This window comes from Gillisia sp. CAL575, from assembly GCF_000403785.1.
Lineage (GTDB): Bacteria > Bacteroidota > Bacteroidia > Flavobacteriales > Flavobacteriaceae > Gillisia.
Window position 1 is genome coordinate 1 of record NZ_APHJ01000031.1, and the last position, 57671, is coordinate 57671.

Here is a 57671-nt window from a genome sequence, read left to right on the forward strand (position 1 = left end):
AACATGTGAGTCTGCAACTGGAACCTTCCAAATAGTAGATTTCAATGCTGATAATATTTACAACTTCACTCCTTCTGTAATGAGTGTTTCTGATTCAGGACTAGTAACTGCAACTGCAGGTACCTATTCCTTTACAGTGACTAATGAAGCAGGATGTATTTCTCCAGCAAGTGAGAATGTAGAAGTAAATGAGCGACTTGAAACTCCAGCTGCTCCTATTGTTTCCTCTACTGTTAACACAACTTGTAATCTAAATAATGGTTCAATTTCTATTACTGAGATGGAAGGAACTGAATTTAGCATTGACGGTATAAATTATCAAACTAGCGGATTGTTCAATGACTTAGCGCCTGCAACATACTTTGTAACTGCAAGATTTATTGATGGAGAATGTATCTCTGATTCAACTGAAATTGAAATCATAGCAATTCCTGACACTGAAGATCCAGAACTATCAGAAATGTCCAATATTGATGTTGACACAGATTCTAATGCATGTGGCGCGAAAGTTTCTTTCTCTGCTCCTACTGCAACAGACAACTGTGATGGAACTGTGGTAACACTAAACGAAGGAAGCCTGGGTTCTGGAAGTGAATTCCCTGTGGGAACTACCACAGTGACTTACACTGCTACAGATGTTGCAGGAAATACTTCTTCTGTATCCTTTAATGTGATCGTAACAGATAATGAAGATCCTACAATAACTTGTCCTTCTGCTATAGTTACTATCACTGAAAGTGGCGAGAGTTATGCAATAGTAAATTTTGAAAATGCAACAGCTACAGACAATTGTAATGTAACTGTAGAACAAACTGCTGGATTAACTTCAGGAAGTCAATTCCCAATAGGAGAATCTGTAGTAGAATTCACTGCTACAGATGCTTCTGGAAATACTTCAACTTGTAATCTAACTATTACCGTAGAAGATAAAGAACCACCAGTAATTTTTTGTCCTACAAATATAGACATGAAGGTTGATGCTGGAATTTGTGGAGCGGTAGTTTCTTTTGAAATTCCATCTGCTTCAGATAATTCAGGATTAGATGTAACTGTAACTCAAACTGCTGGTCCTGCTTCAGGAGAAGTATTCCCAGTGGGAACTACAACTGTAACCTTCACTGCTACCGATGCAGCTGGAAATTCAGCTTCATGTAGTTTCGATGTAACAGTAACCGATAATGAAGATCCAACTTTTGAACCTGTATCTAATATCGAAATTGATACTGATGCCGATGTTTGTGGCGCAGAAGTTTCTTTCTCTGCTCCTACTGCAACAGATAATTGTGATGGAACTGTAGTAACACTAAATGAAGGAAGTCTTGCTTCCGGAAGTGAATTCCCAGTGGGAACTACAACAGTAACTTATACTGCGACAGATGCTGCTGGAAATACCTCTACTGTATCCTTTGATGTGATAGTAACAGATAATGAAGATCCAACAATAGCTTGTCCAAGTAATATTATCACAACTAATGCGATAGGTCAAAATTATGCGGTAGTTACATATACCGAGATCACTGCCACAGATAATTGTAATGTAACAGTAGAAAGAACTTCAGGATTAGCTTCTGGGGCTCAATTCCCAATAGGAACTACAGTAGTAACTCATGTTGCAACAGATGCTTCAGGAAATATAACTGAATGTAGCTTTACTGTCCTTGTTAAAGGAACTCCGGTTGCTGTAGATGATGCTGTTACAACTAATGAAGATACTTCTGTAATAATTTCAGTTCTAGGTAACGATTCAGATCCAGATGGAGATCCACTTACAATTATTAGCAATACTAATACTAGCAATGGAACTGTAGTTCTAAATGAAAACGGAACTTTCACTTACACTCCAAATGCAAATTATAACGGAACAGATTCTTTTGAATACACGATATCTGATGGTAACGGCGGAACAGATACTGCAACAGTTACAATAACCGTGGTTCCTGTAAATGACGCTCCTATAGCCTTGGATGACTCGGCTTCAACTAATGAAGATACTCCAATAACTGTTTCAGTTCTTGATAATGATAGTGATCTAGATGAAGATGCACTTTCTGTTGTAAGTACAACTTCTCCTTCAAACGGAACTGTAGTGATCAACGAAAATGGAGCTATTACTTACACTCCAAATGAAAACTTCAACGGAACTGATTCTTTTGAATACACAATTTCAGATGGAAATGGAGGAACGGATACGGCTACAGTAACTATTACTGTAAATGCGATAAACGATGCACCAGTTGCAGTAGATGACGTAGCTACAACAGATGAAGATAATCCAATAACAGTTTCTGTACTTAACAATGACAGCGATATAGATGGGAATGGTTTAACTGTAACTGCGGTTACTACTCCCTCTAATGGAACAGCTGTGATCAATGAAAATGGAACTATTACTTACACTCCTAATCCAGATTTCAATGGAACTGATTCTTTTGAATACACAATTTCGGATGGAAATGGTGGAACAGATACTGCTACAGTTACAATAACTGTAAATCCAGTAGATGATGCTCCTCCTGCCCCACCAACGGTGACGGTAACTCAACCAACTTGTGAAAATCCAACTGGTACTATCACGGTAGAAACAATTGATGGTTTAACTTATAGCCTTAATGGAGTAGATTACCAAGAAAGCGGAGTTTTTGCAGATCTTGAGCCAGGCACCTATTCTGTAATTGCGCAGGACGGATTTGAACAAGATTCTGAAATAACTGAAGTGACTGTTAATGAACCAATAGCTGTGGTAATTGAAACAAGAACTAATGTATCACAATGTTATGATAATGGTTTTTATAACTTATTCGACTTATTAATTGGAGATTTCGATCGCACAGGAACTTGGGAAAACCCAAATACAGTAGGTAGCTTAGATGGTAGTAACTTAGACTTAAGTTCATTTGAGAATGATCTGGGAACTTATACCTTCAATTATGTTATTGCAGGGAACTGTCCTTCTACGACAGAGGTTCAATTAACAATAGATGCTACTTGTATCGTTTTAGATTGTAGCATAGACGATATTAGAGATAGTATCTCTAAAGCAGTAACACCAAATGGCGATGGATTTAATGACTTCTTTACAATTGGCGTGGATCTAGATTGTGGATTTACATTCGATGTGAAGATCTTCAATAGATGGGGAGCAGAGATCTACACCATGAAAAATTATCAAAACAATTGGGATGGATTCTCAGATAAATCATTTACAAGTTCAAACCAATTGCCTTCAGGAACCTACTACTACATCATAGAAATTAATGGTGCAGGTGGTTTACAACCAATTCAAGGATACATCTACTTAGGAACTAAATAAAGCTATAAACATGAAAAACTTCTATATCCTTATAACGATATTTTTTGTTGGTCTCTTTACATCAAATGCTCAGCAATTACCGCAGTTCACGCAATATATGTATAACACCATATCTATAAATCCGGCCTACGCAGGAAGCAGAGATGGGTTTTCATTAACTGCTTTGAACAGAAATCAATGGGCTGGATTAAGTGGAGGTCCCGTAACTCAGACGTTGTCTATTAATACACCTCTGAATAACGAAAAAATTGGTCTAGGTTTATCTGTGATTAATGATAAAGCTGGTTATGAAAAATATACTTATCTATATGCCGATTTCTCTTACACTATAAATGTAAGCGATAATACTACCCTTGCATTTGGTTTAAAGGGAGGTGCCAGTTACTATGATCTGGATGAAGATCTATTTGTAGAACCATCTGTTCTTAGTGATCCATTTTTCAACGATCAATTCAACAAATGGACACCTAATTTTGGTGCAGGAGTTTATCTATCTGCTCAGGATTGGTACCTAGGTCTTTCTGCTCCTAAATTAATAAATAACGATAATAACGATTTTAGCCAGTATGTGGCTCTGGAGCAGGTACACTATTACCTTACTGGTGGTTATGTATTTGATCTTAACGAAACTTGGAAACTACGACCAACTGCACTTGTTAAAGCTACTAAAGGGGCTCCCCTATCTTTTGATATGTCTGGAACGGTTATTTATGACGAAAAATTATATTTAGGAGGGACTTATAGATTAGATGATGCTGTGGGTGCATTTGCAGATTTCCAGATCTTACCGTCTTTAAGAATTGGTTATGCTTACGAATATTCAATTTCAGATCTTAGACCTTATACCTCTGGATCTCATGAAATTCTTTTGATTTTCGAACTGAGATCTAAGAATACCAAATATAAATCTCCAAGATTTTTCTAACATAAATAAAACTATTATGAAGAATTTCAACTACTTAATACTCCTACTATTTATTGGAAATAGTTTTATGGCCTCCGCACAAAACGGTAAGCAGAAAAAAGCAGATCGTTTATACCAAGATCTCGCTTATATTGAAGCTGTAGATGTTTATAAGGAACTTATAGAAAAAGATTTTAACACCACTTACAATCAAAGTAAACTTGGAGATAGTTATCTAAAACTTAGCAGCCCTGAGAACGCCGTTTTTTATTATGCAGAAGCTGTTAAAGACACCAGTATTTCTCCAGAGTATTATTTTAAATATGCACAAGCCTTACGAGGAGTTAAACGATATGACGAATCTAAAGAATGGCTAAAGAAATATAGTACTGCTGGAAAGAACAAAGCTGAAGTGGACGAATTGCTTTCTAAAGATATAGCAGACTTTAAAATAAAGGATAATTACACTTTAGATAAAGTTGCCTTCAACTCTGGATATAGTGATTTTGGAGCTTATGAGCATGATGGCGTTACTTATATAGTATCTGCAAGAGATGGCGGAATGTCCAAAAAGAATAAGGTTTATTCCTGGAACGGAGAACCATTTTTGGATATTTATCAATTAGGTGCTAATTCTGAAACAGTATCTTCTGTAGCTGGAGATATCAATACAGTTTTGCATGAAGGTCCACTTGCTATTACTAAGGATGGTAAATACATGTACTTCACTAGAAATAACTACCTTAATAATAAAGAGGGTAAAAAACTTAAGGATGAAACTAATAATCTAAAGTTATATAGAGCAACCAATAATAACAATTCATGGGGAGACATAATGGAACTTCCATTTAACGATAATGGATATTCAGTTGGGAACCCAAGTTTATCTTCAGATGGGACAATACTTTATTTTGTTTCTGATATGCCAAATGGTTTTGGTGGTGCAGATTTATACAAAGTCGAGATTATGGAGAACAATATGTTCGGGAATCCCGTGAATCTTGGAACTAAGATCAATACTAGTCTAGACGAATCTTTCCCTTTTATGGCTAAAGATTCAATTCTATACTTTTCTTCTAACGGGCATGCAGGCTTCGGTTTGATGGATATCTTTAAAGTAGATCTTTCTAAAGAAGCTTCAGAAGTAACTAATATTGGAGAACCAATAAATAGCAATCTAGACGATTTCGCATATTTTCAAAAAGAGGAGAGCAACTTAGGTTACTTTGCTTCTAACAGAGCTGGCGGATCCGGAAGTGATGATATCTACGGATTCAACTTACTGAAAATATTGATTTTAAAAGGACAAGTAACAGACAAGGTGAATGGAGATCCAATTCCAAATGCTACAGTGCGTTTATTCACACCAGACAATAAGCAATTGGCTTTTATTGAAACGGATATAGATGGGAACTATGAGCAGGAGATCAATAGAAATATGAAATACCCTATTGAAGCTAAGCACATAGAATATAAAGAAATGACTGGATTAGTAGATTCTAATAATACAGATGATGTTGAAGAACTTATCTATAATATACAATTAGACCCTATTGAAGATGTAGAATATTTAGCTGAAATAAATAACATCTATTTCGATTTTGACAAATCTAATATTAGACCAGATGCAGCTAAAGAGCTAGATAAATTGGTTAATTTAATGACCGGTAAATATCCCGATCTAGTGATTAAAATTGGTTCCCATACAGATAAGAGAGGATCTGATCAATATAATGTCGGTTTAGCTGAAAGAAGAGCTATATCTACCTACGATTATTTAGTAGCTAATGGAATAGCTCCAGAACGCATCAATGCACATGAGGGGTTTGGTGAAAGAGAACCAGCTATAGCATGTGATCTATGTAGTAAGAAAGAACATCAGTTAAATAGAAGATCTATGTTTAGTGTTGTAAAAATGAAGTAGATCTCAATAATAGAATATAAAACGCCCAGATAGTATTTTATTATCTGGGCGTTTTCGTTGTTATAACTTCTAATATTTATCCCTTCCCCACTGAGCTAATTAGTTTTCATTAGTCATATCATATAGATTGCCTTAAACATTATAAGAGCTAGGCTCATATTAACCAATTAACTTTATTCTGGTCCTGAAGAGAGCTAAATAATTCATCTAGGCAAGAACATTATATTATAAAATTCGTATATCTAAATCCCTTTTTTTGAATTATACACTCCCAATATAGTTATTCCTGAAACCTGAAACTTGAATTTTAGAACCTGAATTCAATAAACTAAAAAAACCCAAATTCAATAAACATTGAAGGTGGGTTTTTACATACTTATAGACTTGGTAAAATGTATGCTATAACTAATAATAGTCGGGGTAAACCAAGAACTTAAATATTATCTTCTCATAAAGATATTGGTGAAATAATTCTTACTATTTTTATCTTTATCTACAGAAATTCCGAAATGCGTAAAATCACCTTCAATATTAACACGATGCCCTTCACTAGCAATCCATGCCTTAACAACTGCATCAGCATTCCCATATCCAAAAGCAACATTTTCTGCTACTGCTTTGGCTCCAACGCCAGTAACCAAATTGCTATATCTTACATTAAAATTATCATGATTTACTACTTCATTGCTAGTCATATATATAGTATGATCATCTGCTTGATAAGTAACTTCATCTACTCTAGTAAGAGCCTTCATCCCTATACTTATTCTATATTTATTTACACCATCTAGAATTTCAGATTCCAAAGAAGTGTAAGTGATAGAATTGGATAGATTGGCGGTTTTTAATTCTGTATTATTTTCTGGAATAGCATTGTCTTTAGAACAAGATGCAAACGTAAGAATACAAGCAAAAACAACGCAAAATTGTTTTGTAAAGTTCAACATAATAAGTAGGTTAAGCGATTTGGTATAGCCAAACTACAAATAAAATCGATTAAATACACTTCATCTCATGTACTTAATCGATTTTATGGTAAATTTAACATATAATGTACGCTAAATCCTACATTTCTGATTCTATATTGAAGTTTATACGTAAGAAAAATAAAAATAATCCGTTAAAAGGTAAACATTTTGCCATCATCGGCTAACTCCACATTTGGGAATATGCTAATAGCCTCTTCTTTAAATGATTGAATATTAGGATACCTCGTAGAATAGTGTCCTAGAATTAATTTTTCGACTTTTGCATCCTTAGCTATTTGAGCTGCCTGTTTTGCTGTTGAATGTTTTGTAGGAGCAGCTAATTCCTTATTAACCTCCAGAAAGGTAGATTCGTGATATAATACCTTGGTATTAGAAATCTGATCAATCATTTCTGGATAATAGGCAGTATCGCTACAAAATGCATAACTCATAGGTTCTTCTGGAGGACCTGTAACTAAATGATTCGGAATTATTTCTCCGTCATTAGATTCCACATCCTTACCCATCTTTACACTCTGGTATAATGAAACATCTATATTATATTTCATGATCTCGTTAATCAACAACTTTCTAGGACCTGGCTTTTCTTTAAATAAAAATCCATTTGTATATATCCTGTGATTTAATGGAATTGTTTCTACTGTTACCTTGTCATCTTCAAAAAGTAATTCAGGTTCTTTGCTGTTTAACTCATGAAAATGCAATGGGTAATTTGTCCAGGATTTAGACAATTTAAGCTGTAGTATAATTATTTCCTTGATCCCCTTCGGTCCATAAACATGTAGTTCTGTCTCCCTGTTTAAAAGTCTAAAAGTTGAAATAAGCCCTACCAGTCCAAAGCAATGATCCCCGTGTAAATGTGAGATAAAAATGTTTTTGATCCGTGAAAATTTTATCTTATTTCTACGCAATTCAACTTGGGTACCTTCTCCACAATCAATTAGGAATAAATGGTTGTTTATTTCAAGTACTTGTGAAGTAGGGTTTGTAAATGTTCTTGGGGTCGCTGCATAACAACCAAGTATTGTTAATTTCATACATTTATTTTTTTGAACTTGAGAATTTAAAGAATGTCTTTAATATTTTATATATATCAAGAACTTTAGGTCAAGCTCAGTAGCGCTATTCTGATAGATCCGGAATGTTATAATAATTCACATTCCGAAATATCCCGACAAGTAACGGGAACAGGAATTAAACCATCCATAAAAGTTTAAAAACCTAATTCTCTCTCTAAGTCTTCCATTTTAATAATATCGCCGGCTTCCAACAGACTAGGCACTACAATTAATTCATCTGGAATCACATCTATAGAAATGTCTGAGTTTACAATAACAAAAGATTTTTTTTCTGCACGATGAATATTAGAAATCTCTAAAAAAAGAAGGGCATCTTTGACATCAAAATTTTGATAATTCAGCAAATCTACGATTACGTTATCATTTCTATAATCAGAATAATTCTCTGTGATCCTTTCAGCAAAATCCACGAGATTATTCTTGTTATCTTGTAAAATAATAAACTCTTCTTTTCGTGTAATTTTCATTTTTATTCTTTTAAACTACTATAAACTTATCGATTTATTTTTGAAGCCAATAGATAAATCACAGCCATTCTTACTGCAACTCCATTTTGCACCTGATCTAAAATAATAGCTTGTTTAGAATCTGCAACATCACTGGTTATCTCCACTCCCCTATTTATAGGACCTGGGTGCATCACCACGATTTCTTTATCAAGAGAATCCAGGATTTGTTTATTTAGACCAAACTGTTGTGTATATTCTCTAGTGGTTGGAAAATAACTAATTTCCATTCGCTCATTTTGTACTCTTAGCATATTAGCGACATCACACCATTCTAATGCTTTTATAAGATTAGTTTCAACACTTACCCCTAAAGATTCTATATATTTTGGGATTAAGGTTTTTGGACCACAAACCTTTACTTCAGCCCCTTGTAATTTTAAAGCAAAAATATTTGAAAGTGCAACTCTACTGTGCTTAATATCTCCCACTATTAAAACTTTCTTACCTTTTACTTCGCCAAGTTTCTCACGTATGGAATAACTATCCAATAATGCCTGAGTGGGGTGTTCATGGATTCCATCTCCTGCATTTATAATACTTGCATCTACATGCTTGGAAAGAAAAATTCCTGCCCCTGGATTTGGATGTCTCATCACCACCATATCCACTTTCATAGCAAGAATGTTATTTACCGTGTCTATTAAGGTTTCTCCTTTTTTTACTGAGGATGAAGCAGCTGAAAAATTAATAACGTCTGCACTTAACCTTTTTTCGGCCAGTTCAAAAGAGAGTCTGGTCCTGGTACTGTTTTCAAAAAATAAATTGGCGATGGTAATATCTCGTAAAGAAGGAACCTTTTTAATTGGTCTATTAATCACTTCCTTAAAATGATCGGCAGTTTTAAAGATCAGGTTAATATCTTCTTTTTTAAGATATTTAATTCCCAATAAGTGATTTACACTTAATTCGCTCATTTAGTATCTTTTTTCTGTGGAATCACTTCCTGTTCTGTTTTTTCAAAAGGTAAAAGATACACTGCATCTTCGCCATGTATTTCTTGCCAATGCACTTTTACTTGCTCATCATTAATTGCATCTACCTGCCTCCCATTATAATCTGGTTGTATGGGTAAATGCCTGCTGAATCTTCTATCTATTAGAGTAAGTAATTCTATTTCTTTAGGTCTACCAAAAGACTGAATTGCAGTTAAGGCTGAACGAATACTCCGTCCAGTATAGAGAACATCATCTATAAAGATCACTTGTTTATCTTCAACAATAAAATCAATCTTAGTTTTATTTGCTTCTAAGGGTTTAATGCTCCTTCTGAAGTCATCCCTGTAAAATGTGATATCTAGTTGTCCCGATTCAATATTTTTTATACCATACTCTTCTTCTAATAACTGAAGAATTCTATTGGCTAAAAACACCCCCCGAGGTTGAATTCCAATAATTACAGTATTTTCAAAATTAGGATGATTTTCTACTAACTGGCAAGCTAAACGACGAAGAATAATGTTGATCTCTTTAGAATTAAGCAACATTTTTTGACTCATAATAGAAACTGATGTTGATTGAGAAACAAAAGTAAGATTTTTTTTGATTTAGACTCAAGGTTTTTAATTGGGATTTAAAACGAACCTATTCTTCAAAAAATAAGATCATGCTATAGGGAGTATCTCCTAACGCATGATCTTTCTTTTTCAATAACAATTTTAATCCCTAACTCACAATAAATACGCTGGCGATAGCATTTACTTCTTCCATAGTTAATGGTTCGTCAAATGCTTCTGTAACCGCTGCATCCCCTCCAAAATCCTCAAACATACCGGAAAGATTTACTCCTCCTTGAACAGTGTTTTGTTCCCCAGCATAAATACCGCTGAAAGCGTCAGGAAGTGTATTATCATTAAAAGTAATCCAACCTTTTTCACCACGCATTCTTCGCACTTGAGATGCATGTCTGGCTTCTACCGAATGAATTTGCAAGGCATATTCCAAAAGCACATCGTTATCTATCAATGCTCCAGCTTGACCTTTATAAGCTCTTACACCAGTATCCTCGAAACCCTGAGATAATGCAAGAAAGATTTGATAATTACCGAAAGTGTCTAAACTTAATCCTCCCGGACCACCTGAGAAATCAAATTCTGGTTTTTCGATAGCAGCATCACCTAAGGCTGTAGCTAGAAAATCTACATGAGAAACTTCATGCTTTAGTATTTGACCAAAGACATCTCGATCCGCCGCTGGAATAAGTCCTGAAGTATCCATTCCCATTTGATAAAAATCACGCTCTAAATATTCTAAGGTAAGCGCGAAATTTAAAATATCTGTAGGGGATGCCTGGAACATTGCCGATGACATTGACATGGTGGCCGCAGACGTTTTTTTACTTGTTGCAGCCAATGCAAATGGTATGGAAGCTAAAGCCATATTTTTGCCTACATTTTTCATTTGATTAAAGGAATCTCTTCTTGAACCTTTAGTTTCAAAAAGTTGTTTATCGGAGAGATCATCTAAAAATTTTATAATATTCATAATGTTTAATTTTAAGATTAGTAATTAATTAAGCGGTAGGTAAGTTATTTGCTATGATCTTGGTTTCAAGAAAACCTGTTGAAGCTACCGCGGCTAAAACATCACGGGGCGCAACTGCTTTATCGTAAGCAATTCCAGATCCTCCAAGATCTACTAGAACATCATCTCCTGCGAAATAGGTTGTACCAGGTCTAATAAGATCTCTTATTGCTGAGGCATGCCTTGCTTCTACTGAAACTATTTTCCCTGCAAGCAACAAATAATCTGCGCTTTCCAATAATTTTCCGGCTCCATTATAAGCTGACACCCCTGTGTCTTCTAAAATTTGAGATACCGTTAATACATTATCTCGACTGCTAAAATCTACGCCACTAAAATTGAAATTTAATTCTGGAGCAACTTTACCCGGAGGCGCAATAGAGTTTAAAGCTGCTTTTAAGAAATCCCTATGAATTACTTCATGGTACCAAATGTCCCTTAAGATTTGTTTTTCTCCTCGATTAGATTCTGGTAATGAATTATAATAGAAACCATTTACAACCTCTGTATAGAACGCCGCTTCTAATTGCTCTAAAACATAAGCATAATTAAGGATTCCCAGATCTCCTTTCCCGAGATTGAATACTCTCTTATTATCTACGCCTTTTGCATCTAGCGCATTAATTTCTTCATCTGCGATTCCATCTTCCTCACAAGAATAGAGGAAGAGACTCGAGCCTACTACAGCTAAACCTCCAATTTTGAGAAACTGTCTTCTCGAATTCATTTTTCCTTCGCGCCCATCGTGAAACGACTGCACATTGATCATTGGTTTTTTCATAATTAATAATTTTAATTAATAATGTTAAACCACGCTAAGCAGGATATCTTTATTCAGGTACTTTGGTTAAGCGAATCGGAAAATCGAGGGCAATCAAAAATATTAGAACATTAAATGGGGGGATTTTAATGATATCTATAACACTCTGGAAGAGTGTCATTTAAACCTACGAAAGAAGTGCCGTCTTGGTTTTTATTAAATTGTTAATTATCATGTAATTAACTAAAATAATTAATTCTTTAACTTTTAAATAAAGCTTTTGAAGAAGATTGATTTATTTTCCTCCATAATAGTTTATGTATCTTCACCCCGCTAATACTGAATTTAAGTATGATTAAATGCAATTTTATTTAGTTAGATCATTTATGAAAAATATCAGATTCACTATTTTCATAATTGTATTTGCACAATTTTGCTGCACTTCTCTTTGGTTCGCAACAAATGCTGTTTTAGGAGAGTTGCTTTTAAATTTTCAATTAAATAATAATGCGCTAGAACATTTAACATCTGCGGTACAATTTGGTTTTATAATAGGAACTCTTCTCTTTGCTGTATTTTCTATTGCAGACAGATTCTCCCCATCAAAAGTATTCTTTGTTTGTGCGTTACTAGGAGCTGGAATTAATGCAGCAACCATTCTAGAAACTAATAATTTTCTAAGCCTTCTAATAATAAGATTTTCCAGTGGTTTTTTTTTAGCTGGAATTTACCCAGTAGGAATGAAGATAGCATCTGACTATAGTGATAAGGGATTAGGGAAAGCTCTTGGGTTTCTTGTAGGCGCATTGGTTCTAGGTACAGCATTTCCACATTTATTAAATGGTTTCGCCAATAAGATCTCCTGGAAAACTGTAATACTAGCTACTTCAGCAATAGCAATTCTTGGAGGCTTTTTAATTTTATTATTTGTTCCCAATGGTCCATATAGGAAAAGAAACTATAAACCCGCATTTAAAACAGCTAAGTTGATCTTTAAAGATCCTAAACTAAGAATTGCAGCATTAGGCTATTTTGGACATATGTGGGAGTTGTATTCATTTTGGGCATTTATTCCAATTATATTGACAACTTATTTTAGTTTTCATAACTCAACTACACCTAACATTTCTCTACTCTCCTTTACTATTATTGGTATTGGTAGCATAGCATGTGTAATTGCAGGTTTACTTTGCAATATCTATGGAGAAAAAAAGATTGCACGTACTGCTCTATTATTATCAGGATTTTGTTGCTTGATATCCCCTGTCTTATTTTATACAGACTCTAATGTAATATTCATAACATTTCTAATTTTCTGGGGAATGGTGGTAGTAGCAGACTCTCCTTTATTTTCTTCTTTGGTAGCTAAAAATACTCCTGCTGAATATAGAGCAACTTCGTTGACCTTGGTTAATAGTATAGGTTTTGCAATCACAATAGTAAGCATACAATCCATTTCTATAATTAGCAATTACATAGATCCAAAATTTTTATATTTAATATTGGGAATCGGTCCTATTATAGGAGTTATTGCATTATTTCAGAATACAAAACCCATTAGCTAATTGAATCGGAAGAAATAACAATTAAAAATCTTTCAAATGAAAACTGGCTATTAGGTTTAAAAAGCTGAAGTTTAGATCACCTATTTCTTGCTAGATTATTCATGAATAAATAAAAACACATTAAAAATGAAGGTTGCCAGTATTAAAGAGCTAAAAGATGAGCTTGGCCATAGATCTAAGGAAGAACTACTAGAGTATTGTTTGCAGCTTTCTAAATTCAAAAAAGAGAATAAAGAACTACTCACCTATGTTTTATTTGATTCTATAGATGAAGAAGAATTTATCTCTCAAATTAAGCAAGAGGTGGAAATTCAATTTGGTCTTATTAATAAAAAGAATTTTTATCTCATAAAGAAAAGTGTTCGGAAGATCTTAAAAATGATTAAAAAGTATATAAGATATTCCAAAAAGAAGGAAACTGAAGTTGAACTCCTATTATTCTTTTGTTCTCAATTATCCGATTTTTCACCTTCAATTAAAAGAAACACAACGCTTTTGAATTTGTATAATAGACAGTTACTGCTAGTTAAGAAAGGAATTTTACTTTTACATGAAGACCTACAGTATGATTATGAATTGGAACTTCAAGAAATTACTTTACAATGAGAATGAAAACATTTAAAATTGAAAATTTACTCACATTTAGCTTTTTTATATTTAGTGTGCTATGTTTTGGTCAACAGAAAGCTAATGAGAATTTTTCTGATGTAAATATTCAAATAAGGCATTTAGAAGACACTATTGGTTTCCCTCAATACAAATGGCAAATGGATAGCATCTTGTCTAGGATAGCTGCAGAAGACAAAATTATTACTTCTGAAATAAGCAAAGCATTAATTTGCCCTCATGATGATTATGCCTATGCTGCTGGCCTTTATAAAAAAACACTTTCCAGCATAAAAGCAAACACCATTGTACTCATAGGAGTTGCGCATAGAGCACGGAATTTCGACATCAAGGATAAAATTGTATTTGGTTCTTTCAAGGAATGGCAAACAGCCTTTGGAAACATTAAAATTTCGCCGTTAAGAGACAGGTTACTTTCATTAATTCCAGATAGCACTTATATCATTCAAAATGAAATGATGCAGTTAGAACATTCTTTAGAAGCTATTACGCCGTTCCTTCAGCAGAACAACAAATCTGTACAGATAATTCCAATGCTTGTTCCATATAACTCATTTGAAAATATGAACTCTTTTTCAGAAGTTATAGCTCAAGCTCTTGCTAATCTTATGAGGGAAAACAACTTGAATTATGGAGAAGATCTAGCTGTGGTAATTTCAAGTGATGCTATTCATTATGGAAATGAAGGATGGGGTAATTCCAATCTAGCTCCTTTTGGAGTGGATAGTGTAGGCACTTCTAAAGCTTATCTAAAGGATCTGGATATCATTAAGAACTTTTTGACAGAAGAAATATCAAAGGAAGGGATTAGTGAATTCAATAAAGTCACAGTGAAAGAAGAAAACTATATGGAATATAATTGGACTTGGTGTGGAAGATATTCCATTCCTTTTGGAGTTTTAATGGCTAATAAATTAAATCTAATTCTACATAATAAACCATTATATGGGGAACTAGTAGATTATAGATCAAGCATTCACAACAAACATATTAAGGTAGATGATCTAGGAATGGGTACAACTGCTCCTGCCAAAAACACACATTGGGTAGGATATGCAGGAATTAAATACAATTGATTAAATAAATAAGCCTGTACTAAGTTGTGCTTTTATTATCTGGATTTAATCAAATTTATCTAAATTGCTACAAGAATCATACTTGAAACCAAATATTATAAATCGATTCCCAAATCGTTTACCCTATTAAACGGTATAAATACCTTGTTAAAAGATTACTTTATGAAAAAAAAACTAACCTGCATCTTATTAGTTGATGATGATTTACCTACAAATTTCATCAATGAAAGAGTATTAAAAAAGATTGATTGTACTGAAAAAATCATGGCAGTACAAGGTGGATTTGAAGCTTTGGAATATTTAAAATCTACAGATAAAGAAAATCATCCTCAACCAGATTTAATCTTTTTAGATATCAATATGCCTGGAATGAATGGATGGGAATTTCTAGAAAACTATACTCATTTAGAAGAGACACAAAAAAGCAAAGCAATTGTGGTAATGCTAACCACTTCTCTTAATCCTGATGAAAGAGATAAGGCCAAAGACATACCTCAAATTTCTGGTTATCTTAATAAACCTTTATTTAAAGATGGAGTTATGGATATTCTAAAAGAGAAATTTCCGGAATACGTTTAGAAATTAGGCTAAACATATAAATAATATTTTTTTTTATTTAGTTATAAATGAAGTTTGCAATCCTACCACAATGACAGTTTTAAAAAAATCCCTATATAATTTAATTCGAAAGGAAGAGTCCTTTTTTAACTTTATTCAGGATTTTTCATTATATGGATATTGGTTTATAGATTTAGAAAAAACCAGTGATATTTTTATTGATCAAAAGCTCCTAAAATCTTTAGATTTTGATCCAGATATAATGAAGAATGAACTCTTATCTCCTATTAGTATCCTAGATAAGAAAGAATACGAAAGAGTTATATTTTCAGTTAAAAATCAATTTACAAAATTTTCTGATCCTGTTAATTTGGAAATTTCTTACACGTCTAAATCTGGATCAAGTATTCATTTTAATAGCAAGGCAATTGCATTAAGAAATTCAGACAACAAAGTAACGGCAATACTTGTAGGGAACACTTCATTAGCAAATGAACCCGAATCTAGACAAGACAGTCAACAAAAAGCAAAACGCCTTGAACGTATTATTGAGAGTACCAACATTGGTACTTGGGAATGGAATGTGCAAACCGGAGAAGCTATTTTTAATGAAAAATGGGCAAATATTTTAGGTTATACCTTAGCAGAGTTGCAGCCAACAAATATGAAAACCTGGGAGAAGTTTGCACACCCAGAAGATCATGAACGCTCTAACAGGTTGTTAGAAGAACATTTTCTTGGAAAGACGGAGTATTATGTAATAGAATCAAGGTTCAAAAATAAAGAAGGGGAATGGATTTGGGTTAAAGATACCGGTAAAGTGGGAAGCTGGACAAAAGATGGTAAACCTGAATGGATGACTGGAAGTCACCAGGACATTACAGAACGCAAAAAGCATGCGCTACTCTTAGAGAAATATCAAGACCTTTTGGAAAGATCTAACAAAGCTGCAATGATTGGCACATGGGAAGTAGATCTTATTAAAAGTGAAGCTCATTGGAGTGAGGTAACAAAAGAAATTCATGAAGTTGCTCAGGATTTCACTCCAATATTAGAGGAAGCAATAAATTTTTATCCTAAAGGTATTCACAGAGATACTGTTGAGAATTCTGTAAAAGCAGCTTTAGAAAATGGGGAAAACTACGATATCGAAGTAGAAATAATTACTGGTAACGGAAATAGAAAATGGGTTAGAGCAATTGGAATTTCAGAATTTAAAAATGGTAAATGTGAACGTCTCTATGGTCTTTTTCAAGATATCCATATTAGGAAAGAAGCAAACAGGTTAAATAACGAAAAACAAACTCTTTTAGAAACCATACTTAATAGTATAGAAGTTGGGATAGTTTCCTGCGATAGAGAAGGAAATCTCACGTTATTTAATAATGCCACTAAGAAATGGCATGGATTACCAGCAGAGCCAATTCCGGTTTCAGAATTTTCCAATCACTACGGTTTATTCCATTTAGATGGAAAATCCCCCTTAAAGACGGAAGATATCCCGCTCATTCAGGCTTTATATACTGGAGATGTTACTACAAAAGAGTTCATAATTTCTCCTAATAACGGAGAGATAAAACATATTGTAGCCGCAGGATCTCAATTAGTTGGGGAAGATGGAAACGTTTTTGGGGCTGTTGTCACTATGCATGACATCACTAAAATTAAAAAAACCACGCAACAACTAAAAATTAGCGAAGCCGCTTTTAGAGGTAATTTTGAAAATGCAGTTATTGGAATGGCTATTCTTAATGAGAAAACAGAATGGCTGGAAGTGAATGATCAACTAAGCAAAATTGTAGGTTATACAAGAGAAGAGTTATTAAGTTTAACTGTTTTCGATATAACTCATAAAGACGACATATTTACTAACATAGCATTATTAAAGGAATTTTTATCTGGTAAGAAGTCCTACTTAAATAACGAACAAAGGTTTATTCATAAAAATGGATCTATAGTACATACAATCCTATCGGTTTCTGTTGTTAAGAATGACCAAGGAAATCCTTTATATTTTATTGGTCAAATTACAGATATTACTCCAAGGAAAATCGCAGCTCAAAAGCTTCAGGAGACTCTTGCCAAATTAGAGGGAATATTAGATTCTAGTACCCATGTAAGCATTATAGGAACCGATATGGATGGTAATATCACAACATTTAATAGAGGAGCTGAAAACTTATTAGGCTATTCTAAAGATGAAATGATAGGTAAAGAATCACCAGCAAAAATCCATCTTAAATCGGAGATCCAAAAGAGAGGAGAGGAACTTTCAGCTGATTCCAATAAAAAAATCGAAAATTTTGATGTTTTTAGAACCTTGGCTATCAGCGATGACTACGACACAAGAGAATGGACCTACGTTCGAAAAGATGGAGTACAATTTCCAGTACAACTTACAGTAACTCCTGTGAAGGATAAGGATAATATTATTGGATACTTAGGAGTAGCAGCAGAGATAACCGAGATTAAGAGAGTTGAAAATGAAATTAAATCATTGTTAGTAGTTACTAGTGATCAAAATGATCGTTTAAAGAATTTTGCTCATATAGTTTCTCATAACCTAAGATCACATTCCGGTAATTTCGCCATGCTTTTAAGTTTGTTTTTACAAGACTTCCCAGAAGCCGAGGACAATGAAATTATGACGATGCTAAAGCTTGCTTCAGAAAATCTAAAAGAAACTATCGCTCATTTAAATGAAGTAGTTTTAATAAACACCAATATTGATGACAGTTTAATCTCAATTAATTTATATAATACTACTGTACAATCTATTAGAAACGTAGCAGGAATTGCTAATGATGCTGAAGTGGAAATTATAAACAATATTGATCCTAAACATGAAGTTCAGGGCTTACAGGCATATTTGGATAGCATTATTCTAAATTTCTTGACTAACGGAATTAAATATAGATCGTTAGAAAGAGCTTCTTTTGTCAAAATAGATTCTAAAATAGAAGAAAACTTTGTTTTAGTAAGTATTAGTGATAATGGACTAGGTATAGATCTTAAAAAACACAAGTCAAAGATATTCGGAATGTATAAAACCTTCCATAAAAATAAGGAATCTAGAGGGATTGGGTTATTTATTACTAAGAATCAAATAGAATCTTTAGGTGGAAGAATCGAAGTAGAAAGTGAAGTAGACAAAGGAACAACATTCAAATTATATTTAAAGCATGAAAAAAATTGATATCGCCTGCATTATAGATGATGATCCAATTTTTGTTTTTGGAGCGAAGAAAATTATGCAATATGCTGATTTTTGTACAGCTTTTATGATATTTCATAATGGAGAAGAAGCTCTTAATAACCTTAAATCCATAATAAAAGCTGGTGAAAGATTACCAGATATCATCTTGTTAGATCTTAACATGCCCATTATGGATGGGTGGCAATTTTTAGATGAGTTTACAAAGATCAAGACCGAAAGAAAGATTACTATTTATATAATTACCTCCTCTGTAGATCCTACTGATGTTGAAAAGGCTAAGGAATACGATAATGTAAATAATTATCTAGTGAAACCTATAACACTAGATACTCTACAACAATTACTGCATGATGGTGGCAATAATTAACTTTAAATAAAAGCATTAAAAAAAGCCTCCTAAAATTTAGGAGGCTTTTTCTTTTTAAGCTTAAAAACTAATGGTTTTGAAAGACTATCCTTTCCCTTCCATTTTGTCTTTTAATGCTTGAAGATCTGCATTTACATCACCAATAGTGGTTTTCTCAGTGTTTTGAGCTGATTTTTTAGCAGCTTGTTTCACGATTTTTTGCTCTTCTTCTTTATGTATAGCCATATGTGAAGCTACCACTCTCTTGAATTCTTTGTTGAATTCAATAATTTGGAACTCCGCAGACTCACCAGCATTAAGTTTCTTACCATCTTCTTTTTCAAGATGACGAGTAGGAACGAATGCAGTGATATCCTCATTAAACTCTATAGTTGCACCTTTGTCTACTATTTCAGCTATTTCCGCAGTATGTGTAGTACCTACAGCGAATTCAGTTTCATATTTATCCCAAGGGTTAGATTCAGTTTGCTTGTGACCTAAACTTAATTTACGTCCTTCTACATCTAATTCTAATACAACAACTTCCAACTTATCACCTACGTTAGTAAATTCAGATGGATGCTTGATCTTCTTAGTCCAAGAAAGGTCAGAAATATAAATAAGTCCGTCAATTCCTTCTTCCAATTCTACAAATACACCAAAGTTTGTAAAGTTACGTACAATACCTGTGTGCTTAGAACCAACTGGATACTTAGAAGTAATATCTGTCCATGGATCTGCGCTTAATTGCTTAATACCAAGAGACATTTTACGATCGTCACGATCTAAAGTTAAGATTTGAGCTTCAATCTCATCCCCTACTTTAACAAAATCCTGAGCTGAACGTAAATGCGTACTCCAAGACATTTCAGAAACGTGAATAAGTCCTTCAACTCCTTCAGCAACTTCAATGAATGCTCCGTAATCTGCAATTACAACTACTTTTCCTTTAACGTTGTCTCCAACTTTAAGGTTTTCGTCTAAAGCTTCCCATGGATGTTTGTGTAATTGTTTTAAACCTAATTGAATTCTAGTCTTAGCTTCATCGAAGTCAAGAATAACAACATTTAATTTCTGGTCTAATTCAACTATTTCGTTAGGATGGTTTATACGAGACCAAGAAAGATCTGTAATGTGAACCAATCCATCAACTCCACCAAGATCTACGAATACACCATAAGAAGTAATATTCTTAACAGTACCTTCTAATACTTGACCTTTTTCTAGTTGACCAATAATTTCTTTTTTCTGCTCTTCGATATCCGCTTCGATAAGCGCTTTGTGAGATACAACAACATTCTTAAATTCGTGGTTGATTTTCACAACTTTGAATTCCATTGTTTTACCTACGTAAGCATCGTAATCTCTAATTGGCTTCACGTCGATTTGAGAACCTGGCAAGAATGCCTCAATTCCAAATACATCTACGATCATACCACCTTTAGTACGACATTTAACAAAACCGTTTACGATTAATGCTTCATCATGTGCTTTGTTCACACGATCCCAAGCCATGATCACACGAGCTTTACGGTGAGAAAGGATTAATTGACCTGTAGCGTCTTCACGTACATCAATTAAAACTTCAACCTCATCTCCAACTTTAAGATCTGGATTGTAACGGAATTCGTTTAAAGAGATAACTCCTTCACTTTTCGCGTTAATGTCAATAATAGCATCACGATCTGTGATATTAATAACTCTACCAGTAGTAACTTCATCATCTAAAGTATCTACAAAGTTTTCAGCTACTAACTTCTCAAATTCTACTAACTTAGTATCATCTACAGGATCTATTCCTTCTTCGTAGTTGTGCCAGTTAAAGTCTTTTAAGAATTGTTCAGGGTTTTCCTGTTGTGCAGACGGTGCCGCGTGGTTTGAAACTTCAGAGTTAGACTCTTGAACTTCTTGATTTTTTGTTTCTTCAGCCATTGCTGATTGTAATATTTGTATTCTATGTTCTTTATGGAAATTTCAGATAATTAAACACAGAAGTGATTATATATTTGATTTTCAACCCTTTTCTATTTCCATTTCTTTATCTAAAAAGGAGTGCAAAAATACAACTTAATTTGTTATATTCAAATATTTGAGAACTCTGTTTTATGAAACTGAATTTTTAAATAAAAAATGAAAGATTAAAATAAGTACAGAGTAGATAAGTCCAAGTGTTGCGACCCCGGTCCAACCAAATTCTTGCCATGCATAAGCACCTGTAATAGTACCTAAAGCTCCTCCAATAAAATACCCAACCATATAGATAGTATTGATTCTATTTCTAGCATTCTGATTTTTTGAAAAGATGATGTTCTGATTAGTAATATGTAAAGATTGTAATCCCATATCAACCAAGATCACTCCTATTATCAAACCTATAATAGAACTACCGGAAAACACGAATATTCCCCAAGCCACGATCATTAAAAAAGTAGAAATGGTGATAAGTCTGTTTTTATTCATACTATCACTAAGTTTTCCCATAACAGTAGCGGCAAGCGCACCTCCAATTCCCAGAATTCCAAAAGCACCTGTAACGGCGCTTCCATAATTAAATGAATCTTCCATTAGAAATACCAAGGTGGTCCAAAATGCACTAAATCCTGCAAATCCTAATCCTCCTCTCATGGCCGCTAATCTTACCGAACTTTCAGATCTAAAGTAATGCAGTATAGATTTCATTAGTTGTGCATAAGTACCTTTAAAATCTGGAGCTAGTTCTGGTAACTTGTATTTAAGCAACACCCAATAGATCAGCATAATTCCTGTAGCAATATAATACATGGCTCTCCAACCAAGATACTCACCTACCATTCCGCTTATAAATCTACTTCCCAAGATTCCAATTAGCAGTCCGCTCATCACAATACCTATGGCTCTTCCTTTCCTTTCTTCTGAAGCTAACTGGGCAGCCATTGGAACAAAGAGTTGGGGAACTACTGAAGAAAATCCAATAAAAAAACTGGCAATAGTAAGAATTAATAACGAAGGTGCTAAAGCAGCTGCCAGCAAGCTGATTACAATTGCGATAAAATCTATTAGGATAAGTTTTTTTCGGGGAAATTTATCTCCGAGTGGAATTATAAATAATAATCCTAAGGCATATCCTATTTGAGTAAATAAAGGAATATTACTAACAGCTGTTTCTTTAACCTGATAAGTTTCTGCTATAAGATTTAAAAGCGGCTGATTATAATAGTTATTGGCTACCACCAATCCTGCTCCAACAGCCATTAAATATAATAATGAATTGGGAAGTTTAGCCTCAGTCATTCAGCTTTGGCAAGTTTTAATTAGGCTTAGCTATAACATCATTGGCAATATTAAGCAAGGTATTGAACTGCTCCTCCAATGTTAATGAAGAATTATCAATTTCTATGGCATCATCGGCTTTTACTAAAGGAGAATCTTCTCTAGTGGTATCTAAATGGTCTCTCTCTTCTACATTTTTGAGAACCTCATCGTAACTCACTTCCTGCCCTTTTTCTTTCATTTCCTTAAATCGGCGCTTTGCTCTTTCCTCTGCAGTGGCGGTCATAAAGATCTTTAATTCAGCATTAGGAAAAACAACCGTTCCAATATCTCTACCATCCATTACCACTCCTTTCTCCAAGCCCATTAGTTGTTGTTGAGAAACAAGTTTAGCACGAACTTTTGAAACTGCCGCTACCCTACTTACGTACTGAGAAACTTCTAAAGTACGAACCTCATCCTCAATATTTTCATCATTCAAATATATAGCAGCGAAACCACGAGAAGCCTCGAAAGCAAATTTTAAATTTAAAGAAGGCAAGTCTTTAATTAAACTTTCTTCATCAAAAGTATCCTTGGTGATATATTTTTTTCTCATTGCATATAGCGTAATAGCTCTATACATAGCACCAGTATCTACATATACATAACTTAATTCTTTGGCTAGTTGTTTTGCTACTGTGCTTTTTCCTGTAGAAGAAAAACCGTCTATTGCTATGGTAATTTTATGATCTGTCAATCTATTAGATTTAATGGATTATTCCTGTTTACTTTTCAACTTCAAAGATAAATAAAGCAGAATTTAAATTGTAAAAAAAATAAACCCTGAATTGCTTCAGGGTTTGGAATCTTATAGTTCTTTTGGGTTATCTACTTTCTCGTTAGTAAGGGCAAGTTCAATAACGTCTTTCATTTCCCTCACATAATGAAAAGTAAGGCCTTTTAAATAATCTGCCTTGATCTCTTCTATATCTCTTCTGTTCTCTTCACAAAGGATGATTTCTTTTATTCTTGCTCTCTTGGCTGCAAGGATTTTCTCCTTGATTCCCCCAACAGGCAATACCTTTCCTCTTAAAGTGATCTCTCCTGTCATTGCCAGACTCTTCTTGATCTTACGCTGAGTAAATAAAGACACCAAAGATGTTAGCATAGTAATTCCTGCGCTAGGCCCATCTTTTGGAGTTGCTCCTTCTGGTACGTGAATATGAACGTTATATTTCTCAAACACTTCAGGATCTAAATTCAGCATTTCTGCATTTGCTTTAAGATATTCCATTGCGATGGTAGCAGATTCTTTCATTACCTTTCCAAGGTTTCCGGTAATATTTAAATTTCCTTTTCCTTTAGATAAAATAGATTCAATAAATAAGATATCTCCACCTACGCTTGTCCAAGCCAAACCTGTAACTACTCCCGCAACATCGTTATTCTCATATTTGTCACGCTCCATTCTAGGACTTCCTAAAATCTTTATTACATCTTCATTAGTGATCTTCACCACATACTCTTCCTCCATTGCAATATTCTTGGCAGCATAACGCACCATTTTTGCAATTTGCTTTTCTAAACCACGAACTCCAGACTCTCTAGTATAACCTTCTACAATCTTCTCTAATTGTGCTTTACCAATCTTGATGTGTTCTTTAGTAAGTCCGTGTTCTTTAAGTTGCTTAGGCAGTAAATGTTGCTTAGCGATCTCTACTTTTTCTTCTATAGTATATCCCGTAACATTAATGATTTCCATTCTATCTCGAAGAGCGGGTTGCACAGTACTTAAACTATTTGCAGTTGCAATGAACATCACTTTAGAAAGATCAAATCCCATTTCCAGAAAGTTATCATGAAACTCACTATTCTGCTCTGGATCTAAAACTTCTAATAATGCTGAAGACGGATCTCCATTATGACCACTATTAAGTTTATCTATTTCATCTAAAACAAAAACGGGGTTACTTGTGCCAGCCTTCTTAAGACTCTGGATAATCCTACCCGGCATCGCGCCAATATAGGTCTTTCTATGTCCTCTTATTTCAGCTTCATCTCTTAGTCCACCTAAAGAAATACGCACATATTCTCTACCTAATGCTTCAGCAATAGATCTTCCTAAAGAGGTTTTCCCAACTCCTGGAGGTCCATATAAACATAAGATTGGAGATTTCATGTCATTTCTAAGCTTTAAAACAGCTAAATATTCAATGATACGCTCCTTTACATCATCTAATCCATAATGATCTCTATCTAGTATTTTCTTAGCGCGCTTGAGATCAAATTTATCTTTGCTAAATTCATCCCAAGGAAGATCTAGAAAAAGATCCAAATAATTTCTTTGAATAGAATACTCAGCAACCTGAGGATTCATTCGCTGCATTTTAGCCAGCTCTTTTGTAAAGTGCTTTTCAACTTTTTCGTCCCATTTTTTACTTTTAGCACGAACTCGCATCTCTTCCATCTCATCTTCATTAGAAGCTCCACCAAGTTCTTCTTGGATAGTCTTTAATTGCTGATGAAGGAAATACTCACGCTGCTGCTGACTCATGTCGCTTTGCACCTTACTTTGGATCACATTTTTAAGTTCCAGTTTCTGGTTCTCAACGTTCATGAATTTTAAAGTCTCCAGCGCTCGAGTCTTTAAATTATTGGTCTTCAATAATTTTTGCTTTTCCTCTACACTCAAATTCATGTTAGAAGACACAAAATTTATAAGGAAAGAAGGGCTTTCAATATTCTTTATTGCAAAAGATGCTTCCGACGGGATATTCGGACTTCCCTTGATGATTTGAAGCGCAAGATCCTTAATAGATTCTATAATAGCTCCAAATTCAGCATTCTTAAGCTCTGGTCTAACTTCTGGAACTTCATCTACAGAAGCCGTCATGTAAGGTTTTTCAGAAATTACCTCTTTAATTTTAAACCGTTTTTTCCCTTGTATAATAACAGTTGTATTCCCATCGGGCATTTTAAGCACTCTTAGAATTCTTGCTACTACTCCTGTTTTATAAATATCATCTACTCCAGGGTTTTCTACATCTTCATCCTTTTGAGCTACAACACCAATAACTTTATTTCCGCTATTTGCATCGTTAATAAGCTTTATGGAAGTATCTCTTCCCGCTGTAATTGGTATTACAACACCGGGAAACAAAACAGTATTTCTTAAAGGTAATATTGGTAAATTTTCGGGGAGTTCTTCTTTATTTATCTCCTCTTCATCTTCTGGGGTCATCAAAGGAATTAATTCTGCATCTTCATCGATTCCTTGAAATGACAAACTGTCAATATTTAATAATTTAGATTTAGCCATATCTTTATTTAGGTCAAACTGTCACTACAGTTTATTATTTATATCCACGCACAATTTGCTGCGAGGGTTTAATCCTACTGCCTCTGTACGTAGCGGGTATTATTTTAATCTGTTATTTCAATTGTTATGCCACCAAAAAGAATTCAACTTTTTTTTCAGAAACTGTAACAATTTAAAAACATAGGTATCTTTATAGTAGAAGCCTAATAGAAATTTCTTGACACCGACCATTACTTATACAGAAGATTTGATTGTACGTTGCAAAAAACAGGAGCATCGAGCACAATTAGAAGTATACAAGAAATATTACAAAGCGATGTATAATACTGCCCTTAGAATTGTAAAGGATTCTGCGGAAGCGGAAGATATTATGCAAGAAGGATTTATCACGGCTTTTTCTAAGATCGATTCATTTGAAGGGAAATCTACATTCGGAGCCTGGATCAAGAAAATTGTAGTAAACCTTAGTATCAATGCGTATAACAAGAGAACAAAATATATCCAGGTTTCTTATAATGATGAGTTTAAGAATAAAATGGATGAAGGAACAGAGATTGGCATCGTTGAAGAGGAAGAAAACCAATGTAGAATTCAGCATATTTTAAGAAAGTTCGAATCTCTTAAAGAAAGCTATAGAGTTGTACTTACGCTTCATTTAATTGAAGGATATGATAATGATGAAATCTGTGAGATCCTAAAATTAAGCCCTGCTAATTGTAGAACTACCATCTCTAGAGCAAAAGTACAATTAAGAAAAATATTATCAGAAAATGAAAGATGAAGAATTATATAAACTCTTTATAAACGAAGATTGCGATCTAGAAGAACCAGAAATTGGTCATGAAGAACGTTTTCTATATAAATTAAAAGAGTCCCGGAACTTAAGAAGCTCAAGAGGCGAAAACCCTGTTAGACCAATATGGAAATCTTGGATAGCCATTGCTGCAAGCATTGTTTTTATAATACTTATTGCTGGGAGCTTTTTAAGCTCAAACATTTTATCGAAGCCTGCAGATCTTGCTACTATTTCTCCTGAAATGAAGGAAACACAAGATTTTTATGCAAAAGCTATAAGAGCGGAACTGGAAAAGGTGAATGCTTCTAAATCGCCTGAAACAAAAATCATAATCGATGATGCCTTAGTGCAAATGGAACGTCTAGATGAAGAATATAAAAAACTTAAGATAGACCTCTCTATAAGTGGGAAAGATAAACGGGTAATATTCGCTATGGTTTCCAACTTACAACAACGTATAGATCTTTTGAATACCGTTTTAAGACAAATTGAAGATATTAAAGAACTAAAAAACTATAAAAATGAAAGCACTACTATTTAACATATTAATCCTTTTAGTAATGTATCCCGCAGTTCCAAATAATAGTGAAAATGAGGCAACACCAGATAAAATTTCTGGCAAGCATACTAAGGAGAAAAAGATTTCTAAATCTTATGATGTAGCTGCAGATGCTCTTCTAAAAATTGACAATAGTTATGGGAATATAGATGTTAGTACGTGGAGCCAGAATAAAGTTCAAATTGAAGTAGTAATCAAGGTGAATGGAAATGACGAACAAAAAGTAAAAGAAAAGCTGGAAGGGATCTATGTAAAATTTAATCAATCTTCTGAAGGAGTAAGTGCTAAGACCTATTTTGAGGAAGAAAGCAGATCTTGGTGGAATATGATCTTTGGTGAGAATAATAATATAAATATGGAGATTAATTATGTTATTAAAGCACCTATTACAAATAATGTCCATCTTATAAATAACTACGGAAATATCTATCTAGATAAACTAACCGGGAATGCAAAAATTAATTGCGATTATGGAAGCATCGACATTGGAGAATTGCTAGGGAATACTAATAATATTAATATAGACTACTCCAGAAATAGTCATATAAGAGTAGTTAAAAACGCAGTGATAAATGCAGATTATTCTGAATTTGAAGTAGAAGATGCAAAAACTCTGGATATCAATGCAGATTATTCTAAAAGCAAAATAAGAAAAGTAGAGTATCTAAAATACAATGGAGATTATGGGAGTTTAAATGTAGATAAGCTTAGAAAACTTGACGGCAACGGGGATTATGTGAGCACAAAAATTGGACAAGCTTATCAAGCTATAGATCTTAACGTAGACTATGGAAGTCTCGAAATAACTAAAATTATGAAAGGTGCAGGAGACATAAAAATTAAATCCAATTACGCTGGAGTAAAAATTGGCTATGCAATGGATCAAGCTTTCGACTTTGATATCGTCTCCACTTATGGAGGAATAGATGGAATGGACGAATTAGAAATTCAAAAGAAAAATGAGGAATCATACAAAAAGAGTTATTCTGGTTACCATATAAAATCTGGCAACTCAAGTAATATTATAATAAGAAGCAATTACGCCAGTATCACATTTCAGAAAAAATAAACCAACAACTAAAACAAATCAATCATGAAAAAAGTAATTATTCTATTAGCTCTTATAATATTGGGCTCCAGCACTATGAATGCACAATGGTGGGGCAGCAAAAAGGTGAATGGAAACGGAAATTTGGTAACAGATACCCGTAGCACTTCCAGTTACGATGAAGTTGCATTAGTAGGATCTATAGATGTTCAAATTATCTCTGGTACAGAAGGAAAACTTAAGGTAGAAGCAGAAAGTAATTTGCAGGAATATATTCTAACTGAAGTAAAAGATGGAAAGCTCAAAATTTCTGTTGAAAAAGATGTGTCTTTAAACCCATCTAGAAATATGACTATTCGGGTGACGGTTCCAGTAGAAACTATTAATAGTCTTTATGTTACCGGATCTGGTGATGTTTCCAATACTGGGTTACTAAAAGCTAAAGAATTAAAAATTGGAGTTACCGGTTCTGGCGATATTAATCTTAATGTAGAAGCAAGAGAACTATGGGGATCTATAACAGGTTCTGGTGATATTAAACTAAATGGAAAAGCACAAGATTTCAACTGTAAAGTTACCGGATCTGGGGATTTTATGGCTTATGGCCTAAATGCTGAAAATGTAGAAGCTGCGGTTTCTGGATCTGGAGACATTGAGGTTTACGCTTCTCGATCCTTAAAAGCGAGAGTTTCTGGTTCTGGCGATATAAGTTATAAAGGAAATCCAGAAAAACAGGATTTTAAAACATCTGGTTCAGGAGATATATCAAGGCATTAGTAATAGCGTTGTGTTAGCCGTAATTCGTCTTAACCTGATAAAAAACGTCATTCTGAACTTGTTTCAGAATCCCTTAACAGAGTAATTTAATATTAAAATTGATATCCTGAAATAAATTCAGGGTGACGAAATAACTATTATAACAAAAAGCGGATATACATTAAAGCATTTTACAATTATGACTAATGAACCTATAGGAGTTAGCCAACTTTTATAGGTTCATTATTTTTAGGAACTCTTAGCAACAAAAATACACCCGCTACAAAGAAAACTATTAGAAAAAGAATAGCATTACGAACACTTCCTGTAAGTTGAGCTACAATCCCGTACATAGACATCCCAATTACAATTCCTATCTTTTCAGAAACATCGTAAAAACTAAAGTAACTCGCTGTATCCAAAGTGTTCTCAGGAATCATTTTAGAATAGGTAGAACGCGATAAGGCCTGAATCCCACCCATAACTAATCCTACTGCTGCTGCAGCTACATAGAACTCCTGTGGGGTAATTATGTAATAGGCATAGATACAGATTAGGATCCAGAAAATATTCAAATATATAAGAGTCCTAATATTTCCTATATTCGAGGCAATCCTAGATGTTAAAGTTGCACCTAATACTGCAACTAGCTGTATTAATAAGATACTTACAATTAAACCTGTTGTAGCATCTTGTTCTCCCCAGTCCAGTTCCTCTATTCCAAAATAGGTAGCAATAAGCATAATGGTTTGAACGGCCATACTGTATGTAAAAAAAGCCATTAAATATCTGCTAAGTCTTACTTGATGCTTAAGAGCGAACCAAATTTTCTTAATTTCTTTAAATCCGTTGAAAAGTACATTCCTAGTAAGCTTCTCTTTCTTATTTCCCTTAGGTAAATACTTATAAGTATATTGACTAAATCCTATCCACCAAATCCCTGTTAACACGAAGGATAATCTAGTTGGTAAACCTTCATCTTCAAAACCAAACCATTCAAATTTCATGATCATTATTAAACAAATAATCAGCAGGATCACACTTCCAATATATCCTAAGGAAAAACCTTTAGCGCTAATTTTATCTTGTTGCTCTGGAAAAGCTATATCTGGTAAATAAGAATTATAAAATACCAGACTAGACCAAAAGCCAATAAGAGCAAAGAAATAGCATAACAAACCAAACCACAAAAAATCCAAACTAAACCAAAAAAGACCAATGCAAGAAATCGAACCTAAATAGCAGAAGAATTTTAGAAAAGACTTTTTATTCCCCACATAATCTGAGATCCCTGATAGAAAAGGACTGAAAATAGAAACCACCAAGAAGGCTAAAGCGGTAACATAACTAATTAACGAATCGTTATTTAGATTAAATCCCATAAAATTTACGGTATCATCTATAATATTACCGTCGCTATCTTTTACAATTGTAATCGCACCATAAAAAATCGGGAAGATTGCGGAGGCGATGACCAAACTGTAAACAGAGTTGGCCCAATCATAAAACGCCCAGGCGTTTAATAATTTCTTACTTCCTTTAGGGGGATATTTCATTTTTTAAAAATAACAAAAAAAGCCGCTCTATAAGAACGGCTTTAGAAATTTTGTAATGAATTCCCTATTTAAAAGAAGTTACACCATATTTAGCTGCTTCAGCTCTAGCTGCTGGAGCCCATTGTGTAAGATTGTTTATTCTTGTTTGAGATGACGGGTGAGTGCTTAAAAACTCTGGTGGTGCTTGTCCCCCACTATTTTCTGCCATTCTTCTCCAAAGGTCTGCTGCTTCATCTGGATTATATCCTGCGATAGCCATTAATGTTAAACCTATTCTATCAGCTTCAGTTTCATGACTTCTACTAAAAGGCAACATTACACCTAATTGAGAACCTAATCCGTAAGCTTGAGCAAAGATCTGTTGTGTTTGTTGGCTTCTTCCACTTACAGCAACACTTCCTGCTACCGCACCTAATTGTTGTAATTGTGCAGCACTCATTCTTTGTGCGCCATGATCTGCTAACGCGTGCGCTACCTCATGCGCCATAACTACAGCTAATCCGGTTTCATCTTTAGCAACTGGTAAAATACCTGTATAAGCAACTACTTTCCCTCCAGGCATAGCCCAAGCATTTACTGCCTCATCGTCTACTAAATTAAATTCCCAAGCGAAATCTTTTAAATATCCTTGATAACCATTAGCATTCAAATATCTTTCTGAAGCTGTAACTATTTTTTGACCTACATTTTTAACCATCCTTGCTTCAGAAGTACCTGTTACCACTTTGTTTTCAGATAAAAACTGATCATATTGTGCAAACGCGGCTGGAAATATTTGATCGTTAGATACAAAATTTAAATTTTTCTCTCCAGTAAAGGGATTGGTCTTACAACCAACCATAACAATTACAGCAAAAACTGCTATAAATAAATTTCTAATTCTCATGATTTTTGGTTTTAGTTTGATAAAAATACAAAACAACCGCTTTCTGTTAAGAAGGTTTATGCTTGCTTTAACAGTTATGGATTTTCAAAAATGATACCAATAATAAAATTTCTATTCTATTATTCTTAAACCCATCCTCTTGGAATTTTATTTAACTTGGCGCTTCTAAATCATCCTATGCCTCAATCAGCCGAAAAAAAAAAGCCAGTGCAAGTATTGCTTGCACCAAAATATTTAATGGTAACAGGAAAAATCTTAACTAAGATCTCTCCATTTCTTGCGAGTAGATTTGCCGCTAGATTATTTTTTACTCCTTTTAAATATAAAATTCCCGAGAGAGAAAAAGAAATGGATTTAAATTCCATTCAAGCGAGTATAACAGTTCCTTCCATTAACAGAGAAATTGTAGTATATCAGTATGGAAAATCCGAAAATAAAATATTGCTTATTCATGGTTGGAGCGGTACTGGAACTCAAATGGCGGTTATCGCAAAAGAACTTGTAAAAAAAGGATTTAGCATTATAAGTTTTGATGCACCAGGTCATGGAAAAGCACCTGGTAAAATAAGTATGATGCCGTTTTTTATAGAAGCTATTCATCATTTAGAAAAAACTTATGGACCCTTCCATGCTGCAATAGGTCATTCTTTAGGAGGAATGTCTATTCTTAAAGCTGTAAAAGATGGAGTATCGATAAAAAAATTGGTAATTATAGGAACAGCCAACAGTGTAACGCATATCACGAAGGACTTTGCACAAAACATGCAACTAAATGAAAAGGTGGCTGTAAAGATGAAATCTTATTTTGATTCAAAATTTGGAGAAGATTTGGATAATTATTCCGGAGCGGTTTCTGCAGAAGCTGTTACAATACCTACCCTAGTAATTCATGATGAGGATGATGTAGATGTACATGTAAGTTCTGCTCATGAAATTTCTAAAAATCTACGCAACAGTCAATTATTAATAACTAGAGGCCTAGGGCACAGAAAAATTTTAGGGGATTCTAATGTAATTAACAAAATAACAACATTCATAGCGGTATAGTCTTTGTAGTTTTATAAATAAAAAATTATGAAAAATATATTTTTTGCAATTTTAGCAATCGTTGCCGTTAGTTGTAATAGCAGCGCTCAAAAAAATGATAGCAAAGCAAATTCTAAAGAAGTAGCATCAACGTATGAAGTTACTAAAACAGATGCAGAATGGAAAGAAATCTTAACTCCAGCCCAATATCAGATTCTAAGAAAAGCTGGAACCGAGAGACCTTTTTCTAGTGAATTGAATGATATTAAAAAGCCTGGGACATTCGTTTGCGCTGCCTGCGAAACTGAGTTATACAAAACGGAGAATAAATTTGATAGCGGAACTGGATGGCCAAGTTTTGATAGAGCCATTAAAAATGGTATAGCCATGGGTTCTGATTCTAAATTGGGATATTCCAGAGATGAAATTCATTGTGGTACTTGTGGAGGGCATTTAGGTCATTTATTTAATGATGGACCTCGTGAAACTACCGGTGAGAGACATTGTATAAATGGAGATGCAATGAAATTTATTCCAGATACCAAATAATCATACTAGAAATGAAAAAATATAATATAGAAAAGACCGAAGAGGAATGGAAACAAGAACTTTCTGAAGAACAATATAAAGTTTTGAGGCAAAAAGGGACTGAAGCTCCAAACTCTGGAAAATATAATCTTCATTTTGATAATGGAGAGTATCAATGTGCAGCCTGCAAAGCAAAACTTTTTGAAAGTAATAGCAAATTCGAAAGTGGTTGTGGTTGGCCTAGTTTTGATAATGCCATTGAGGGAACCGTTGAACATGTTCAGGATAAAACATTTGGAATGATTAGAACAGAAATTCTTTGCGCTAATTGTGGTAGTCATTTAGGACATGTTTTTGACGATGGCCCTACCCCTACAGGTCAAAGATTTTGTGTAAATTCCGCAAGTATTGCTTTTAATAAAAACTCTTAAACCTTAAAAATTTAAATTATGAAAAAAATATCTACACTTATTATTTGTGCCCTTTTTGCACTTACTTCTTGTACTTCCGATAGTGTTCAAGGACCTCCCGGACCTCAGGGACCAGAAGGACCTTCTGGAGTAGGTGGTTTTATTGGAACTGCAATAGATGTAACTGGTGATTTTACCGCAACAAATTCCTATACACTTTCCGTATTTTTTGATGATGAAGGAGTTGAGGTTTTTGAATCGGATGCTGTTTTAGTTTATGTTAAAGTTGGAGATGGTAACGATGATGCGAATGGAGTTCCAATAGAAATATTTAGAGCTTTACCCCAAACTTATTTCCAAGGAGACAAAACAATCCAATATAACTTCGATTTCACTTATGAAGATGTATTTATCTTTTTAGATGGGATCAATTCAAACGGAACGCAATTAGATTTTGCTGCTTTAGATGCAGAATTTAGATTGAATCAAAAATTCAGAGTTATTGTTGTTCCTGCCGCTTTTGCTCAGAATAAACAACAAATAGATCTTACAAATATGAATGCCGTTATGAAGGAGTTGAATATTAGTGAGGCAGATGTGATTAAATAATAGTCAAATTAAAATAAATTCATATCAATGGCTCTTCCTCCAAGGTAGAGCCATTTTTATTTTATTGAATATACTAGAAATAACACTAATTCTAATTCTTTCAGTTTAAGCTTATATTCCTTAAATTCGCAACTTCTAAAAATGTCATAAAAATTTCGAAATATGAGTAAATACGATATCGTTGTTCTAGGAAGTGGTCCAGGAGGTTACGTAACCGCAATTCGCGCTTCACAACTTGGTTTTAAAACCGCAATCATCGAAAAGGAAAAACTTGGAGGTGTATGTCTTAACTGGGGTTGTATCCCAACAAAAGCTTTACTTAAGAGTGCTCAGGTATTCGATTATTTAAAACATGCAGAAGACTATGGTCTTACTCTTCAGAAACCAGATAAAGATTTTGGAGCTGTTGTAAAGCGAAGTAGAGATGTAGCAGATGGAATGAGCAAGGGTGTTCAATTCTTAATGAAAAAGAATAAGATTGACGTTATTGAGGGTTACGGAAAACTTAAGGGCGGTAAGAAAGTTGAGGTTACAGATAAAGATAACAAGACTAAAGATATTGAAGCAGATCATATAATAGTTGCAACAGGAGCAAGATCTAGAGAATTACCAAATCTTAAACAAGATGGTAAAAAGGTGATTGGATACCGTGAAGCAATGACTTTAAAGACCCAACCAAAATCTATGATCGTAGTTGGTTCTGGAGCAATTGGTGTTGAATTTGCTCACTTTTATAATGCTATGGGAACAGATGTGACTATCGTAGAATTTCTTCCTAATCTAGTTCCTTTAGAAGATGAAGATGTTTCTAAGCAGTTTGAAAGAAGTGTTAAGAAAGCCGGAATTAAGGTGATGACCAATTCTTCTGTTGAGAGTGTAGACACTTCAGGAAAATTGATAAAAGCGAAAGTTAAGACCAAAAAAGGGGAAGAAACTCTAGAAGCAGAGATCGTACTTTCTGCAGTTGGAATTAAAACTAATATTGAAAATATCGGTTTAGAAGAACTTGGTATTAAAACAGATAAAGATAAGATTGTTGTAAATGAATGGTACCAAACTAATGTTGCAGGAATTTATGCAATTGGAGATGTGGTAGCTGGACCTGCACTTGCTCACGTAGCTTCTGCTGAAGGAATTACTTGTGTAGAAAAAATAGCAGGAGTTCATGTTGAAGCAATAGATTATGGAAACATCCCTGGATGTACCTATGCTACTCCAGAGATTGCATCTGTTGGAATGACGGAAAAGCAAGCTAAAGAGGCTGGTTACGAACTTAAAGTTGGTAAATTTCCTTTCTCTGCATCTGGAAAAGCAAAAGCTGCTGGAACTCCAGACGGTTTCGTAAAAGTTATTTTTGATGCTAAATATGGTGAATGGTTAGGTTGCCATATGATTGGTGCAGGAGTAACAGATATGATCGCTGAAGCAGTACTTGGTAGAAAATTGGAAACTACAGGACATGAAGTTTTAAAAGCTATTCATCCTCACCCAACAATGAGTGAAGCAGTGATGGAAGCTGTTGCAGCTGCTTATGGAGAAGTGATTCATCTATAATATTAATAGGTTAAAATAAAAAAGCTCCGAAATTTCGGAGCTTTTTTTGTTTTATATCGGTAGAAGATCACAATACCAAAAAGCGGTATCCCAAGATTCAGTTTTATTTTTAAAGCAGTCATCCTCAGTTTTGGATGGAGAATATTTTTTTTCGATAATTTCTCCAATTTCAAATCTTACCGGCTCTTTAAAATTTGGACCATCATAAACAAAAGTATGAAATTCCCCATGTTCCCCACAGGGATCAACATTTGCAGGTAAGCTTTTTATAAAATCAAGATTTATTTCTCTTCCGCAAAACGATTTATCTAATACTTTTGCATTTACACAAACTGTGATCGCTTTAAACCCCAGTTCAATGAATTCAGTTATTAAGTGTTTTGTGTTTTTTTTCCAAAGAGGGAAAATCGCACTTATGCCAACTTTTTTTAGTTGTTCCTCCCGATAAGTTCTAAGATCTTCTAGAAATATATCTCCAAATATAGCATGGGAATAATCTTCAGATCTCAGTTTAGTGACAGCTTCAGCCATTATAGAATTATATTCCTCCATAGAAACAGTTCCATCTAAGGCTATCAACTCTAAAGGAATCCCAATGCTTTCAGCTTGCCGCAGTAACAAATCCTTTCTCACCCCATGCATGGAAACTCTATCCACTTCAGAATTTATGGTGGTAATAAGCTTTTCCACCTTAAATACTCCACCTTTTTTGATCTTATATAAAGAAAAGGCAGCATCCTTACCACTACTCCAATTTAAATATGATTTATACATGAGCTTATTGTTTAATAAAACTCGCGATAGCTAAATCGTAACTCTGCAAGCCAAAACCTAGAATTACTCCTTTAGCATTTGGAGATATAAAGGATTTATGTCTAAATTTTTCTCTGGAATAGGTGTTGGAAATATGTACTTCTACTACTGGAGTAGCAATAGCTTTAACAGCATCTCCAATTCCTATAGAAGTATGAGTATAGGCCGCAGCATTTAATATAATACCATCAAACTCTTTATCTGCTTTTTGGATCTCATCAATTATTTCCCCTTCTATATTACTTTGAAAGTGCGATAATTCAGCATCTCTAAATTGAAATTGAAGCTTCGAAAAGTAATCTTCAAAACTTTGACTTCCGTAGGTATCCGGTTCTCTTGTGCCCAAAAGATTAAGATTTGGACCATTAATTATAATTAACTTCATAAAATTTACTTTGTGGCAGAGTTATTATAAGTTATGCCGTTATAATCTGTCTACGGGACTTAACCTATAACCAATACCAATCATTATATTATTGAATTTGAAATCTTGAGAAGGCAATCCCAAAAAGTCATCCACCTTTCTCCTACTTACTTCATAGGTATATCTAGCCTGAATAAAGATTGATTTGGTAATATCCATACCCAAACCAGCACCAAGTTCCCATCCAAATTGATCTTTAGTACCAATAGCATCATCACCACCCAATAAATAGGTTACTTGAGTTCCGGCTTGTACATTAAAACCTCTCTGCCCAATTTGATATTTAAGCATTAATGGTAAATAGATAATATTAAAGTCATTAACGTATGCAAAATTCACTGCGGGCTGTAGGTGAAATTTTTCGGTGATATAAATATCTACAAAGGTCCCAGCATATCCTCCAGAACCGTAATCGTTCCATTTTGCATTCTCCTTTTCACCATTTACTTGTGCATAAACATAGCCAGCAACAAATCCGACTTTGGTGTCTTTAGACCTTCTGCCTTGTGCGTTTAAAAGTGAGGTTGAAATTAAAATTATAAAAATGAATAAGGCTATCCTTGGCATACTCTAGTTTTTAAAAAATAAAAGTACCATAAATATCAATTTTGAACCTAATAAAACTAGAGCAAAAAAAATGCGGAAGAGAATCTTCCGCATTTTAAATAATTAATTCTTTTTTCTAGAACATAAATCCAATTCCACCCTGTAATACAGAATGTTTTACATCACTATTTTTAAATAAGTTGGAATATGAATCATCATAAACATCAGAAAGACCATAATTGTAACGTGCACTCACAAAAAATCCACCTCTAAATTTATAAGCAGCACCAAGAGCTATACTAAGATCTACCTTATTAAATTGATCCTCGTTTAATGGTACATCTCCACTATCACCACTTGGATTACTATCAATCTCACTGTTCACTAAAAATCCAATTTGGGGACCTGCCTCTAAAGAAAGACCATCAATAAGATAGTATTTAGCTAATACTGGCACATTAATATAGTCTAATTGATACTCAACATCATTAGCATTATTTCTACTAACGATATCATATCCTTGACCTGAATAAAGCACTTCTGGCTGAACAGAAAATTTATCTGAAACTGGGATCTCAGCTAAAAGTCCTAAATTAAAAGAAGTTCTAGAATCGGGATTATCAAATTCTCCAAATCCGTCTCCCCTAAAAGTACTCGAGTTAATACCACCTTTAACTCCAAACATCACATACTCCTGAGCTCTTAAACCACCCAAACTCAACAAAGCTATTCCTGCTAATAAAATTGATTTTTTCATTTTTTTATATTTTAAGTTCACGAGCAAAATTAGTCCTACATTTGTTAAGGAAGTGTTACTCAAACCTAAAGTATTGCTAATTATAGCATAGCTATTTGTTAATATCCTGATTATGACCTGGGCACAATCTTTACTAGATTATAAGAACTATATGTTAATAGAACGTGGGCTATCAGATAATTCTGTAGCTAACTATTCTCTAGACATTCATAAACTTATTAACTATCTGGAAACTAATAAGATTTTGATCTCTCCTGTTTATCTCTCTGCGGAAATTCTCCAGCAATTTGTTTTTGAAATAGCTAAATCTTTAAATCCCAGATCACAATCCAGAGTAATTTCAGGTTTAAAAAGTTTTTTTGATTATTTGATCTTTGAAGGATATAGAGAAAACAATCCAATGGAAATAATTGAATCTCCTAAAATTGGGAGAAAGCTCCCAGATGTTCTCACACTCTCTGAGATTGATAAAATGATAGATATTATAGATTTAAGCAATGCACAAGGCGAACGAAATAGAGCTATTATTGAAACCTTGTATGGCTGTGGACTTCGAGTATCTGAATTGTTAGATCTTAAAATTTCAGATTTATTCTTTAAAGAAGGATTTTTAAAAGTTACCGGAAAGGGAGACAAACAACGTTTTGTTCCTGTGAGTTCTATTACAGAGAATTATATTACAGAATATCTTCAAAATTCCAGAAATAACTATCCAATTCATCCAAAAGCATCAGATATCATATTCTTAAACCGAAGAGGGAATTCTCTAACCAGAGCTATGATATTTACTATTGTTAGAAAGCTTGGCGAACAAGCTGGAATTAAGAAAAAAATAAGTCCGCATACCTTCAGACATTCCTTTGCAACCCATTTATTAGAAAATGGAGCCGATTTAAGAGCGATACAGCTTATGTTAGGCCATGAAAGTATAACAACCACAGAAATCTATATGCACGTGGATAAAAGCCATTTAAAACAGGTAATGCATAACTTTCATCCCAGAAGCAATTATTAATATTTTCCTAAACCTCCTTATTAATTTTTTATTGAGCTTCTTCCTGATTAAATTCAATGAAAATTAGAAAAATGAAATATTTAAATTTTAAGAACGGGGATAAATTACCAGCCATTGGCTTGGGGACTTGGAAATCTGATAAGGGTGAAGTTGGGAATGCCGTAATAACCGCGATAAAAAATGGGTATAGGCATATAGATTGCGCTGCTGTTTATGGAAATGAAGCCGAAATTGGGGAAGCTCTTTCTGAAGTACTGAAAGAAGGAACTATAAAGAGGGAAGATCTTTGGATCACTTCAAAACTTTGGAATAACGCACATAAATCTGAAGATGTAATTCCTGCACTTAAGCAAACCTTAAAAGATCTTCAATTAGACTACTTAGATTTATATCTTATACATTGGCCAGTCGCCTTTAAACCAGATGTAGCTAACCCAGAAAATGATGAGGACTTTTTATCGCTCGAGGAGGCACCTATAATAGAAACATGGAAAAAGATGTTAGAAGCTAAAAAAGAAGGTCTTACAAAGCATGTAGGGGTTTCTAACTTTAGTGCTACTAAATTAAAGGATCTAATATCTAAAACAGAAGATGGACCAGAAGTAAACCAAGTAGAATTACATCCTTATTTGCAGCAAAATTCATTGTTAGAATTTTGTAGTAAGAATGGAATTCACTTAACAGCTTACTCTCCATTAGGAAGTGGCGACAGAACTGACGCTATGAAAGCAGCAGATGAACCTTCTCTTTTAGAGAATAAAGTAATTCAGAAAATAGCTAAAAAGCACGGAGCTTCTCCTGCTCAAGTTATTATTAATTGGGAAACTTTGCGAGGAACTGCTGTTATCCCGAAATCTACAAATGAAGGAAGAATAATTGAAAATTTGGAAAGTACCGGAGTGAAGCTAGATGAGGAAGATCTCAAACAAATCGCTGATCTAGATGAGCATTTTAGATATGTAACAGGAGAATTTTTTGTTACTAAAGGAAATACCTATAATGATATTTACGACGAAAAATAAAATCTCGTTACCCTGAATTTATTTCAGGGTCTAATTAATTGTATAAATTAGATTCTGATACTCCCGAAGCCTTGGGACAGAATGACGGTTGAGTACAAGCAATTATATTGATTTTATAAACCAAAAAATCCCGCTAAGTGCGGGATTTTTATTTTTCAATATGAATTTTACTTTGCAATATTCACTGCTCTCGTTTCTCTAATCACGGTTACTTTAACCTGTCCAGGATACGTCATATCTGTTTGTATCTTTTGGGAGATCTCGAAAGATAAGTTTGCCGCTTTATCATCTGTTACTCTTTCACTCTCAACAATAACTCTTAGTTCTCTACCTGCCTGAATAGCATATGCTTTTTTAACACCACCAAATCCAAATGCGATCTCTTCAAGATCTTTAAGTCTTTGAATATATGAATCTAACACTTGCCTTCTAGCTCCTGGTCTTGCCCCGCTTATAGCATCACAAACCTGTATAATAGGAGATAACAAAGAAGTCATTTCAATTTCATCATGGTGAGCACCAATCGCATTACAAACCTCTGGTTTTTCCCCATATTTCTCTGCCCATTGCATCCCAAGAATTGCGTGAGGCACTTCTGTTTCTGTATCTGGCACTTTACCAATATCATGTAAAAGTCCTGCACGTTTTGCTAATTTAGGATTCAATCCAAGTTCTGCTGCCATCACTCCACATAGCTTAGCTACTTCTCTTGAGTGATGTAATAAGTTCTGGCCATAAGAAGAACGATATTTCATTCTACCAACAACTTTGATCAATTCAGGGTGTAAACCATGGATACCAAGATCAATAACAGTACGCTTTCCTATGTCTATAATTTCTTCGTCTATCTGTTTTCTGGTTTTCTTAACCACTTCTTCAATTCTGGCAGGGTGTATTCTACCATCCGTTACCAATTTATGAAGTGACAATCTTGCTACTTCTCTTCTTACACTATCAAAACACGAAAGTATAATAGCTTCAGGAGTATCATCTACAATGATCTCTACTCCAGTGGCTGCTTCTATTGCTCTAATATTTCTACCTTCTCTACCAATGATTCGACCTTTAACATCATCACTCTCCAAGTTAAATACAGAAACACAATTCTCAATAGCTTCTTCTGTACCAATTCTCTGAATGGTATTAATAATGATCTTCTTAGCTTCCTGCTGTGCGGTTAATTTAGCCTCTTCTATAGTATCTTGAATAAGGGCCATAGCATCTGCCTTTGCAGTATCTCTTAATGTTTCTGTAAGCTGAGACTTGGCTTCTTCTGCAGATAATCCAGATATCACTTCCAATTGCTGGATTTGACTGTGGTGTAACTTATCTATATCCTCCTTTTTCTTCTCTAAATAATCGTTTCTATGATCGTAGTCTTTGATCTTGTCTTCAATTTCTTTATTTAAATTTTTATTTTTAGCTAGTTCACTAGATACTTGAGATTCCTTATCACGAGTTCTTTTTTCAGACTCTTGAATCTTTTTATCTCTTGAAAGGATTACTTTTTCATGTTCAGATTTTAATTCTATAAACTTTTCTTTAGCTTGAAGAATTTTATCTTTCTTAATGTTCTCGGCATCACCTTTGGCTTCTCTTAAAATCGCTGCTGCAGACTTTTTTGCACCTTTCGTGATTTTTGAAGCGTTATTTTTCTCTAGATACTTAGCGACCGCAAATCCAATTGCTACACCAACTATCCCGACAACTATCATAATAATTATTGATTCCATATATTTAATTTAATTGTATAAAAAAGCCTGTACTAGATCAAATTTTGTATAAACTCCGTAAAATAAGTATAGGGTTAACAAGCTGATCAAGTATCCGCTCTAAGACGGCTCGCTTTTACAACTTAAACTCACCCTTTTTAAAGAATTCGTGTTGAGTTTATCAAATATATATCACTAATACAGGCAGTAAACCTTATTGCTATTTAAAAGAACTAAGTAGCTAATTGTTCCTGGAGAAGATTATTGAGTGACCTCAATTTTTCTTCCATCAGTTTCACTTCGCTAGAATTATCTATAGTTTTTTGCTCGGTCTGGGCTGCAAATTGTAAGGCACACATAGCCAAAACATCTTGCTTATCCCTTACGGCATAACTTTGCTCAAATTGCTTAATCATCGCCTCAATCTTCTTTGCTGCTTTACGTAAACCTTCTTCCTGCTCAGCCTGAATGGTAAGAGGATACACGCGATCTGCAATAGATAATTTAATTTTAAGCTTATCGGACATTAATTCTATTTATTCTGAAAGTTGAACAATACACTGATCAATCTCCCTTATTAAACCGTTTATTTTGAGCTTGGTTTCTTTCTTATAATCGTTACTGCCTAGCATCGCATTTGCTGCTTTTAGTGTATGAATTCGTTTTTCTGAATTTTTCACTTCTTCAGATAAACGTTCATTTTCAACTCTTAAAATCGCTAACTCTTCCTGAATTGAATGTTGTGACTGCTTTGTTACTTCATACTTATGAAGCAACTTGCTAATTCTATTTTCAAGACTATCAACTATTTCGGTTAGATCACTCATAAAAGCTTAACGCGCTACTAATATTCACAAAGTTAACATACCGCTTCAAATTTCCCAATACTTTTATAGCTATTTTCAAAATAGGTGAAATTTTATCTAAGTTACATTAAACCAAAGCTTTAATTATCACTAAAAGTTTAATTATATTTATCCCCCCATAAAAATGCTGTTTTATATGACTATGAAGAAGACCCTAGCACTAACATTATTGCTTTTTACTGCTGTTGTACAAGCTCAATCTAAAATACCTTCAGATTTTTTCAAAAACCCCTTAGCGGTAGACTTAGTACTCTCTGGAACCTTCGGAGAGTTGCGATCCAACCACTTTCATTCAGGAATGGATATTAAGACCCAACAAAGGGAAGGATTGCAGGTATTGGCTGCAGGAGATGGTTATGTAAGCAGAATTAACATCCAACATTACGGCTACGGTAAGGCACTTTATATTCAACATCCAAACGGATATACAACTGTTTATGGACATCTTCAGAAATTCTCTCCGGCGATAGAAGCTTATATCAAAAAGCAACAATACGACAAAGAAACCTATGAAATTGAGCTATTCCCGAAAGCAGATGAATTAAAAGTTACTGCTAGTGAACTAGTTGCAATTAGTGGTAATACTGGCGGAAGTGGTGGTCCGCATTTACATTTTGAAATCCGGGATGGGCAACAAAGGCCGATGAATCCAAATTTATTCGGAATAGAAATTAAAGACACCCAGGCTCCTACTGTAAATAGCTTGTGGGTATATCCACTTGGTGAGAATGCGCATGTTAACGGTTCCGCAGAAAGACAGCGAGTAAAACTTACACAACTAAAAGACGGATCTTTTAAGGCTGAACAACTGGATGCTTGTGGAGAAATCGCTTTTGGAGTGAATACTACAGATAAGTTAGATGGCGCTCCTAATAATAATGGCATATATCAGATAGATGCAAATCTCAACGGAGATGCTATTTTTCAACTAAATTTTGATCGGTTTTCATTTACTGAAACCAGGCATTTAAATCAGCTTATAGATTATGAATATTTCAGTAATAATAAAAGCAGGATCACTAGACTATATGTACAACCAAGTAATCCATTAAGCGTTTATAAAGAGGTGGTAAATAATGGAACCATCAATATTCAAGATAGTCTAACCTATTTGTATAATATCACCATCCTTGATTATGCTGGTAATGAAAGGGTAATTCGAGTGCCAATAAAAGGCCAACAACCTACTAACGCAATTACAAAGAATAACAAAGAGACCGATTATTTTGTAAAGGCGAATGAAGCATTTAATATTGAAGAAAACGGGATTGATGTTTATATTCCAAAAGGAAGCTTATATGAAGATGCCTTTTTAGATATTTCTTTCACTGGAGATACTATTTATTTACACGAAGATAATATCCCAATTCACAGTAATATCACCATTGGTTTTGATGTAAGCAAGTATTCTGAAGAAAGTAAAGAAAAGATGTTTATTGCCAGATTAGGATATCGCGGAAGACCTAGCTATTCTTCTACATATAAAAAAGAAAATAGATTCACTACAGGAGTTCGCACTTTTGGAAATTATACTTTGGTTGCAGATGTTAAAGCGCCTTCTATCACTCCAGTTAATTTTAAGGATGGACAATGGATCTCCAGTAACGATAATATAAAAGTTAAAATTTCCGATGACCTTTCAGGAATAAAAAGTTATCGCGCAACGGTTAATGGAAAGTTTATTCTGATGGAATATGAGTATAAAGAGAACACCTTAACTCATCATTTTAGTGACGGAATACTTACTGAAACCGAAAATAAATTAAAGGTGATCGTTGTAGATAATGTTGGCAACAGTAGTACCTACGAAGCTACTTTCTTTAGAAAATAGTTTCCAAACATTTTCTGAATATTAAATTAAACTTGGAGAAAATAAACCCTCGATGAGGGTTTAGCTATCCATAAATTCTTTAAGAACCGAGATCACATAATCCAAGTCTTCTTTAGTGTTGAATCTTGAAAAAGAAAACCTAAGAGATGGTTTACTCATATCCTCTTCAGAAAGAAAAGCGCTTAACACGTGAGAACCTTTGTCGCTTCCACTTTGGCAAGCAGATCCTTTTGAACAAGCAATTCCCTTAAGATCTAATTGAAACAATAACATTAAAGCTTTTTCTGGCGGAATTGGTAAACAAATATTAACCAGAGTATAAGTGCTTCTAGTAAAATCCTTACAATTTCCGTTGAATTTGACTCCTGGAATATTTTCTTCTAATTGCTCTATAAAATAAGTTTTTAAAGAGCTTACATATGCTTTCTCTTCATCCAGATTCGCATATGCCAATTTAAAAGCTTCTTCTAAACCAACAATATTATGCACACTTTCTGTCCCAGCACGTTGTCCACGTTCTTGCTCACCTCCAAATATCAAAGGTTTAAGTCCGCTATTTTTACGAATAAAAGCAAATCCAACTCCTTTTGGACCGTGAAATTTATGTGCACTCACGGCTGTAAAATCAATAGGGATTTCTTTAAGGTCCATATTATAATGTCCAATAGATTGCACAGCATCACAGTGAAATAAAGCTTTATGATTTCTGCACAATGTTCCCACTTTTTGCACGTCGAGTAAATTTCCTATTTCATTATTTACATGCATCAAACTCACCAAAGTTTTCGCTTCAGTATTACCTAGTAATTCTTCTAAATGTTCAAGATCTACATTGCCATTATCGTCAACATTTACATAATCTACTTCAATCTCATAACACTCTTTCAACTGGTCTACAGTATATAAAACCGCATGATGCTCAATTTTAGAAGTGATGATTCTTTTTACACCAAGATCTCGAACGGCAGAATTAAGCGCTAAATTGTCGGCTTCTGTACCTCCGGAAGTAAAGATAATTTCCGCAGCAGTTACATTTAAAATATTAGCTATAGTCTTTCTAGCATTTTCAATTAAAGATTTAGATGACCTTCCATAACTATGTGTAGATGAAGGGTTTCCGTAAAATTCTTTCATCACAACGGTCATTCTATCTATAACTTCGTCACGCATTTGCGTGGTAGCGGCACTATCTAAATATACTTTTTTCATCGGAGGCAAAAATAAAAGAAATAAAATTATTTAAAGGATGCTCTGCTATAAAATCCTAATACTTTATTTTTGTTGAAAACGGCAGCTATGCGTAATTACTTTTATATACTTTTTTTATTCCTTGGTTTCACCTCTTGTGATGATGGCGATATCATAATTAATAATTTCGATTTTGAAGATGATACTTTATCGAGTTGTGTTAAGGAAGGGACGGCAAAGGTTTTATACATAATTAATAATGATGACGTTTTTGAAACTATTTCACTTCAAGCTACTAATACATCCTTTTCTGCTCTTTCAAATGTTTTAACTACAGATACTATTCGTGATATTTCATTTAATCTTACCTCCACTAATAAGCTTACCTATAGAACTTATGATGGAACGATACCAACCACCTATTTTTGTTCTGATATTCCACCAAGTAACCCAAAAGTGAATGAGGAATTTATAAGTGTTGGTGGGACAGTTAAAATTTCTACCACAAGAATTTATCTTGACTCCACAGATAGTGATGGTGACGGAATTAAAGATGTAGATGAATTTGATGGAGATACCGATGAAGATGGGATTCCTGATAAATTTGATATAGATGATGATGGAGATAATGTACTTACATCTACAGAACTGTATGCTACAGGCGACAATACCGTATTTCAAGATACCGATCAAGACGATACACCAAATTATTTAGACGACGATGATGACAATGATGAAGTGAAAACAATATTTGAAGTTTCAGAAGACAATTTATTACCTACAGCCGCAGGAAATTTCAATGATGCTGGTCTTGCAAATTACTTGAATTTTGATATTTCAGATAAATATCTCGGAGATATAGAAATACTAGTTAATGAATTTAAAGTTAAGTACACCTCTATAATCACTATAGAAAATTTACAATTACAAAATCAAGATGGAACAGGAGAGGTGATTTCGTTTGAAACTTATAGATTAGGAGAATATAATTCAACTTCTACGCCTTTAATTATAGCTCCCACAACTACTGAAACCGATAATTAAGAGTTCTGAAAAATATATACTTCTGTAGCGCCTAAGCCATATTTCTGGAAATTTGCGTCGTAAAACTTAAGATTATCATATCTGGCTAATAAATAATCTAGCTCAGCCTTTAATACACCCTCTCCCACTCCATGTATAAATACAATCTTCGGGATGCGTTTGCTAATAGCAAAGTTAATTTGACGCTTAGCAGTGTCTAATTGAATATTTAAAATATCGAAATTACTCATTCCCCTATAGGAGTTTACTAATTTCTCTATATGCAAGTCCACTTCCATTGGTGGAGCATTTCGTTCTTTAGGTTTAATTTTTACAGATTTAGCCCGATTTGTAGGTTGCTTTTCCTTAATTATATCTGAAAAAGAGACGTTTTCTGTAGCGATCATTCTACTCTGTTCCTCTTCGATCTTAACTAGTTCTGAAGCTTCAAATTCCATTAAGAATCCTTCAGAAGTTTCAACATAAATAGTTTTCCCATCTATATTGATAACTCTTCCTTTTAAAGCGTCGTCCAACACTTCTACTTTGTCATTAACTTCAAATTTCATAATTCAGGTTTTTCTTCATTATTATCGTCCTCATCATCCTTGGTTTCAACCCAAAAATTAGTTGCCCGGTACAATCCAAACATGATAATTACCAATCCTAAAACTTGTAAATATCGATTTCTTTCTTCCATAGAAATCGTATAAATCATTATTGCTCCCCCAATTAGTATTAATATTGTATTGATGAGCTGTCCGTATTTTTTGTTCATAATGCACTGATAATTAACACTTAAAGACTAAAATGCCTATATTCACTTAAAATAAGAACTTCAGGGTAAGCACATATGTTGTGATTTCCAAAATTCTTTTCAATTTACCGAGGCCAGCCTCGAGTAATTAAGCCCTCCATGAGGGGTTAAAATACTTTTTAATTAGAATCTTAAGGTGATGAGGCAAATATACATTTTAGTACTAATTATAATACCATTCGTCGCACATTGTCAATTAAACATTAAACCAAATCAAGATATAGAAACTTATTTATATTCTGAGGGTGCTTTGGTGTATGTAGAACAAGGAATTAATTTAACGTCTAATCCTGGAGATAATCCAACAGCCAGTATTTATTTAAGGAAAGAAGCTCAATTAATTCAAGGTAATACTAATTCTAAGAACAGCGGAGAAGGTATGATCTCTTTATTTCAAGAAGGAAATGCAAGTGAATTTACTTATAACTATTGGAGTATGCCTGTTAGCACCCCTTCCACAAATAATACTTTTGGGAATTTATTTTTTGATCCTAGTTCTAGAACCGAAAGTTTTCCCGCAATAATCACTTCCAATTATAATGGAAGCTCCCAACCATTAAGCATCTCTAATAAATGGATCTATAAATTTTCCGGATACGAATATTCCGACTGGGAATTTATTGGTGAAAATTTTAATATTCTGCCTGGCGAAGGATTTTCTATGAAAGGTGTAAGTGGAACAAATACCAATATAAACATATATAACATTCCCAATAATTCCGGAAACAATCAGCGGTATGATTTCCGAGGGAAACCAAATTCAGGAATTTATGAATTAAACATTCTGGAAGGGAGTAATAAACTTATTGGAAATCCCTACCCTTCTGCTTTAGACTTGAATGCTTTTCTACAAGAAAATACAAATACCACAGGAATTGCTTATTTCTGGGATTCAAAAAATATAGCCTCTCATTTTTTAAAAGAGTACGAAGGTGGTTATGGCGCTTATTCTCCCGGTGCAGGAATCTATGGTTATGTGCCCGCTATCTTCAACAAATTTGATGGCTCAGGAAATACAATTTCAGAAGGCGGAACTATTGGATCATATTACGCTAGAAGATTTTCTCCAATAGGTCAGGGTTTTATGGTTATTGGTAGTGAAGATGGTAAAATTACGTTCTATAATAAATATCGAAGCTTTATAAAAGAAGATCAGATTTTTTCTGAATTCAAATCTAGGATAGGGAATACAAAAATGGCAGATATTGAAGAGTTTCCAATGTTAAGATTAAATATTGAATTACAGAACAATAACATTAGGCAAATCCTTTTAGTACTGCGAGATAATTCTACAAAAGCAGTAGATCATGCAATGGATGCTATAAATTCTGAATATTTAAGTGCTGATGCAGGCTGGCTAATTGAAAATGAGAATTATCTTATTAACATTAGGCCTCTAGATGAATTCGAAGAAATTCCCCTATATGTTTTACTGGCTGAATCCTCAGAGATCGTTTTTAGTATTGCTGAAATAAAGGGATTTTCATCTAAATTATACTTATTAGATTCTTATAATAACAGATATTATAATTTAAGTAATGACCCTGTAAAGTTCAATTTGGAGTCTGGTGAATACTCCGAAAGATTTAAAATTACCTATACCAACAATGAGCAAATTTATATTAATTGGGATATAGTTAAAGATATAAGCAATTTCAACATTTTCCAGAACAATCCAGAATCGAGATTAGAAATAAGAATTCCTGAAAAACCCATCCCAAGAGACATTATTCTTTTTGACAGTTTAGGAAAAAAAATAATTGAAAAGAAAGAAATTACTAACGAGAGCTACCACGAATTTTCCACCAGAAAATTAAGCAAAGGATTATATATTCTTAAAATAATAAATAAAGATGATACTGTTATTTCCAAAAAAGTCATAATTTCAAATTAAATTAAAAGCTTCGGCACAAGCTCGGAGAAACAAAAATTTCTTTAAGGGTAATAAATTATGGAAGACCTTTTACTTCCCTGCTTAAATAAACAACTATTTGGAATTGAATGTTATGGCTGTGGTGGTCAACGATCTGTATTATTACTATTAAAAGGAGATTTTAATGGTGCATTTTTAATGTTTCCAGCAATCTATCCAATATTAATTTTACTTGGTTTTGTGATCATCAACCTATTTTTTAAATTCCAGAAGGATTATTTCATCAAAATAACACTTATACTAGTAACAGCAGTTGTGCTAGCGGCTAGTTATTTAATTAAAATGTATCATTTTTTCAACTAAAACCAACTTATAACGAATTCAACTTATGGAATTAAACAAACAAGAATTACCAAATGCTACTTTAATCTTAATTTTAGGAATACTATCTATTTTGGGTTGTTGCTGTTACGGAATTGTAGGCGTGATATTTGGGATTATCACTTTGATCCTTGCAAAAAAAGCCATGAATATTTATAATGCAAATCCAGAAATGTATCTGGGGTATAAAAATGTGAAGATTGGTAGAATCCTGGCAATCATTGGACTGGTTTTGAGTGTGTTATTTTTACTGACTTTTATTGGAGCACTTATATTTTATGGCGGAATGGAAGGCTTGGAAGAATTCCAACGCGAGATGATGGAGCAACAAGGAATGTAGTTAAACACCTATAAATACAAAGCCCAGAAATATTATATTTCTGGGCTTTGTATTTTAACCTAGCTTACAAGAACACTTGACCTGTGGCTTCTTTATTCTGATAGCTATTGGAATTGTTTCAGAGTCATAGTGAAATAATTTATGTCAGCTTATCTATCATAGCTTCTAAAGATATTTTTTCCTGATCCCCAGAAATCATGTCTTTAAGACCATAGACTTTATTATTCATCTCTTTATCTCCTGCAAGGACAACAAATGGAATTTCCCGTCTATTGGCATAATTCATTTGCTTCTTCATTTTGGCTGCATCTGGATAAAGCTCTGCAGCAATTCCGGAATCTCTCAATTTCTGAACAGCCTTCAATCCATAAAGGGCTTCCTTTTCACCAAAGTTTATAAATAACACTTTAGTATTAGCTGTAACCGTATCTGGAAAAAGATTAAGTTCTTCTAATACAAGATAAATTCTATCCAATCCGAATGAGATCCCTACTCCGCTCATATCTTTTAATCCGAAGATACCAGTAAGATCATCATATCTTCCACCGCCACCAATAGAACCCATATTAACATTAGATGGTGGTGCCACCTCAAAAATAGCTCCTGTATAGTAATTTAATCCACGAGCTAAAGTAACATCAAGATCTAAAACAGCCGATTTCAATGGCATTTCAGAAATTACATTTTGTATAAATTCCAATTCTTCAACACCTTTCAGACCAATTTCAGACTTAGAAAGAAGTTGCTTTAAAACCTCCACTTTCTCTCCAAAATTTCCTTTAAGTCCAAAAATTGGTTGAATATTCTCTAAGGCTTCAAGGGAGATTCCCTTCTCAAGCATTTCCTTTTTCACACCATCTTCTCCAATCTTATCCAATTTGTCTAATGCAACAGTAAAATCTATCAATCTATCTTGCTCACCAATTACTTCAGCAAAGCCAGATAAAACTTTTCTATTGTTAAGTTTTATGCTAACACCTTCCATCTGAAGATTTGTAAACACTTCATCATATAACTGAATGAATTCTACTTCTTGCCACAAGCTGTTACTACCAACCACATCTGCATCGCATTGGAAGAACTCTCTAAATCTACCCTTTTGCGGTCTATCTGCTCTCCACACTGGTTGGATCTGGTAGCGCTTAAACGGAAACTCTACTTCGCTTTGGTGTTGTACCACATATCTTGCAAAAGGAACCGTAAGATCGTATCTCAAAGCTTTTTCACTTATAGAAGGCGTAAGCTTTAAACTATCTGATTTGTTATAGGCTTGTTGATCTGCCTTTTTAAGGAAATCTCCTGAATTTAAGATCTTAAAGATCAACCTATCCCCTTCTTCCCCATATTTACCCATCAAAGTATCTGAATTTTCAAAACTTGGAGTTTCAATTGGTTGAAATCCGAATTTTTCGAATTGCGCTTTAATCGTATTAATAATATAAGTACGCTTAGAAACTTCTAAAGGAGAAAAATCTCGGGTACCTTTAGGGATCGATGGTTTTTGTGCCATAATTTTATTTTGTGATATTATAGTGAACTATATTTAAAATATTGTTGAATTATCAATGTCAAAAAAGATAATATAAATCTTTTTTCTTATTAGTATTATTTTTAAAGGTCACATCGAGCTAAGTCGAGATGTTTTAATAAGCCTTCGACTACTCTCAAGGAGACAAAAACTTAAAACCTTAAGCCAATTAAGTAAAAAGGATGATTTCAACAGTCAATTCAATTTTATTAATGCTGCAAATATCTTAATTTTTGAATGAACCAAAACTAATTTCAAAATTTAAGTAACATATAGGTATTTTATTAGTCTAATCTTTTTGTTAGACCAGATATATTATGTTTCAACTTTTTAAAGAAAATGTAAGAATTGCTTTTGAATCTATTAAAAGTCAGATTCTTAGAACTATTCTCACAGTATTGATTATCGCTATTGGAATTACTGCTTTGGTTGGTATCCTTAGTGCCGTTAGTGCTTTAGAGAATACTATTAGTAGTGATTTTGCTTCAATGGGTTCTAACACTTTTAATTTACAACGTTATGAATTTACAACGCAACGACGTGGAGGTGACGAAATAGAGAAAATAAATCCGATCTTGTCATACAGAGAAGTTAGAACTTTTAAAGAGAGTTTTATATTTCCTAAAACCCAAACTTCTCTTTCCTTTAATGGAACTGGAAATGCGGAAGTAAAATATGAAAGTGAAAAAACAGATCCTGAAGTTTCGGTTATAGGAGTGAATGAAAATTATCTTACAAACTCTGGATTAAAATTAGAAAATGGTCGGGAATTTAATTATTTTGATATTCAAAATAATAACAAAGTAGCCATTCTAGGTGCCGATTTTGCTGATGGACTTTTCAAGAACATGAATCCAATTAACAAAACAATAAGCGTTCGAGGAGCGAAATTCCAAGTCATAGGAATTTTAGAATCTAAGGGATCTACTTTTGGAAATAATCAAGATCTGCGCGTATTAATTCCTATAGAAACAGCGAGATCAATTTATACCCAACCCAACATTAATTATAATATTAGCGTAAAGGTTGATGATAAGGAGTTGATGGAAAGTGCACAAAGTGAAGCAATTATCACTTTTAGAAATATTCGTGGACTTAATCCTGTAGAAGATAATAATTTTGGAATAGAGAAGAGTGACGATCTTATTAACAGAATTCTCTCGATTACTGGGTATCTGAATATAGCAGCCTGGATTATTTCTATAATTACAATTTTCGGTTCTTCTATTGCTTTAATGAATATTATGTTGGTTTCTGTAGCAGAAAGAACTAGAGAAATAGGAATTAGAAAAGCATTAGGAGCCAAGAAAAGTACTATTGCAACTCAATTCTTTATGGAAACTCTTATCATTGGTCAATTAGGAGGTCTACTAGGAATAATACTCGGAATTTTAATTGGATATGCAGTAGCTTCTGTAGCCGATTTTGATTTTGTAACTCCATGGAAAGCCATGTTATGGGCAACAGGAATTACTATTTTAGTTGCGATACTAGCAGGAAGTTATCCTGCAAATAAAGCAGCAAAACAAGATCCAATAGAATCCTTGAGGTACGAATAATTGGCATTCAATCTTCAAAAATAGTATTAGAGACTCAATTTATCAAACAGCTATCTTATGAAAAAATTTATCGGAATTTTAGGCATTTTAATGGTGCTAATTTCATGTGAGAAGTCAACTACAATGAAACAAGTTACTATTGAAGATTTTAGTAAAAAATTTACCGACAGCTTAATTCCTGATCCAGAAAGAAAGGATTATTTCATTCATAAACTTGAAGCTAAAGGAAATACCAACGATTCCATTAAAGTAAGCATATCTTTATCGAATAGTGATAATAGCGCAGAGACGAGAGATTTCTTTTTAACTGGAGACTTTAATGAGACTATAGCAGGAGATTATTATGGTGATACGAATATCTATATAACTTTCGATCCATATAACGCAACTGAAGGTACCGTGGAGTTAAAATACCAGCTTTAATTCCCAAATATCTGACTTCAATATTTTAAAAAATAAATTGTCTTCAGCAATTAAGACATAGATTCGTTAAAACGTAATAAGAAGTAAGTAACCTTCTCCTTTTAGATTACTTATTCTCTACCATATCACTAAAATAATCAAATAATTGCCCTTTAGTAATTACAGCTCCTTGCTTAATTAAAGCAAAAATATCCTTATTTCTATCCTCGCTTACCGCTTTGGTAGAAGTATAAAGATTCACAGTATCATCCAACAAGTTAGTTTGAAGCCATTGATAGCCTTCTCTGGTTGTAATATCTATAGCTTCGTTCTCCACTTTAACCGCAACGAGTTTTATTTCTGCCATGGTAATATTGAACAAATACATTTGATGCTTAGAAAAATGTTCTAGGTAAGTAACTTTCTCCAAAACACCTTCCCAAATAAGATCACTAAAAACATCCAACTCATCTTCGGCAACCTCAGGTTTATCTTGTTTTATCTTTTCCCACTCATCTGCAGTAATAGATTGAGAGGCCAGAAAATTTATAAATTCCTGATTTAATTCTTCAAATTGTTCTTTGGTAAGTCTATTATATTTCATTTTTAAAATCCTGAAAAGTTAAAAGGTACATTTCTTCACTTATATAAATTCGAAAGAAATAACACTCCTTAATATATTCACTTTAAATTAAGCATAAAAAAAAGCTGCTCAAAAAATATCAATGATATTCTTTAAGCAGCTCAAATAAATTATTTGATTAAGCCTCAGCTACAACGTCAAATGTAAAGGTAGAGATAACTTCACGGTGAAAACGCAAAGTAGCCTCATATTGTCCTAAACGCTTAATGTTTCCACCGGCGATCGCAATATATTTTTTATCTAATTCTACACCTTCTTTTGCTAATGCATCAGATAAGTCTCCATTAGTAATAGATCCAAACATTTTGTCTCCACCACCTGCTTTAGCAGTAAGTTTCATTTCCAACCCGTTTAGTTTAGCCGCTTGTTTTTTAGCTGCATCTATATTCTTTTGCTCCTTAAAAGCTTGTTGTTTAATAGTTTCAGCTAATACCTTCTTAGCAGAAGGAGTTGCTAAATCTGCAAAACCTTGAGGGATTAAGAAATTTCTACCGTAACCATGCTTCACAGTTACCATATCATTTTTAAACCCTAAATTGTCTACGTCTTTTTTAAGTATCAATTCCATAATAGCCTCTTTCTTATTTTAATAAATCCGCAACATACGGCATTAATGCTAAATGACGAGAACGTTTAACCGCTACAGCCACTTTACGTTGATATTTTAAAGAAGTTCCTGTTAAACGACGAGGTAACAATTTACCTTGCTCATTTACGAAGCCCAATAACCAATCTGCATCTTTATAATCGATATATTTAATACCAGATCTCTTAAACCTACAATACTTTTTAGCTTTGTTGGTTTCTATATTCAACGGAGTTAAATACCTAATTTCTCCGTCTTTTTTTCCTTTTGCTTGTTGTTCAATAGATGACATAACTACGCTTTTTCTTTGTTTCTATTTCTTCTTTTCTCAGCCCAAGCAATTGCATGCTTATCTAAACGTACAGTTAGATAACGCATCATACGCTCTTCTCTTCTGAATTCTACTTCTAAAGGATTAATTACCTCTCCTGGAGCTTGGAATTCGAATAAGTGGTAAAATCCACTTTTTTTGTGTTGGATTGCATAAGCTAATTTTTTTAGCCCCCAATCTTCTTTGGATACCATCTTGGCGCCGTTAGAAACAAGAAAATCTTCGTATTTCTTAACTGTCTCCTTTATCTGTTCATCAGATAAAACGGGATTCAAGATGAAAACAGTTTCATAATGATTCATAAACTATGATTTAAATTAATTTGGCTGCAAAAGTAACACTATTTTTATTATATGCAAAGTCTTTCTTATTAGGTCCTATCAATAATATACACTTTAAATAGAGAAAAGGGTATTTCACCGACACCTTATTTCTATTTATCTTGTATTAGTAAAATTTAATGAGTAATATTGTTAACACTTAACCTTACCAAGACGTGGACGAAATTTTACTTAAATGTGCTGTTGTGGATGATTCTAGCTTACAACGTTTATCGATTGTAAAGCTTATCATGGATCACCCTAACTTAAAGGTTGTTGCACAGTACAATAATGCGATAGAAACTAAAAATGGTTTATTAGATACAGATGTAGATCTAATATTTCTGGATATAGAGATGCCTATACTTTCAGGTTTTGATCTTCTAGACGATCTTCCTAATAAACCTCAGATCATATTCGTTACAGGGAAAACAAAATATGCTTTTAAGGCATTTGATTATGATGCGGTAGATTACATTCACAAACCGGTAAATAGAGAGCGTTTTAATAATGCAGTTGCTAAAGCTATTAATCTTTATCAGCTAAAAACTAATGGTGTTCCTGTTGAAGATGAAAATTTTATCTTTGTAAAAAGTAATCTAAAGAACAGAAAGGTATTTCTTAGTAAACTAAAGTATATAGAAGCTTTAGGAGATTATGTGAAGTTTGTAACCGAGAAAGATACGTTTGTTGTTCTTGCAACTATGAAATCTTTTGAGCAGCAATTACCATCGGATAAATTTTTGAGAATTCATAAATCTTACATTGTAAACCTTGAAAAAGTAGAGCGTTATAATAGTAAGAATATAGAAATAGATAAACAGCAACTGCCATTAAGCAGACATAAGAAAGCAAATCTTATAGAAGCGCTTAGCTCCATGCAATAGTCTTATTGAATTATATAGAATTTTAATGATCCCATTAAAATCCTGAATTCTTACAATTTTAATGTTTCAATTAGGAAGGATCTACATTTGATATTATCCTTACACTTCTCCAAATCCCGACTGATTTAAAACTTTTTAAGATCTTGCGAATATACTTTTTAGTCTTTCCTAAAGATTGATTAGGCGGTATCTTTAATAGTATATTTTTATAGTATTCATTCCGTATTCTCGCAACTGGTGGAAATTCTGGACCTAATACATTTTCCCGAAAAACATTAGCCAGCGATTTTGCAATCCAATCTGCCGCATCGTTGGTCTTAGAATAATCTCTACTCTTAATAGTGAATTTTATAAGCTTATAATAAGGAGGATATTGATATTGATAACGTTCCTCCAACTGCTCCTTATACATTTCCAAATAATTATTTTCTGAAACTTGCTTTACTATTTGATGATGCGGATTATAAGTTTGAACAATCACCTTTCCCCTATTCTTAGTTCTTCCAGATCTCCCAGCAACCTGAAGCATTAATTGAAAGCTGCGCTCATGCGCTCTAAAATCAGGAAAATTTAGCAAATTATCGGCATTCATAATTCCCACCAATCTAACTTTTCTAAAATCGAGTCCTTTACTTAACATTTGAGTTCCAACTAGAACATCAATGCTCTCCTGTTCAAAAGCGCTTATTATTTTTTGATGCCCGTGCTTCCCTCGTGTGGTATCTAGGTCCATACGCCCAATTTTTGCCTCAGGAAGTAAAGATCTTAATTCTGTTTCAATTTGCTCGGTTCCAAAACCTTTGGTGGTAAGCTCTACACTTTCGCAAGCCATACACTGCTTCTGCATTGCCATGTGATAGCCGCAGTAGTGACATCTTAATTGATTGCTATGATTGTGATAGGTAAGACTTACATCACAATTTGGACATTGCGGGGAATGCCCACAGGTAAGACATTCTAAAATTGGAGAATAACCTCTTCTATTTTGAAACAAAATAACCTGTTCTCCTTCTTCTAAAGTTAATTTTATCTCGTCTAACAACCTATCGGAAAAATGACCAGTCATTTTCTTCTTCTTATATTTTTCTTTAAGGTCTACGATCTCAATTTCTGGAGGTAATACATTCCCATATCTATTATTTAAAG

57 protein-coding genes and 1 other RNA gene (1 of these 58 running past the window's edge) are annotated in these 57671 nt (G+C 33.8%); 28 read left to right on the top strand and 30 right to left on the bottom strand.

The genetic code is table 11. The annotated features are described in order from the left end of the window. The 3 genes from I130_RS11065 to I130_RS11075 all read left to right on the top strand — a co-directional run. Positions 1-3310, top strand: a 3310-nt coding sequence (locus I130_RS11065) for an Ig-like domain-containing protein (RefSeq protein ID WP_034923027.1), incomplete at its 5' end; no start/stop codon positions are given. Between the two features lie 10 nt (positions 3311-3320). After that, positions 3321-4235, top strand: a complete 915-nt coding sequence (locus I130_RS11070) for a type IX secretion system membrane protein PorP/SprF (RefSeq protein ID WP_034923028.1) — start codon at positions 3321-3323, stop codon at positions 4233-4235. 16 nt (positions 4236-4251) lie between these two features. Further along, positions 4252-6138, top strand: a complete 1887-nt coding sequence (locus tag I130_RS11075) for an OmpA family protein (RefSeq protein ID WP_034923029.1) — start codon at positions 4252-4254, stop codon at positions 6136-6138. Between the two features lie 440 nt (positions 6139-6578). Here the strand turns inward: I130_RS11075 and I130_RS11080 are convergent, their stop codons facing one another. The 7 genes from I130_RS11080 to I130_RS11110 form a co-directional block, all read right to left on the bottom strand. Then, entirely contained in the window at positions 6579-7085 is a 507-nt protein-coding gene (locus tag I130_RS11080; RefSeq protein WP_034923030.1) for a CAP domain-containing protein, read from the bottom strand. Between the two features lie 173 nt (positions 7086-7258). After that, a complete protein-coding gene (locus tag I130_RS11085) occupies positions 7259-8164 on the bottom strand; it encodes a ribonuclease Z (RefSeq protein ID WP_034923031.1) in 906 nt (301 codons plus the stop codon). Between the two features lie 176 nt (positions 8165-8340). Further along, positions 8341-8673, bottom strand: coding sequence for a hypothetical protein (locus I130_RS11090; RefSeq protein ID WP_034923032.1), 333 nt, complete (start codon positions 8671-8673; stop codon positions 8341-8343). 26 nt (positions 8674-8699) lie between these two features. Continuing rightward, the gene (locus I130_RS11095; RefSeq protein ID WP_034923033.1) at positions 8700-9629 is read right to left on the bottom strand and encodes an aspartate carbamoyltransferase catalytic subunit; all 930 of its coding nucleotides are present in this window, start codon (positions 9627-9629) and stop codon (positions 8700-8702) included. Then, positions 9626-10210, bottom strand: coding sequence for a bifunctional pyr operon transcriptional regulator/uracil phosphoribosyltransferase PyrR (gene pyrR / locus I130_RS11100; RefSeq protein ID WP_034923035.1), 585 nt, complete (start codon positions 10208-10210; stop codon positions 9626-9628). Before pyrR ends, I130_RS11095 begins: the two co-directional genes overlap by 4 nt. Positions 10211-10376: 166 nt before the next feature. Then, positions 10377-11195: a ferritin-like domain-containing protein gene (locus I130_RS11105; protein WP_034923036.1), complete on the bottom strand. Its 819-nt coding sequence runs from the start codon at positions 11193-11195 to the stop codon at positions 10377-10379. A 28-nt stretch (positions 11196-11223) separates the two neighbouring features. Beyond that, complete coding sequence (locus tag I130_RS11110) at positions 11224-12015, bottom strand: ferritin-like domain-containing protein (RefSeq protein ID WP_051119692.1); 792 nt, start codon at positions 12013-12015, stop codon at positions 11224-11226. Between the two features lie 365 nt (positions 12016-12380). Here I130_RS11110 and I130_RS11115 point away from each other — a divergent pair, with 365 nt between their 5' ends. From I130_RS11115 to I130_RS11140, 6 genes are all read left to right on the top strand, one after another. Next, on the top strand, positions 12381-13559 hold the full coding sequence (locus I130_RS11115) for an MFS transporter (protein WP_034923037.1): 1179 nt from the start codon (positions 12381-12383) through the stop codon (positions 13557-13559). A 126-nt stretch (positions 13560-13685) separates the two neighbouring features. Continuing rightward, positions 13686-14165, top strand: a complete 480-nt coding sequence (locus I130_RS11120; RefSeq protein WP_034923038.1) for a hypothetical protein — start codon at positions 13686-13688, stop codon at positions 14163-14165. Positions 14166-14167: 2 nt separating this feature from the next. Further along, positions 14168-15262, top strand: a complete 1095-nt coding sequence (gene amrB / locus I130_RS11125) for an AmmeMemoRadiSam system protein B (RefSeq protein ID WP_034923131.1) — start codon at positions 14168-14170, stop codon at positions 15260-15262. 162 nt (positions 15263-15424) lie between these two features. After that, positions 15425-15841 (top strand): response regulator, encoded by a 417-nt coding sequence (locus I130_RS11130; RefSeq protein ID WP_034923133.1) that lies wholly within the window; start codon positions 15425-15427, stop codon positions 15839-15841. Between the two features lie 70 nt (positions 15842-15911). Beyond that, on the top strand, positions 15912-19016 hold the full coding sequence (locus I130_RS16280; protein ID WP_051119693.1) for a PAS domain S-box protein: 3105 nt from the start codon (positions 15912-15914) through the stop codon (positions 19014-19016). Then, positions 19003-19404, top strand: a complete 402-nt coding sequence (locus I130_RS11140) for a response regulator (protein ID WP_034923039.1) — start codon at positions 19003-19005, stop codon at positions 19402-19404. Before I130_RS16280 ends, I130_RS11140 begins: the two co-directional genes overlap by 14 nt. A gap of 84 nt (positions 19405-19488) precedes the next feature. Here the strand turns inward: I130_RS11140 and rpsA are convergent, their stop codons facing one another. From rpsA to lon, 4 genes are all read right to left on the bottom strand, one after another. Further along, on the bottom strand, positions 19489-21315 hold the full coding sequence (gene rpsA, locus I130_RS11145; RefSeq protein ID WP_034923041.1) for a 30S ribosomal protein S1: 1827 nt from the start codon (positions 21313-21315) through the stop codon (positions 19489-19491). A 171-nt stretch (positions 21316-21486) separates the two neighbouring features. Next, positions 21487-22653: an MFS transporter gene (locus I130_RS11150; protein ID WP_034923044.1), complete on the bottom strand. Its 1167-nt coding sequence runs from the start codon at positions 22651-22653 to the stop codon at positions 21487-21489. 16 nt (positions 22654-22669) lie between these two features. Beyond that, positions 22670-23371 carry a (d)CMP kinase gene (cmk, locus tag I130_RS11155; RefSeq protein WP_034923045.1) on the bottom strand — a complete coding sequence of 234 codons (702 nt, stop codon included), beginning with the start codon at positions 23369-23371 and terminating at the stop codon, positions 22670-22672. A gap of 111 nt (positions 23372-23482) precedes the next feature. Continuing rightward, a complete protein-coding gene (lon, locus tag I130_RS11160; protein ID WP_034923046.1) occupies positions 23483-25933 on the bottom strand; it encodes an endopeptidase La in 2451 nt (816 codons plus the stop codon). 217 nt (positions 25934-26150) lie between these two features. On the opposite strand from lon, the gene I130_RS11165 reads away from it, so the two are divergent. The 4 genes from I130_RS11165 to I130_RS11180 are packed head-to-tail and all read left to right on the top strand — an operon-like array spanning position 26151 to position 29113. Further along, complete coding sequence (locus tag I130_RS11165) at positions 26151-26714, top strand: RNA polymerase sigma factor (protein ID WP_034923047.1); 564 nt, start codon at positions 26151-26153, stop codon at positions 26712-26714. Then, complete coding sequence (locus I130_RS11170) at positions 26704-27270, top strand: hypothetical protein (protein WP_034923048.1); 567 nt, start codon at positions 26704-26706, stop codon at positions 27268-27270. Before I130_RS11165 ends, I130_RS11170 begins: the two co-directional genes overlap by 11 nt. After that, complete coding sequence (locus I130_RS11175; protein ID WP_034923049.1) at positions 27251-28357, top strand: hypothetical protein; 1107 nt, start codon at positions 27251-27253, stop codon at positions 28355-28357. The genes I130_RS11170 and I130_RS11175 overlap by 20 nt, the downstream gene beginning before the upstream one ends. Before the next feature lie 24 nt (positions 28358-28381). Beyond that, positions 28382-29113 (top strand): head GIN domain-containing protein, encoded by a 732-nt coding sequence (locus I130_RS11180; RefSeq protein ID WP_034923050.1) that lies wholly within the window; start codon positions 28382-28384, stop codon positions 29111-29113. A 200-nt stretch (positions 29114-29313) separates the two neighbouring features. Here the strand turns inward: I130_RS11180 and I130_RS11185 are convergent, their stop codons facing one another. Then, the gene (locus I130_RS11185) at positions 29314-30648 is read right to left on the bottom strand and encodes an MFS transporter (RefSeq protein ID WP_034923051.1); all 1335 of its coding nucleotides are present in this window, start codon (positions 30646-30648) and stop codon (positions 29314-29316) included. Between the two features lie 64 nt (positions 30649-30712). Then, positions 30713-31534, bottom strand: coding sequence for a M48 family metallopeptidase (locus I130_RS11190; RefSeq protein ID WP_051119694.1), 822 nt, complete (start codon positions 31532-31534; stop codon positions 30713-30715). A gap of 177 nt (positions 31535-31711) precedes the next feature. On the opposite strand from I130_RS11190, the gene I130_RS11195 reads away from it, so the two are divergent. From I130_RS11195 to lpdA, 5 genes are all read left to right on the top strand, one after another. Beyond that, a complete protein-coding gene (locus I130_RS11195) occupies positions 31712-32581 on the top strand; it encodes an alpha/beta hydrolase (protein ID WP_034923052.1) in 870 nt (289 codons plus the stop codon). 27 nt (positions 32582-32608) lie between these two features. After that, complete coding sequence (msrB, locus tag I130_RS11200) at positions 32609-33109, top strand: peptide-methionine (R)-S-oxide reductase MsrB (RefSeq protein ID WP_034923053.1); 501 nt, start codon at positions 32609-32611, stop codon at positions 33107-33109. 11 nt (positions 33110-33120) lie between these two features. Continuing rightward, positions 33121-33519: a peptide-methionine (R)-S-oxide reductase MsrB gene (gene msrB, locus I130_RS11205; protein WP_034923054.1), complete on the top strand. Its 399-nt coding sequence runs from the start codon at positions 33121-33123 to the stop codon at positions 33517-33519. Positions 33520-33537: 18 nt separating this feature from the next. Further along, positions 33538-34107: a hypothetical protein gene (locus I130_RS11210; protein WP_034923055.1), complete on the top strand. Its 570-nt coding sequence runs from the start codon at positions 33538-33540 to the stop codon at positions 34105-34107. 162 nt (positions 34108-34269) lie between these two features. Continuing rightward, complete coding sequence (gene lpdA / locus I130_RS11215) at positions 34270-35661, top strand: dihydrolipoyl dehydrogenase (protein ID WP_034923056.1); 1392 nt, start codon at positions 34270-34272, stop codon at positions 35659-35661. A gap of 51 nt (positions 35662-35712) precedes the next feature. On the opposite strand, the gene I130_RS11220 is transcribed toward lpdA, so the two are convergent. The 4 genes from I130_RS11220 to I130_RS11235 form a co-directional block, all read right to left on the bottom strand. Then, complete coding sequence (locus tag I130_RS11220) at positions 35713-36435, bottom strand: diphthine--ammonia ligase (RefSeq protein WP_034923058.1); 723 nt, start codon at positions 36433-36435, stop codon at positions 35713-35715. A gap of 4 nt (positions 36436-36439) precedes the next feature. Further along, positions 36440-36859, bottom strand: coding sequence for a type II 3-dehydroquinate dehydratase (gene aroQ / locus I130_RS11225; protein ID WP_034923059.1), 420 nt, complete (start codon positions 36857-36859; stop codon positions 36440-36442). A 39-nt stretch (positions 36860-36898) separates the two neighbouring features. Further along, a complete protein-coding gene (locus I130_RS11230) occupies positions 36899-37465 on the bottom strand; it encodes an outer membrane beta-barrel protein (RefSeq protein WP_034923060.1) in 567 nt (188 codons plus the stop codon). Positions 37466-37580: 115 nt separating this feature from the next. Further along, the gene (locus I130_RS11235) at positions 37581-38201 is read right to left on the bottom strand and encodes a porin family protein (RefSeq protein ID WP_034923061.1); all 621 of its coding nucleotides are present in this window, start codon (positions 38199-38201) and stop codon (positions 37581-37583) included. A 112-nt stretch (positions 38202-38313) separates the two neighbouring features. Here I130_RS11235 and xerA point away from each other — a divergent pair, with 112 nt between their 5' ends. Further along, positions 38314-39216: a site-specific tyrosine recombinase/integron integrase gene (xerA, locus tag I130_RS11240; RefSeq protein WP_034923062.1), complete on the top strand. Its 903-nt coding sequence runs from the start codon at positions 38314-38316 to the stop codon at positions 39214-39216. Positions 39217-39287: 71 nt separating this feature from the next. Then, positions 39288-40238, top strand: coding sequence for an aldo/keto reductase (locus I130_RS11245; protein WP_034923139.1), 951 nt, complete (start codon positions 39288-39290; stop codon positions 40236-40238). A gap of 167 nt (positions 40239-40405) precedes the next feature. Here the strand turns inward: I130_RS11245 and rny are convergent, their stop codons facing one another. From rny to I130_RS11260, 4 genes are all read right to left on the bottom strand, one after another. Next, entirely contained in the window at positions 40406-41971 is a 1566-nt protein-coding gene (gene rny, locus I130_RS11250; RefSeq protein WP_034923064.1) for a ribonuclease Y, read from the bottom strand. A gap of 50 nt (positions 41972-42021) precedes the next feature. Then, positions 42022-42128: non-coding RNA, 6S RNA (ssrS, locus tag I130_RS16485), on the bottom strand. A gap of 55 nt (positions 42129-42183) precedes the next feature. Next, positions 42184-42477: a cell division protein ZapA gene (locus I130_RS11255; RefSeq protein ID WP_034923065.1), complete on the bottom strand. Its 294-nt coding sequence runs from the start codon at positions 42475-42477 to the stop codon at positions 42184-42186. Between the two features lie 9 nt (positions 42478-42486). Next, positions 42487-42777 carry a hypothetical protein gene (locus tag I130_RS11260; protein WP_034923067.1) on the bottom strand — a complete coding sequence of 97 codons (291 nt, stop codon included), beginning with the start codon at positions 42775-42777 and terminating at the stop codon, positions 42487-42489. A 175-nt stretch (positions 42778-42952) separates the two neighbouring features. Between I130_RS11260 and I130_RS11265 the strand changes: the two genes are divergently transcribed. Further along, a complete protein-coding gene (locus tag I130_RS11265) occupies positions 42953-44647 on the top strand; it encodes a M23 family metallopeptidase (RefSeq protein WP_083932912.1) in 1695 nt (564 codons plus the stop codon). A gap of 60 nt (positions 44648-44707) precedes the next feature. Here the strand turns inward: I130_RS11265 and I130_RS11270 are convergent, their stop codons facing one another. After that, positions 44708-45856: a cysteine desulfurase family protein gene (locus I130_RS11270; protein WP_034923069.1), complete on the bottom strand. Its 1149-nt coding sequence runs from the start codon at positions 45854-45856 to the stop codon at positions 44708-44710. 87 nt (positions 45857-45943) lie between these two features. On the opposite strand from I130_RS11270, the gene I130_RS16285 reads away from it, so the two are divergent. Further along, positions 45944-46879 carry a hypothetical protein gene (locus I130_RS16285; protein WP_157480575.1) on the top strand — a complete coding sequence of 312 codons (936 nt, stop codon included), beginning with the start codon at positions 45944-45946 and terminating at the stop codon, positions 46877-46879. On the opposite strand, the gene I130_RS11280 is transcribed toward I130_RS16285, so the two are convergent. Continuing rightward, a complete protein-coding gene (locus tag I130_RS11280; RefSeq protein ID WP_034923071.1) occupies positions 46876-47427 on the bottom strand; it encodes a Smr/MutS family protein in 552 nt (183 codons plus the stop codon). The two genes, I130_RS16285 and I130_RS11280, sit on opposite strands and share 4 nt — an antisense overlap. Then, complete coding sequence (locus I130_RS11285; RefSeq protein WP_034923073.1) at positions 47424-47636, bottom strand: hypothetical protein; 213 nt, start codon at positions 47634-47636, stop codon at positions 47424-47426. The genes I130_RS11280 and I130_RS11285 overlap by 4 nt, the downstream gene beginning before the upstream one ends. A gap of 178 nt (positions 47637-47814) precedes the next feature. Between I130_RS11285 and I130_RS11290 the strand changes: the two genes are divergently transcribed. From I130_RS11290 to I130_RS11300, 3 genes are read left to right on the top strand one after another with little or no spacing between them, the layout of a single operon-like run. Next, entirely contained in the window at positions 47815-49569 is a 1755-nt protein-coding gene (locus I130_RS11290; RefSeq protein ID WP_034923075.1) for a T9SS type A sorting domain-containing protein, read from the top strand. 57 nt (positions 49570-49626) lie between these two features. Next, complete coding sequence (locus tag I130_RS11295) at positions 49627-49911, top strand: DUF2752 domain-containing protein (RefSeq protein ID WP_034923077.1); 285 nt, start codon at positions 49627-49629, stop codon at positions 49909-49911. A gap of 25 nt (positions 49912-49936) precedes the next feature. After that, positions 49937-50269, top strand: a complete 333-nt coding sequence (locus I130_RS11300; protein ID WP_034923079.1) for a CCC motif membrane protein — start codon at positions 49937-49939, stop codon at positions 50267-50269. Between the two features lie 139 nt (positions 50270-50408). Here the strand turns inward: I130_RS11300 and hisS are convergent, their stop codons facing one another. Beyond that, positions 50409-51779, bottom strand: coding sequence for a histidine--tRNA ligase (hisS, locus tag I130_RS11305; RefSeq protein ID WP_034923081.1), 1371 nt, complete (start codon positions 51777-51779; stop codon positions 50409-50411). Between the two features lie 335 nt (positions 51780-52114). On the opposite strand from hisS, the gene I130_RS11310 reads away from it, so the two are divergent. Further along, positions 52115-53356, top strand: coding sequence for an ABC transporter permease (locus tag I130_RS11310; RefSeq protein ID WP_034923083.1), 1242 nt, complete (start codon positions 52115-52117; stop codon positions 53354-53356). A 57-nt stretch (positions 53357-53413) separates the two neighbouring features. Further along, the gene (locus I130_RS11315) at positions 53414-53779 is read left to right on the top strand and encodes a hypothetical protein (RefSeq protein WP_034923084.1); all 366 of its coding nucleotides are present in this window, start codon (positions 53414-53416) and stop codon (positions 53777-53779) included. A gap of 106 nt (positions 53780-53885) precedes the next feature. Here the strand turns inward: I130_RS11315 and I130_RS11320 are convergent, their stop codons facing one another. The 4 genes from I130_RS11320 to rpsF form a co-directional block, all read right to left on the bottom strand. Further along, positions 53886-54362 (bottom strand): DUF6495 family protein, encoded by a 477-nt coding sequence (locus I130_RS11320; protein WP_034923086.1) that lies wholly within the window; start codon positions 54360-54362, stop codon positions 53886-53888. Positions 54363-54519: 157 nt separating this feature from the next. After that, positions 54520-54969 (bottom strand): 50S ribosomal protein L9, encoded by a 450-nt coding sequence (rplI, locus tag I130_RS11325; protein WP_034923088.1) that lies wholly within the window; start codon positions 54967-54969, stop codon positions 54520-54522. Positions 54970-54982: 13 nt separating this feature from the next. Beyond that, positions 54983-55279, bottom strand: a complete 297-nt coding sequence (rpsR, locus tag I130_RS11330; RefSeq protein WP_010229177.1) for a 30S ribosomal protein S18 — start codon at positions 55277-55279, stop codon at positions 54983-54985. Between the two features lie 2 nt (positions 55280-55281). Further along, positions 55282-55620: a 30S ribosomal protein S6 gene (rpsF, locus tag I130_RS11335; protein WP_010229179.1), complete on the bottom strand. Its 339-nt coding sequence runs from the start codon at positions 55618-55620 to the stop codon at positions 55282-55284. Positions 55621-55814: 194 nt separating this feature from the next. Here rpsF and I130_RS11340 point away from each other — a divergent pair, with 194 nt between their 5' ends. Next, positions 55815-56525: a LytR/AlgR family response regulator transcription factor gene (locus I130_RS11340; RefSeq protein WP_034923091.1), complete on the top strand. Its 711-nt coding sequence runs from the start codon at positions 55815-55817 to the stop codon at positions 56523-56525. Positions 56526-56595: 70 nt separating this feature from the next. Here I130_RS11340 and priA read toward each other — a convergent pair whose 3' ends face one another. After that, positions 56596-57671 carry the 3' portion of a primosomal protein N' gene (gene priA / locus I130_RS11345; RefSeq protein WP_034923093.1) on the bottom strand. It continues 1378 nt past the right edge of the window, so 1076 of the gene's 2454 nt are visible here — the last part of the coding sequence; the start codon falls outside the window, past its right edge; its stop codon occupies positions 56596-56598.

Coding starts and splice junctions, on each gene's coding strand:
- pyrR (WP_034923035.1), bottom strand. CDS start 10,210: ATGAGTCAAAAAATGTTGCTTAATTCTAAAGAGATCAACATTATTCTT.
- I130_RS11255 (WP_034923065.1), bottom strand. CDS start 42,477: ATGTCCGATAAGCTTAAAATTAAATTATCTATTGCAGATCGCGTGTAT.
- rny (WP_034923064.1), bottom strand. CDS start 41,971: ATGGAATCAATAATTATTATGATAGTTGTCGGGATAGTTGGTGTAGCA.
- I130_RS16285 (WP_157480575.1), top strand. CDS start 45,944: ATGCGTAATTACTTTTATATACTTTTTTTATTCCTTGGTTTCACCTCT.
- I130_RS11090 (WP_034923032.1), bottom strand. CDS start 8,673: ATGAAAATTACACGAAAAGAAGAGTTTATTATTTTACAAGATAACAAG.
- xerA (WP_034923062.1), top strand. CDS start 38,314: ATGACCTGGGCACAATCTTTACTAGATTATAAGAACTATATGTTAATA.
- hisS (WP_034923081.1), bottom strand. CDS start 51,779: ATGGCACAAAAACCATCGATCCCTAAAGGTACCCGAGATTTTTCTCCT.
- I130_RS11185 (WP_034923051.1), bottom strand. CDS start 30,648: ATGAAATATCCCCCTAAAGGAAGTAAGAAATTATTAAACGCCTGGGCG.
- I130_RS11245 (WP_034923139.1), top strand. CDS start 39,288: ATGAAATATTTAAATTTTAAGAACGGGGATAAATTACCAGCCATTGGC.
- I130_RS11110 (WP_051119692.1), bottom strand. CDS start 12,015: ATGAAAAAACCAATGATCAATGTGCAGTCGTTTCACGATGGGCGCGAA.
- rplI (WP_034923088.1), bottom strand. CDS start 54,969: ATGGAATTGATACTTAAAAAAGACGTAGACAATTTAGGGTTTAAAAAT.
- amrB (WP_034923131.1), top strand. CDS start 14,168: ATGAAAACATTTAAAATTGAAAATTTACTCACATTTAGCTTTTTTATA.
- I130_RS11180 (WP_034923050.1), top strand. CDS start 28,382: ATGAAAAAAGTAATTATTCTATTAGCTCTTATAATATTGGGCTCCAGC.
- I130_RS11315 (WP_034923084.1), top strand. CDS start 53,414: ATGAAAAAATTTATCGGAATTTTAGGCATTTTAATGGTGCTAATTTCA.
- rpsF (WP_010229179.1), bottom strand. CDS start 55,620: ATGAATCATTATGAAACTGTTTTCATCTTGAATCCCGTTTTATCTGAT.
- I130_RS11320 (WP_034923086.1), bottom strand. CDS start 54,362: ATGAAATATAATAGACTTACCAAAGAACAATTTGAAGAATTAAATCAG.
- I130_RS11175 (WP_034923049.1), top strand. CDS start 27,251: ATGAAAGCACTACTATTTAACATATTAATCCTTTTAGTAATGTATCCC.
- rpsR (WP_010229177.1), bottom strand. CDS start 55,279: ATGTCATCTATTGAACAACAAGCAAAAGGAAAAAAAGACGGAGAAATT.
- msrB (WP_034923053.1), top strand. CDS start 32,609: ATGAAAAATATATTTTTTGCAATTTTAGCAATCGTTGCCGTTAGTTGT.
- I130_RS11210 (WP_034923055.1), top strand. CDS start 33,538: ATGAAAAAAATATCTACACTTATTATTTGTGCCCTTTTTGCACTTACT.
- I130_RS11295 (WP_034923077.1), top strand. CDS start 49,627: ATGGAAGACCTTTTACTTCCCTGCTTAAATAAACAACTATTTGGAATT.
- lpdA (WP_034923056.1), top strand. CDS start 34,270: ATGAGTAAATACGATATCGTTGTTCTAGGAAGTGGTCCAGGAGGTTAC.
- I130_RS11085 (WP_034923031.1), bottom strand. CDS start 8,164: ATGAAATTAACAATACTTGGTTGTTATGCAGCGACCCCAAGAACATTT.
- I130_RS11115 (WP_034923037.1), top strand. CDS start 12,381: ATGAAAAATATCAGATTCACTATTTTCATAATTGTATTTGCACAATTT.
- I130_RS11170 (WP_034923048.1), top strand. CDS start 26,704: ATGAAAGATGAAGAATTATATAAACTCTTTATAAACGAAGATTGCGAT.
- I130_RS11310 (WP_034923083.1), top strand. CDS start 52,115: ATGTTTCAACTTTTTAAAGAAAATGTAAGAATTGCTTTTGAATCTATT.
- I130_RS11075 (WP_034923029.1), top strand. CDS start 4,252: ATGAAGAATTTCAACTACTTAATACTCCTACTATTTATTGGAAATAGT.
- I130_RS11300 (WP_034923079.1), top strand. CDS start 49,937: ATGGAATTAAACAAACAAGAATTACCAAATGCTACTTTAATCTTAATT.
- I130_RS11070 (WP_034923028.1), top strand. CDS start 3,321: ATGAAAAACTTCTATATCCTTATAACGATATTTTTTGTTGGTCTCTTT.
- I130_RS11270 (WP_034923069.1), bottom strand. CDS start 45,856: ATGAAAAAAGTATATTTAGATAGTGCCGCTACCACGCAAATGCGTGAC.
- I130_RS11140 (WP_034923039.1), top strand. CDS start 19,003: ATGAAAAAAATTGATATCGCCTGCATTATAGATGATGATCCAATTTTT.
- I130_RS11095 (WP_034923033.1), bottom strand. CDS start 9,629: ATGAGCGAATTAAGTGTAAATCACTTATTGGGAATTAAATATCTTAAA.
- I130_RS11260 (WP_034923067.1), bottom strand. CDS start 42,777: ATGAGTGATCTAACCGAAATAGTTGATAGTCTTGAAAATAGAATTAGC.
- I130_RS11230 (WP_034923060.1), bottom strand. CDS start 37,465: ATGCCAAGGATAGCCTTATTCATTTTTATAATTTTAATTTCAACCTCA.
- I130_RS11195 (WP_034923052.1), top strand. CDS start 31,712: ATGCCTCAATCAGCCGAAAAAAAAAAGCCAGTGCAAGTATTGCTTGCA.
- msrB (WP_034923054.1), top strand. CDS start 33,121: ATGAAAAAATATAATATAGAAAAGACCGAAGAGGAATGGAAACAAGAA.
- I130_RS11285 (WP_034923073.1), bottom strand. CDS start 47,636: ATGAACAAAAAATACGGACAGCTCATCAATACAATATTAATACTAATT.
- I130_RS11265 (WP_083932912.1), top strand. CDS start 42,953: ATGACTATGAAGAAGACCCTAGCACTAACATTATTGCTTTTTACTGCT.
- I130_RS16280 (WP_051119693.1), top strand. CDS start 15,912: ATGACAGTTTTAAAAAAATCCCTATATAATTTAATTCGAAAGGAAGAG.
- I130_RS11290 (WP_034923075.1), top strand. CDS start 47,815: ATGAGGCAAATATACATTTTAGTACTAATTATAATACCATTCGTCGCA.
- lon (WP_034923046.1), bottom strand. CDS start 25,933: ATGGCTAAATCTAAATTATTAAATATTGACAGTTTGTCATTTCAAGGA.
- I130_RS11235 (WP_034923061.1), bottom strand. CDS start 38,201: ATGAAAAAATCAATTTTATTAGCAGGAATAGCTTTGTTGAGTTTGGGT.
- aroQ (WP_034923059.1), bottom strand. CDS start 36,859: ATGAAGTTAATTATAATTAATGGTCCAAATCTTAATCTTTTGGGCACA.
- rpsA (WP_034923041.1), bottom strand. CDS start 21,315: ATGGCTGAAGAAACAAAAAATCAAGAAGTTCAAGAGTCTAACTCTGAA.
- I130_RS11220 (WP_034923058.1), bottom strand. CDS start 36,435: ATGTATAAATCATATTTAAATTGGAGTAGTGGTAAGGATGCTGCCTTT.
- I130_RS11105 (WP_034923036.1), bottom strand. CDS start 11,195: ATGAATATTATAAAATTTTTAGATGATCTCTCCGATAAACAACTTTTT.
- I130_RS11080 (WP_034923030.1), bottom strand. CDS start 7,085: ATGTTGAACTTTACAAAACAATTTTGCGTTGTTTTTGCTTGTATTCTT.
- I130_RS11280 (WP_034923071.1), bottom strand. CDS start 47,427: ATGAAATTTGAAGTTAATGACAAAGTAGAAGTGTTGGACGACGCTTTA.
- I130_RS11190 (WP_051119694.1), bottom strand. CDS start 31,534: ATGAGAATTAGAAATTTATTTATAGCAGTTTTTGCTGTAATTGTTATG.
- I130_RS11150 (WP_034923044.1), bottom strand. CDS start 22,653: ATGACTGAGGCTAAACTTCCCAATTCATTATTATATTTAATGGCTGTT.
- I130_RS11120 (WP_034923038.1), top strand. CDS start 13,686: ATGAAGGTTGCCAGTATTAAAGAGCTAAAAGATGAGCTTGGCCATAGA.
- I130_RS11130 (WP_034923133.1), top strand. CDS start 15,425: ATGAAAAAAAAACTAACCTGCATCTTATTAGTTGATGATGATTTACCT.